The sequence below is a fragment of the Rhodopseudomonas pseudopalustris genome (assembly GCF_900110435.1).
Classification (GTDB): domain Bacteria; phylum Pseudomonadota; class Alphaproteobacteria; order Rhizobiales; family Xanthobacteraceae; genus Rhodopseudomonas; species Rhodopseudomonas pseudopalustris.
On record NZ_FODT01000003.1, the window covers coordinates 111,168 to 168,582 of the forward strand.

Annotated in this window: 51 protein-coding genes, 1 tRNA gene and 1 other RNA gene (1 of these 53 running past the window's edge); 23 read left to right on the top strand and 30 right to left on the bottom strand. The window is 64.4% G+C overall.

The window, feature by feature from the left end; translation table 11 throughout:
• The 7 genes from BMY71_RS06800 to BMY71_RS06830 all read left to right on the top strand — a co-directional run.
• A protein-coding gene (locus BMY71_RS06800) for an IlvD/Edd family dehydratase (protein WP_011503715.1) crosses the window boundary here: on the top strand, window positions 1-529 show its 3' portion. It extends 1,280 nt beyond the left edge of the window; only the last 529 of its 1,809 coding nucleotides appear in the window; its start codon lies off the left edge, out of view; its stop codon occupies window positions 527-529.
• Between the two features lie 232 nt (window positions 530-761).
• Window positions 762-1,496, top strand: coding sequence for an SDR family oxidoreductase (locus tag BMY71_RS06805; RefSeq protein ID WP_092682638.1), 735 nt, complete (start codon window positions 762-764; stop codon window positions 1,494-1,496).
• A gap of 13 nt (window positions 1,497-1,509) precedes the next feature.
• Entirely contained in the window at window positions 1,510-2,259 is a 750-nt protein-coding gene (locus BMY71_RS06810) for an SDR family NAD(P)-dependent oxidoreductase (RefSeq protein ID WP_092682640.1), read from the top strand.
• Window positions 2,260-2,376: 117 nt separating this feature from the next.
• A complete protein-coding gene (locus tag BMY71_RS06815) occupies window positions 2,377-2,664 on the top strand; it encodes a hypothetical protein (RefSeq protein ID WP_092682642.1) in 288 nt (95 codons plus the stop codon).
• Window positions 2,665-2,799: 135 nt separating this feature from the next.
• On the top strand, window positions 2,800-3,231 hold the full coding sequence (locus BMY71_RS06820; protein ID WP_244526001.1) for a TetR/AcrR family transcriptional regulator: 432 nt from the start codon (window positions 2,800-2,802) through the stop codon (window positions 3,229-3,231).
• 82 nt (window positions 3,232-3,313) lie between these two features.
• Entirely contained in the window at window positions 3,314-4,474 is a 1,161-nt protein-coding gene (locus tag BMY71_RS06825) for an efflux RND transporter periplasmic adaptor subunit (protein WP_092683125.1), read from the top strand.
• A 49-nt stretch (window positions 4,475-4,523) separates the two neighbouring features.
• The gene (locus BMY71_RS06830) at window positions 4,524-7,652 is read left to right on the top strand and encodes an efflux RND transporter permease subunit (protein WP_011503721.1); all 3,129 of its coding nucleotides are present in this window, start codon (window positions 4,524-4,526) and stop codon (window positions 7,650-7,652) included.
• A 158-nt stretch (window positions 7,653-7,810) separates the two neighbouring features.
• Here BMY71_RS06830 and BMY71_RS06835 read toward each other — a convergent pair whose 3' ends face one another.
• From BMY71_RS06835 to BMY71_RS06860, 6 genes are all read right to left on the bottom strand, one after another.
• Window positions 7,811-8,605, bottom strand: a complete 795-nt coding sequence (locus BMY71_RS06835) for a TonB family protein (RefSeq protein ID WP_011503722.1) — start codon at window positions 8,603-8,605, stop codon at window positions 7,811-7,813.
• Between the two features lie 96 nt (window positions 8,606-8,701).
• Window positions 8,702-9,154 carry a TonB system transport protein ExbD gene (exbD, locus tag BMY71_RS06840; RefSeq protein ID WP_011503723.1) on the bottom strand — a complete coding sequence of 151 codons (453 nt, stop codon included), beginning with the start codon at window positions 9,152-9,154 and terminating at the stop codon, window positions 8,702-8,704.
• 3 nt (window positions 9,155-9,157) lie between these two features.
• On the bottom strand, window positions 9,158-10,042 hold the full coding sequence (gene exbB / locus BMY71_RS06845) for a tonB-system energizer ExbB (protein WP_011503724.1): 885 nt from the start codon (window positions 10,040-10,042) through the stop codon (window positions 9,158-9,160).
• Complete coding sequence (locus tag BMY71_RS06850) at window positions 10,039-10,728, bottom strand: Fe2+-dependent dioxygenase (protein ID WP_011503725.1); 690 nt, start codon at window positions 10,726-10,728, stop codon at window positions 10,039-10,041. Before BMY71_RS06850 ends, exbB begins: the two co-directional genes overlap by 4 nt.
• Before the next feature lie 24 nt (window positions 10,729-10,752).
• Window positions 10,753-13,137, bottom strand: a complete 2,385-nt coding sequence (locus tag BMY71_RS06855) for a TonB-dependent receptor (protein ID WP_092682644.1) — start codon at window positions 13,135-13,137, stop codon at window positions 10,753-10,755.
• A gap of 236 nt (window positions 13,138-13,373) precedes the next feature.
• A complete protein-coding gene (locus BMY71_RS06860) occupies window positions 13,374-13,619 on the bottom strand; it encodes a hypothetical protein (protein WP_011503727.1) in 246 nt (81 codons plus the stop codon).
• Window positions 13,620-13,966: 347 nt separating this feature from the next.
• On the opposite strand from BMY71_RS06860, the gene BMY71_RS06865 reads away from it, so the two are divergent.
• On the top strand, window positions 13,967-15,997 hold the full coding sequence (locus tag BMY71_RS06865; protein ID WP_430715320.1) for an ATP-binding protein: 2,031 nt from the start codon (window positions 13,967-13,969) through the stop codon (window positions 15,995-15,997).
• Here the strand turns inward: BMY71_RS06865 and BMY71_RS24840 are convergent.
• Window positions 15,991-16,368 (bottom strand): hypothetical protein, encoded by a 378-nt coding sequence (locus tag BMY71_RS24840; protein WP_175557627.1) that lies wholly within the window; start codon window positions 16,366-16,368, stop codon window positions 15,991-15,993. The two genes, BMY71_RS06865 and BMY71_RS24840, sit on opposite strands and share 7 nt — an antisense overlap.
• A gap of 268 nt (window positions 16,369-16,636) precedes the next feature.
• Between BMY71_RS24840 and BMY71_RS06875 the strand changes: the two genes are divergently transcribed.
• Window positions 16,637-16,710 (top strand) — tRNA-Gln (locus BMY71_RS06875).
• A 564-nt stretch (window positions 16,711-17,274) separates the two neighbouring features.
• Here the strand turns inward: BMY71_RS06875 and BMY71_RS06880 are convergent.
• The 6 genes from BMY71_RS06880 to BMY71_RS06905 all read right to left on the bottom strand — a co-directional run bounded on the left by BMY71_RS06880 (window position 17,275) and on the right by BMY71_RS06905 (window position 24,807).
• The gene (locus tag BMY71_RS06880) at window positions 17,275-18,402 is read right to left on the bottom strand and encodes an OpgC family protein (protein ID WP_092682650.1); all 1,128 of its coding nucleotides are present in this window, start codon (window positions 18,400-18,402) and stop codon (window positions 17,275-17,277) included.
• A 51-nt stretch (window positions 18,403-18,453) separates the two neighbouring features.
• A complete protein-coding gene (locus BMY71_RS06885; RefSeq protein WP_092682652.1) occupies window positions 18,454-18,822 on the bottom strand; it encodes a hypothetical protein in 369 nt (122 codons plus the stop codon).
• Window positions 18,822-22,034: an efflux RND transporter permease subunit gene (locus BMY71_RS06890; protein ID WP_092682654.1), complete on the bottom strand. Its 3,213-nt coding sequence runs from the start codon at window positions 22,032-22,034 to the stop codon at window positions 18,822-18,824. Before BMY71_RS06890 ends, BMY71_RS06885 begins: the two co-directional genes overlap by 1 nt.
• A gap of 78 nt (window positions 22,035-22,112) precedes the next feature.
• Entirely contained in the window at window positions 22,113-23,108 is a 996-nt protein-coding gene (gene ihpB / locus BMY71_RS06895; RefSeq protein ID WP_092682656.1) for a divalent metal ion exporter adaptor subunit IhpB, read from the bottom strand.
• Window positions 23,105-24,376 carry a divalent metal ion exporter subunit IhpA gene (ihpA, locus tag BMY71_RS06900; protein ID WP_092682658.1) on the bottom strand — a complete coding sequence of 424 codons (1,272 nt, stop codon included), beginning with the start codon at window positions 24,374-24,376 and terminating at the stop codon, window positions 23,105-23,107. Before ihpA ends, ihpB begins: the two co-directional genes overlap by 4 nt.
• Window positions 24,377-24,429: 53 nt before the next feature.
• Complete coding sequence (locus BMY71_RS06905; protein ID WP_092682660.1) at window positions 24,430-24,807, bottom strand: hypothetical protein; 378 nt, start codon at window positions 24,805-24,807, stop codon at window positions 24,430-24,432.
• A gap of 80 nt (window positions 24,808-24,887) precedes the next feature.
• On the opposite strand from BMY71_RS06905, the gene BMY71_RS06910 reads away from it, so the two are divergent.
• Window positions 24,888-25,085: a hypothetical protein gene (locus tag BMY71_RS06910; RefSeq protein WP_092682662.1), complete on the top strand. Its 198-nt coding sequence runs from the start codon at window positions 24,888-24,890 to the stop codon at window positions 25,083-25,085.
• A gap of 89 nt (window positions 25,086-25,174) precedes the next feature.
• On the opposite strand, the gene BMY71_RS06915 is transcribed toward BMY71_RS06910, so the two are convergent.
• A complete protein-coding gene (locus BMY71_RS06915) occupies window positions 25,175-25,525 on the bottom strand; it encodes an S-adenosylmethionine decarboxylase family protein (RefSeq protein ID WP_092682664.1) in 351 nt (116 codons plus the stop codon).
• A gap of 104 nt (window positions 25,526-25,629) precedes the next feature.
• Between BMY71_RS06915 and BMY71_RS06920 the strand changes: the two genes are divergently transcribed.
• Together BMY71_RS06920 and BMY71_RS06925 are read left to right on the top strand one after the other, a co-directional pair.
• Entirely contained in the window at window positions 25,630-26,784 is a 1,155-nt protein-coding gene (locus tag BMY71_RS06920) for a bis-aminopropyl spermidine synthase family protein (protein WP_092683127.1), read from the top strand.
• 78 nt (window positions 26,785-26,862) lie between these two features.
• Complete coding sequence (locus BMY71_RS06925; protein ID WP_011503738.1) at window positions 26,863-27,330, top strand: GNAT family N-acetyltransferase; 468 nt, start codon at window positions 26,863-26,865, stop codon at window positions 27,328-27,330.
• Between the two features lie 38 nt (window positions 27,331-27,368).
• On the opposite strand, the gene BMY71_RS06930 is transcribed toward BMY71_RS06925, so the two are convergent.
• From BMY71_RS06930 to BMY71_RS06980, 11 genes are all read right to left on the bottom strand, one after another.
• Window positions 27,369-28,031, bottom strand: coding sequence for a class I SAM-dependent methyltransferase (locus BMY71_RS06930; protein ID WP_092682666.1), 663 nt, complete (start codon window positions 28,029-28,031; stop codon window positions 27,369-27,371).
• A gap of 3 nt (window positions 28,032-28,034) precedes the next feature.
• Window positions 28,035-29,534, bottom strand: coding sequence for a Do family serine endopeptidase (locus tag BMY71_RS06935; RefSeq protein ID WP_092682668.1), 1,500 nt, complete (start codon window positions 29,532-29,534; stop codon window positions 28,035-28,037).
• 197 nt (window positions 29,535-29,731) lie between these two features.
• Complete coding sequence (locus tag BMY71_RS06940) at window positions 29,732-29,932, bottom strand: DUF2065 domain-containing protein (protein WP_011503741.1); 201 nt, start codon at window positions 29,930-29,932, stop codon at window positions 29,732-29,734.
• A 157-nt stretch (window positions 29,933-30,089) separates the two neighbouring features.
• Complete coding sequence (gene hflC / locus BMY71_RS06945) at window positions 30,090-31,025, bottom strand: protease modulator HflC (protein ID WP_011503742.1); 936 nt, start codon at window positions 31,023-31,025, stop codon at window positions 30,090-30,092.
• Window positions 31,022-32,191, bottom strand: a complete 1,170-nt coding sequence (gene hflK / locus BMY71_RS06950; RefSeq protein WP_092682670.1) for an FtsH protease activity modulator HflK — start codon at window positions 32,189-32,191, stop codon at window positions 31,022-31,024. The genes hflC and hflK overlap by 4 nt, the downstream gene beginning before the upstream one ends.
• 153 nt (window positions 32,192-32,344) lie before the next feature.
• Entirely contained in the window at window positions 32,345-32,857 is a 513-nt protein-coding gene (locus BMY71_RS06955) for a dihydrofolate reductase (protein WP_041805392.1), read from the bottom strand.
• 23 nt (window positions 32,858-32,880) lie between these two features.
• Window positions 32,881-33,675 carry a thymidylate synthase gene (locus tag BMY71_RS06960; protein ID WP_011503745.1) on the bottom strand — a complete coding sequence of 265 codons (795 nt, stop codon included), beginning with the start codon at window positions 33,673-33,675 and terminating at the stop codon, window positions 32,881-32,883.
• A 156-nt stretch (window positions 33,676-33,831) separates the two neighbouring features.
• On the bottom strand, window positions 33,832-34,845 hold the full coding sequence (locus tag BMY71_RS06965) for a tripartite tricarboxylate transporter substrate-binding protein (RefSeq protein WP_011503746.1): 1,014 nt from the start codon (window positions 34,843-34,845) through the stop codon (window positions 33,832-33,834).
• Between the two features lie 369 nt (window positions 34,846-35,214).
• Window positions 35,215-36,201, bottom strand: a complete 987-nt coding sequence (locus BMY71_RS06970; protein WP_092682672.1) for a tripartite tricarboxylate transporter substrate-binding protein — start codon at window positions 36,199-36,201, stop codon at window positions 35,215-35,217.
• Window positions 36,202-36,303: 102 nt separating this feature from the next.
• Window positions 36,304-37,818, bottom strand: a complete 1,515-nt coding sequence (locus BMY71_RS06975) for a tripartite tricarboxylate transporter permease (protein ID WP_092682674.1) — start codon at window positions 37,816-37,818, stop codon at window positions 36,304-36,306.
• Window positions 37,819-37,827: 9 nt separating this feature from the next.
• The gene (locus tag BMY71_RS06980; RefSeq protein ID WP_092682676.1) at window positions 37,828-38,328 is read right to left on the bottom strand and encodes a tripartite tricarboxylate transporter TctB family protein; all 501 of its coding nucleotides are present in this window, start codon (window positions 38,326-38,328) and stop codon (window positions 37,828-37,830) included.
• 330 nt (window positions 38,329-38,658) lie between these two features.
• Here BMY71_RS06980 and ssrA point away from each other — a divergent pair.
• From ssrA to BMY71_RS07005, 5 genes are all read left to right on the top strand, one after another.
• Window positions 38,659-39,016, top strand: a transfer-messenger RNA (tmRNA) gene (gene ssrA, locus BMY71_RS06985).
• A 207-nt stretch (window positions 39,017-39,223) separates the two neighbouring features.
• Window positions 39,224-39,748, top strand: a complete 525-nt coding sequence (locus BMY71_RS06990; RefSeq protein WP_041805393.1) for an SspB family protein — start codon at window positions 39,224-39,226, stop codon at window positions 39,746-39,748.
• Between the two features lie 190 nt (window positions 39,749-39,938).
• Window positions 39,939-41,357, top strand: a complete 1,419-nt coding sequence (gene fumC, locus BMY71_RS06995) for a class II fumarate hydratase (protein WP_092682678.1) — start codon at window positions 39,939-39,941, stop codon at window positions 41,355-41,357.
• Window positions 41,358-41,620: 263 nt separating this feature from the next.
• Window positions 41,621-41,809, top strand: coding sequence for a DUF4169 family protein (locus tag BMY71_RS07000; RefSeq protein WP_011503752.1), 189 nt, complete (start codon window positions 41,621-41,623; stop codon window positions 41,807-41,809).
• The gene (locus BMY71_RS07005; RefSeq protein ID WP_011503753.1) at window positions 41,806-42,081 is read left to right on the top strand and encodes a ribbon-helix-helix domain-containing protein; all 276 of its coding nucleotides are present in this window, start codon (window positions 41,806-41,808) and stop codon (window positions 42,079-42,081) included. The genes BMY71_RS07000 and BMY71_RS07005 overlap by 4 nt, the downstream gene beginning before the upstream one ends.
• A gap of 26 nt (window positions 42,082-42,107) precedes the next feature.
• Here the strand turns inward: BMY71_RS07005 and BMY71_RS07010 are convergent, their stop codons facing one another.
• Together BMY71_RS07010 and BMY71_RS07015 are read right to left on the bottom strand one after the other, a co-directional pair.
• Window positions 42,108-46,034 (bottom strand): AsmA family protein, encoded by a 3,927-nt coding sequence (locus tag BMY71_RS07010; RefSeq protein ID WP_092682680.1) that lies wholly within the window; start codon window positions 46,032-46,034, stop codon window positions 42,108-42,110.
• A 135-nt stretch (window positions 46,035-46,169) separates the two neighbouring features.
• Window positions 46,170-47,597 carry an FAD-binding oxidoreductase gene (locus BMY71_RS07015; RefSeq protein WP_092682682.1) on the bottom strand — a complete coding sequence of 476 codons (1,428 nt, stop codon included), beginning with the start codon at window positions 47,595-47,597 and terminating at the stop codon, window positions 46,170-46,172.
• Between the two features lie 141 nt (window positions 47,598-47,738).
• Between BMY71_RS07015 and BMY71_RS07020 the strand changes: the two genes are divergently transcribed.
• Window positions 47,739-48,206, top strand: a complete 468-nt coding sequence (locus BMY71_RS07020) for a thioesterase family protein (protein ID WP_244526002.1) — start codon at window positions 47,739-47,741, stop codon at window positions 48,204-48,206.
• 9 nt (window positions 48,207-48,215) lie between these two features.
• Here BMY71_RS07020 and BMY71_RS07025 read toward each other — a convergent pair whose 3' ends face one another.
• Complete coding sequence (locus tag BMY71_RS07025; RefSeq protein ID WP_011503757.1) at window positions 48,216-48,389, bottom strand: DUF1328 domain-containing protein; 174 nt, start codon at window positions 48,387-48,389, stop codon at window positions 48,216-48,218.
• Window positions 48,390-48,707: 318 nt separating this feature from the next.
• On the opposite strand from BMY71_RS07025, the gene BMY71_RS07030 reads away from it, so the two are divergent.
• The 4 genes from BMY71_RS07030 (at window position 48,708) to BMY71_RS07045 (ending at window position 53,378) form a co-directional block, all read left to right on the top strand.
• On the top strand, window positions 48,708-51,254 hold the full coding sequence (locus BMY71_RS07030) for an ATP-dependent helicase (protein ID WP_092682686.1): 2,547 nt from the start codon (window positions 48,708-48,710) through the stop codon (window positions 51,252-51,254).
• A 3-nt stretch (window positions 51,255-51,257) separates the two neighbouring features.
• The gene (locus BMY71_RS07035; RefSeq protein ID WP_092682688.1) at window positions 51,258-51,551 is read left to right on the top strand and encodes a type II toxin-antitoxin system HicB family antitoxin; all 294 of its coding nucleotides are present in this window, start codon (window positions 51,258-51,260) and stop codon (window positions 51,549-51,551) included.
• A gap of 142 nt (window positions 51,552-51,693) precedes the next feature.
• A complete protein-coding gene (locus BMY71_RS07040; protein ID WP_011503761.1) occupies window positions 51,694-52,614 on the top strand; it encodes an ABC transporter ATP-binding protein in 921 nt (306 codons plus the stop codon).
• 2 nt (window positions 52,615-52,616) lie between these two features.
• The gene (locus tag BMY71_RS07045) at window positions 52,617-53,378 is read left to right on the top strand and encodes an ABC transporter permease (protein WP_092682690.1); all 762 of its coding nucleotides are present in this window, start codon (window positions 52,617-52,619) and stop codon (window positions 53,376-53,378) included.
• Window positions 53,379-53,466: 88 nt separating this feature from the next.
• Here the strand turns inward: BMY71_RS07045 and BMY71_RS07050 are convergent, their stop codons facing one another.
• Window positions 53,467-53,808 carry a hypothetical protein gene (locus BMY71_RS07050; RefSeq protein ID WP_011503763.1) on the bottom strand — a complete coding sequence of 114 codons (342 nt, stop codon included), beginning with the start codon at window positions 53,806-53,808 and terminating at the stop codon, window positions 53,467-53,469.
• Window positions 53,809-54,073: 265 nt separating this feature from the next.
• Here BMY71_RS07050 and BMY71_RS07055 point away from each other — a divergent pair, with 265 nt between their 5' ends.
• Window positions 54,074-54,850: a L,D-transpeptidase gene (locus BMY71_RS07055; protein WP_092682692.1), complete on the top strand. Its 777-nt coding sequence runs from the start codon at window positions 54,074-54,076 to the stop codon at window positions 54,848-54,850.
• 62 nt (window positions 54,851-54,912) lie between these two features.
• On the opposite strand, the gene BMY71_RS07060 is transcribed toward BMY71_RS07055, so the two are convergent.
• Window positions 54,913-57,192, bottom strand: coding sequence for a spermidine synthase (locus BMY71_RS07060; RefSeq protein WP_092682694.1), 2,280 nt, complete (start codon window positions 57,190-57,192; stop codon window positions 54,913-54,915).
• Window positions 57,193-57,415: the final 223 nt, after the last annotated feature.

Below are 57,415 nucleotides of genomic sequence, written 5' to 3' on the forward strand. Positions count from 1 at the left end.
CATCGTGTTCGAAGGGCCGGAAGACTATCACGACAGGATCGACGATCCGGCGCTCGACATCGATGAGCATTGCATCCTGTTCGTGCGCGGCACCGGGCCGATCGGCTATCCCGGCGGCGCCGAGGTGGTGAACATGCAGCCGCCGGCGGCGCTGATCAAACGCGGCATCCACTCGCTGCCCTGCATCGGCGACGGCCGCCAGTCCGGCACCTCGGGCTCGCCCTCGATCCTGAACGCGACACCGGAAGCCGCCGCCAATGGCGGGCTCGCGATCCTCAAGACCGGCGACCGCGTCCGCGTCGACCTGAACAAAGGGAGCGCCAACATTCTGATATCGGACGATGAGCTGCGGCAGCGCCGCGCCGACCTCGAGGCGCATGGCGGCTTCGCCTATCCGAAGCATCAGACGCCGTGGCAGGAATTGTATCGTGCGACCGTCGGCCAGCAGGCCACCGGCGCCTGCCTCGAACTCGCCACCCGCTATCGCGACATCGCCGGCACCGTCGGCGTCGCGCGGCATAATCATTGATGCGAGTGTCGGTGACGCAAGGCCTCTCCACGCGGCACGAACTCACCTCTCCCCGCGCGCGGGGAGAAAGATTTCTCACCACCACACCGTCATTCCGGGGCGCGCGCAAAGCGCGCGGATCCGGAATCCCGAGATGCCCTGAACCTCTGGATTCCGGGTCTGCGCCCTGCGGGCGCATCCCGGAATGACGCACCATGAATTTGCGCGAAGACGCAACTGAACGAGGAAACACATGTCCGAACGTCTGAAAGGCAAGCGCGCGTTCGTCACCGCCGCCGCTGCGGGGATCGGGCGCGCTTCGGCGATCGCGTTCGCACGCGAGGGCGCAGAAGTCTTCGCAACCGACATCGACGAAGCCGGGCTCGCCAGCCTCGCAAAGCAAGGCATCGGCGAAGCAGCAAGGCTCGACGTCCGCGACAGCGCCGCGGTCGAGGCCATCGCGAAACAGGCTGGCCGCGTCGACATCCTGCTCAATGCCGCCGGCTTCGTGCATCACGGCACCGTGCTCGACTGCTCCGACGCGGATTGGGAGTTCTCTTTCGATCTCAATGTGAAGTCGATGCACCGCACGATCCGCGCGTTCCTGCCGGGTATGCTGGCGGCCGGCCACGGCTCGATCGTCAACATCTCCTCGGCGGCCGGCGTCTACAAGGCGGCGCCGAACCGCTACGTCTACGGCGCGACCAAGGCCGCGGTCGCGGCGCTGACCCGCGCGGTCGCCGCCGACTTCATTACCAAGGGCATCCGTTGCAACGCGATCTGCCCGGGCACGATCGAGACGCCATCGATGCTCGGCCGCGCCGCCGCCGCCGGACCCCAGGGCCGCGAGATGTTCGTATCGCGCCAGCCGATGGGCCGACTCGGCACCGCGGAGGAAATCGCCGCGCTCGCGGTCTATCTCGCCAGCGACGAAAGCGCCTTCACCACCGGAGTCGCCCACATCATCGACGGCGGCTGGACGCTGTGAGCAGGAGCATCGCATGAACAGCATCGATCTCAATCGTCGCTGCGCCATCGTCACTGGCGGTGCGCAGGGGTTTGGCCGGGCGATCGCCGAGCGGTTCGCGGCGTCGGGTGCGCGGGTGGCGATCTGGGACCATGACATCGCGCTGGCCGAGACGACCGCCAAGGAAATCGGCGACGATGTCGTCAGTGCCTTTCAGGTCGACGTCACCGATCCCGCCGCGGTCGACGCCGCGCGCGACGCGACAATGGCCGCGTTCGGCAAGATCGACATTCTGGTCAACAATGCCGGCATCGCCGGGATCAACAAGACGGTGTGGGACACCGACTACGAGGAATGGCGCAAGGTGCTGCGCATCAATCTCGACGGTCCGTTCATCTGCTGCAAGTCGATCGTGCCGGCGATGATCGCCCACAAATACGGACGCATCGTCAATATCGCGTCGATCGCCGGCAAGGAGGGCAATCCCAACGCTGCGCACTATTCAGCCTCAAAGGCTGGACTGATCGCACTGACCAAGTCGCTCGGCAAGGAGTTGGCCGCCTACGACATCGCCGTCAATGCGGTGACGCCGGCGGCGGCCCGGACCGCAATCTTCGATCAGATGACGCAACAGCACATCGACTTCATGCTGTCGAAAATCCCGAAGGGTCGCTTCGTGCTGGTCGAGGAATTGGCGGCGATGGTGGCGTGGCTCGCATCGGAGGATTGCGCGTTCTCGACCGGCGCGGTGTTCGATATTTCGGGCGGCCGCGCGACCTATTGAATGATGATGTGTTCGTTTGATTTCATGATTGCGGGCGCGCTTTAAGCGCTGTCGCGCGGGTCTGCGACCTGCCGTCACACCAACCTGGAACGCGCACTGTCCATCCCGCCGGTTCCATTGGACCTGCTCGCATCCTTCGCTGACATTGCTGCAGCGGGCGCGAGTTTGCTCATCGCGCAAATTGCGTCCAGGCCCGCCTTGAAAACATACCAACCGGATGGTATCTTTTATTTCTCAATCGGAATTAACTTGAAATCGTTGAGCTTTTTCGACGCCGCGACGGAAAAGCCGCGCAAGTCATCGCGATCAACGGGTGGTGTTGTTTCGGCAAGCTCTCGATCCATGCCGCCGATCGTGGACGATGAGATCGGGCGCAACGCCTTCTCTCGGATGATGAAGCATTAGTGATGACGACCCCATACACGCGAAAGAAGCAGCCCGACCTGATCCGCCGCACCTTGCTCGAATGCGCAGCGAAGCTCGCCATCGAGCGCGGAGTGGCTGGGATCACGATCCAGGCCGTCGCCGACGCCGCCGGGGGTGACCAAAGGCGGGCTGTTCCACCATTTCCCGAACAAGCAGGCGCTCGTCGAGGGCGTCTTTGTCGACCTGCTGCATCAGTTGGATTCGGCGATCGATGCGCGTATGCAAGAAGACGAAGAGCCATATGGCAGCTTTACGCGCGCGTATGTCGAAGTCACGTTCGAGGAATTCGAGCTTGGAAAAACCGGGCCAGCAGCTGCGATCACACTGTCGATGCTGGCTGAGCCGACGCTGGCACGCCGTCTTGAAGACTGGCTTCAAGATCGCGCCCGGCGCCACAGCGAGACCGATCCTGGCCCCATCATGCCGATCATACGGTTCGCCGCGGATGGGATGTGGCTTCTTCACGCACTGCGAGCCACCGGCGCTCCATCGCCGATCCCGCTCAGCCTGCGCAACGAACTCGTCGCCATGACACGCCCGCGCTGACGCAACGACATCTTATTCGAACCGACGCAGCAGAATGCGGCTTCTGGCCAACCTGACTGCTCTTTTTTACCGATGGTGCAAGATGAACTCTCTCAATCGACGCTCATTCGTCGCGTTGCTGCTATTGGCTCAACTTCCACTGCTGAGCGCCTGCGGCCCTTCGTCGAGCGACAAGGCCGCCGCATCGGCGGAAGCGCCGCCCATCGTCTCCACCGTGAAGGTGGCCGCGACGTCCCTGCCCCGCATACAGGAATTCCCTGGGCGTCTGGCATCCACCCGCGTCTCGGAGGTTCGCGCGCAGGTTTCCGGAATCGTGCTCGAACGAGCGTTCGTCGAAGGCAGCGACGTCGCTCAAGGCGACACACTGTTTCGCATCAATGCAGCTGTCTATCAGGCCGAAGTGGAAAGTCGCGCCGCAGCTGTGGATCGCGCCGAAGCCACCCGCGTCCAGGCGGCGAGGCAATCCGAGCGCACCCAATTGTTGCTGGACAGGCAAGCAACCAGCACCGCGCAAAACGACGTCTCGGTGGCGGCGTTGAAGCAGGCCGAGGCGGACGTCGCCTCCGCCAAGGCGCAACTCGATCGCGCCCGGATCAACCTCGACTTCGCAACGGTGCGCGCGCCCATTGCCGGGAGGATCGGACGGGCCCTGGTCACTGAAGGCGCTTTGGTGGGGCAGAACGAACCGACACATCTCGCAACGATCCAGCAGATCGACCCCATCTACGTCGACTTCACTCAATCGGTGTCGGATCCGGGCTTTCTGCCCGGTCGCGCAAATAGCGTCTCGTCCGCGGAGGTCAGGTTGATCCGTGGCGACGGATCGATCGACGACAACGTCGGACAATTGCTGTTCTCCGACGTCAGTGTCGATCCGGGCACCGCCCAGGTCACCCTTCGCGCCAAATTCTCCAATCCAAAGGGCGCGTTGCTACCCGGCACCTATGTCCGCGTGCGTGTCGCCACCGGCAACTACGCGAACGCCGCCGTGATTCCGCCGCAGGCCATTCAAAGAAGCAGCGCCGGAGAGGCGCAAGCCTTTGTGGTGGATTCGGCCGGCAAAGTCGCCGTCAAGCCGCTGCGGACCGGCCCTTTGACCGCAGAGGGATGGGTCGTCCTCGAAGGGCTGTCGCCCGGAGAAACCGTCGTCGTCGAAGGCTTTCAAAAAATCCGTCCGGGCTCTGTGGTGAAGCCGCAGCCGTGGAAAGGCCCGAGTTCGGACAAGCAGGCGGAAGCCCGCTGAACAGCGCGCCTCGCGACCATCGACCGACGTTACTGCTCAGGGGTTCCTCGTGACTCGTTTCTTCATCGACCGCCCGATCTTCGCGTGGGCCATTTCGCTCTTCATCATGCTGGCCGGCGGCATCTCATTGGTGTCCCTCCCCATATCGCAATATCCAGACGTCGCCCCCGTGACGGTCTCGATCACGGCGAACTATCCCGGCGCGACACCTGAGCGGCTCTACGACGGCGTCACACGCATCATCGAGGAGGAGCTCAATGGCATCCCGGGGATGATGTATTTCGAGTCGACCAACGACGCCGGCGGCGCGGCCCAGATCACCGTGTCGTTCGGCCCCGGCTATGATCCGTCAAAAGCAACGATCGCGGTTCAGAATCGAATCAAGCGTATCGAGGCGCGCCTTCCACGCGCCGTTGTGCAGCAGGGCGTCCTTGTCGAGGAGGCGAGCACTGCGTTTCTGATGTTCGTCACACTCAGCGCGACCGGCGCCGGCACAACCGAGATCGAACTCGGCGACATCGCCGCCCGCCGCGTCACCGGAGAGCTGCGGCGCGTCCCCGGCGTCGGCCGCGCGACGCTCTATTCGAGCGAGAAAGCGATGCGCATCTGGATTGATCCCGACAAGCTCATCGGCCTCAATCTGACCGCGGGCGACGTGACCTCGGCGGTTGAAGGCCAGAACGCTCAGATTGCGTCCGGCATGATCGGGGCACAGCCTGCCAAAAAAGGGCAGCGCATTGCAGCGAACGTCCTGGTCAAGGGCCAACTCACTACGGTGAAGGAGTTCGAAGAAATCGTCCTGCGCGCCAACCCGGACGGATCTATCGTTCGTCTTCGCGACGTCGCCGAGGTCGAATTGGGAGGGCAGAGTTACCTGCAGCAGACCCGTCAGGATGGTAAACCCTCCGCCGGCATCGGCATCCAGCTTGCACCGGGCGCCAACGCTCTCGCGACCGCGACCGGCGTCCGCGCCAAAATCGCAGAGCTTCAAAAAACCCTGACCAACGTCAAGCTGCAGGTGCCCTACGACACCACTCCGTTCGTCCAGGTCTCGATCAAGCAGGTGTTGATGACCTTGCTCGAGGCGATGGTTCTGGTCTTCGCGGTGATGTTCCTGTTTCTCCAGAACATCCGGTACACGATCATTCCCACCATCGTCGTTCCGATCGCGTTGCTCGGCACCTGCGCGGTGATGTTGATGCTCGGATTCTCCATCAATGTTCTGACGATGTTCGGAATGGTCCTGGCGATCGGCATCCTCGTCGACGACGCCATCGTCGTCGTCGAGAACGTCGAACGCATCATGAAGGATGAAGGTCTTCCCCCCAGGGAGGCGACATTCAAAGCCATGAGCCAGATCTCCGGAGCAGTCGTCGGCATCACCGTTGTTCTGATTTCCGTTTTCGTGCCGCTCGCCTTCTTCCCAGGCTCGGTCGGCGTGATCTACCGACAATTCTCGGTAGCGATGGCGACCTCGATCGCTTTCTCGGCGTTTCTCGCTCTGTCGCTGACGCCTGCGCTTTGCGCGACGCTGCTGAAGCCGGTCGACAAGGCGCATGGCCACAGCCAGCGCGGATTCTTCGGGTTGTTCAACAGATTCTTCGATGCGACCAGCCGGCGTTACGTCGGAGGCGTCAGCAGCGTCGTGAGGCGGCCGGTTCGTTCGCTCCTCGTCTACAGCGTTCTCATCGCAGCGATGGTTTTTGGCTTCAACCGTCTGCCATCCGGATTCCTGCCGGGAGAAGACCAAGGCTACCTGATCGTCGATGTTCAAACACCGCCGGAATCTTCGACGGAACGAACTCTCGATATCATCAAGCAGATCGAGGCTCATTTTTCGTCCGAGCGCGCCGTAGACAGCTACACGACCGTCGGAGGTTACGGCTTTTCCGGCCAAGGACAGAACACGGCAATTGCCTTCATCAACTTGAAGGATTGGTCGGAGCGCGGGGCAAATGACAGCGCGCAGTCGATCGGCGATCGCGCGAATGCGTTTCTGAGCACACTCCCCGACGCTATCGCAATTTCGCTCGCGCCGCCGCCGATCGAGTCGCTCGGCAACTCGGCCGGCTTCACCTTCCGTCTCCAGGACAAGGAGCAGAAGGGTTATGCCGCTCTCGCTGCGGCACGAGATCAGCTCCTGAATGCGGCGACACAGAGCCCGGTCCTGCAAGGCGTCTATGTCGAGGGTTTGCCGACCGCGCCCCAGATCGAGATGCTGATCGACCGCGAGAAGGCCAATGCACTCGGCGTCACCTTCGCAGCGATCAACCAGGCGCTATCGACCAGCTTGGGATCGACCTACGTCAACGATTTCCCGAACAACGCACGCATGCAGCGCGTGATCGTGCAAGCCGATGCCAATCGGCGGATGACGGCCGAGGACATTTTGCAACTGTCGGTGAGGAACAGCAAGAATCAGATGGTTCCGCTGCAATCGGTGGCACAGGTGAAATGGTCGATGGGACCGTCACAAGTCGTCGGCTTCAACGGGTTTCCAAGTATCAAATTCAGCGGCAGCGCGGCGCCAGGATACGCGAGCGGCGACGCGATGGCCGAGATGGAGCGCCTTGCCGCGGAGCTTCCGAGCGGCTTCGACTACGCATGGTCGGGCCAATCATTGCAGGAAAAGCTGTCGGGCAGCCAAGCCATCTACCTGCTCGTGCTATCGCTGCTGTGCGTCTTCCTGTGCCTGGCGGCGCTTTACGAAAGCTGGTCGATTCCGTTCGCCGTGCTGCTCGTGGTGCCGACCGGCGTGATCGGATCGGTGTTCGCGATGCTGCTGCGCGATATGCCGAATGACATCTACTTCAAGGTCGGCCTGATTACCGTGATCGGGCTGTCGGCGAAGAACGCGATCCTGATTATTGAGATCGCAAAGGACCTCGTCGCCCAGGGCGTAGCCTTCGGCGAGGCGGCGATCGAAGCCTGCCGACGTCGCTTCCGTCCCATCTTGATGACATCGCTCGCATTCATTCTGGGTGTTTTGCCGCTCGCGATTGCAACGGGCGCAGGCTCCAATAGTCAGCGCGCGATCGGCACCGGCGTTTTCGGCGGCATGTTGACGGCGACGGCGCTCGCGATCTTCTTCACCCCTGTCTTGTACGTCCTGATCACCAGCACATTCGGGAAGCGCAAAGGCAAAAGCAGTGGTGGTGAGACGCCAGTTCCTGAGTAATCGCCAGGATCCCGGGCGATCGGTCGCACGACCACGACAGGCTCGGCTTAGATGCTTATATGCTCGAACCCGGCGCCATGCAGAGACGGCTTGAGATCGCTGCTCGAGCCGTCCAGGCGGGGAAATTGAGGCCACCGAGCGTACTTTGACCGCCTTGCTCAGCCCTTCCCCTTGGTCCGGAAAATCACCGGCAGGCTGAAGGTGAGGCCTTCGTCGGCGATCAGCGGCGGCGGTGCGGGGACCGGGTCGGAGCGCCTGACCATGTCGAGCGCGGCCTGATCGAAGGCGGCGTCGCCGGAGCCTTCGACGATCCTGGTCGAGAGCACGTGGCCGAGCCGGTCGAGTTCGAAGCTGACCACGATCTTGACGTTCTTCTGAGCCCCTTCCTTCGGGTAGCGCTTGTGCTTGTCGAGATAGGCGACGAGCTCCTTCTGCCAGGTGGCGCGAATGCGCTGCGCGGCCTGGCCTACGCCCTGGGCCGGCGCGACCGAGCGCGGGCCTTCCTTGGCGGTTTCGTTGCTCGGCATCGCGGTGGCTTCGGCCGCGACCGACTCGGTCGACGCCTGCTGTCGCACCACCGCCTTTTCCTTCTGCTCCTCGTCGGGCTTTTTCGGCTGCTCGGTCGTGACGATGCGGTCGGCCTCTTCGGTCTGCTGCGGAGTGTCCTTCGGCAGGTCGCTTTGCTTGACCTCGGCCTTCTGCTCGTTCAGCGCCGGCGACGCGGCAGAGGCGTCGGTCTCCGGACCCGGCGGCAGGTCGCTCGCCTCGTGCTTCGGGGACATCATCTCGAGGCCGACCTCGATCGCCTGCGCGCCGAGCGCGTCGTCGTCAACATCATCCACGCGATGCGACAGCGCCAAGGCGACGCCGCCGACATGCAGCGCGACGGCGGCGACGCCGGCGATCAGCCACAACGGGCGCGACGGCTTGCGGGAGAAATCGAACTCGGTCATGCGCACAACGATCGTTTCATCGCCCTTGTATCACGGCCTGCGCCGGCACGGTTGCCGGACCGCGGCAGCCCGCCGACCGCCCTCACGAACCACCCGTTACTGTGCGGCGCCCGGAGTCGCCCCGGGCACCCCTTCGAGCGCCACCAGCTTGATCTTGGCATAGCCGCCGGCGCGTAGCATCTCCAGGACGTCCATCAGCTCGCCATAGGGCACCGCGCGGTCGGCGCGCAGGAAGATGAAGCGATCCTTGGTCATGTCCGGCATCGACTCAAGAGTCTGCACCAGATCGACGCGCTTGACCTGGTTCTCGCCGATCGCCACCGCGAGGTCGGACTTGATGCTGACATAGGTCGGCTTGTCCGGCCGCTTCTGCGGCGTTGCCGTCGAGGTCGGCAGGCTCACCGGCAGATCAACGGTCGACAGCGGCGCGGCGACCATGAAGATGATCAGCAGCACCAGAATGACGTCGATGAACGGCGTCACATTGATCTCGTGGGTCTCTTCGAAATCGTCGTCGAGACCGTCGAAATCGCCGAGCGAGGCGCCCATCGCCTATTCCGCCGCGCGCGCGTGATGACCGCCACCATGGCCGCGGTCGAGGTCGCGCGAAAGCAACCGTCCGACCGCGCCGGACGCCCGCGACACCAGTTCGAGATACACCCGGGTCTCGCGGGTGAAGTGATTGTAGATCAGCACCGCCGGAATAGCCGCGACCAGGCCGATCGCGGTGGCGAGCAGCGCCTCCGCGATGCCGGGCGCAACCACCGCGAGGTTGGTGGTCTGCGACTTCGAGATGCCGATAAAGCTGTTCATGATGCCCCACACCGTGCCGAACAGGCCGATGAACGGCGCCGTCGCGCCGATCGAGGCGAGGAAGCCCATGCCGTGGCGCATGTGCCGCGCCTCGGCGCGCACGATCTCGCTGAAGCTCGAGGCGACGCGCTCCTTGATACCGGAATCGCTGGCGATGCCGGCCGACAGCCGCGCCTCGCGCACGGCCGCCGTCACCAGCGATGTCAGCAGATGATCGCTGTCGCCGAGCGCGAGCTGCGCTTCCGAGAGCGACCGCGATTCCGCGATCTGCTTCAGCGCGGACCGCAACCGCCAGCGGGCGCGACCGAGTTCGATCTTCTTGGCGATGAAGATGGTCCAGGTGATCACCGAAGCGAAGGCCAGCCCGACCATCACCGCCTTCACGACGATGTCGGCCTGAAGAAACATCGTCCATGGCGACAATTCGGCGAGGCCAGGCGCGACGCTTGCACCCGTCGAAGCGCCGGCCGAGGTCAGCGCCTGGGTCGCCCCCTTGGTCTCGGGCGCAGCGGCGGATTGCACCTGTTGCACCGGCGGCTGCTGCGCGGAAATCGGCGCGACCGGCGCCAGCAACGATAGCGCAACCAACGCAACGGCGATCAATCGGATTTTCGACAGGTTCATACGTCGGCCCAGTACCGGATGAGGTTGTGATAAATACCGGTCAATTTGACCGTTTCAGGGTCATCGCGTCCCAGCCGCTCGACCAGAGCCTGAATGGCGCCGTCGAGATCGTAGATCATGCTGCGCGCATGGGCATCACGTATCATGCTCTGCAACCAGAAAAAAGACGCGACCCGCGCTCCGCGGGTCACGGGCGTCACCATGTGCAGGCTGGACGACGGGTACAGAACGCAGTCCCCGGCCGGCAGCTTGACCTCGTGCGACCCGTAGGTGTCCTCGACCACCAGCTCGCCGCCGTCATATTCATCGGGCTCCGCGAGGAACAGCGTGACTGAAAGGTCGGTGCGAATACGCAGCCCGGTGAGCGGGTCGCCGCGCACCGCATTATCGACGTGAATACCGAAATGGTGATTGCCCGACGCGGCATAGCGGTTGAACAGCGGCGGGAAGATCTGCAACGGCACCGCCGCCGAGACGAATTTCGGATTGGCGGTCAGGGCCGACACGATGCGGCGGCCGAGCATGCGGGCGAGTTCGCTGTCCGGCGGCAGTTGCTCGTTGCGTTTGACCATCGCCGACTGCGCGCCGGCGGTGGAGCGGCCATCCTCCCAGTCCGCTTGGTCCATCAGGCGACGGAATTCCGTCACCTCATGTTTCGACAGAATCTCGGGAATACAAACCAGCATGACAGCTCCAGTTTCGGCCGCGTGTCAGAGCGCGCCGCGCAGGGTCAGCAGCACCGAACGACCCGGCGCGATGAACACGAACGGCGAGGCGCTGCGATAGAACGCGTCGTAATAAGTCGTGTTGAGGATGTTGTTGACCGACAGCTTGGCGGTCAGGTGCCTGTCGACCTTGAACTCGACGAAGCTATCGAACCGCCAATGTTCGGGCAGCACGTTGCCGTTGATGGCGCCGAAGGTGCCGCCGTAGATCTTCGAGGCGTAGGTCGCCTGCCCGCCGACTTCCCAATGGTCGTCGAACTTGTATTTGGTGAGCAGGTTGAATGACTGGTGCGCGATATTGGCGAGTTGAGCGCCGACCTGGGCCGCATCGATCGATTGCAGGACCTGGCTCTCCATCAGCACCAGGCCGCCGAACACGCTCCAGCGGTCGGTGATCTTGCCGGCCACCTCGAGGTCGATGCCACGGACGCGATAGGCCGCTCCGCCGATGATGGTGCTGCCGGACGTCTCCCGGGCGTTGGTCTTGTCGGTCTGGAACAGCGAGCCGGTCAGCAGCAGGTGCCGGTTGAACAGCTCCCATTTGGTGCCGACCTCGACCGCCTTGTTCTGCTCGGGCGTCAGCGCCTGGAACACGGCGTTGCTGACGACGAGGCCGCCATAGGCCGAACCCGAGGCATCGAGCCCGGCGCCGACCGGGTTCGACGAGGTCGCATAGGCCGAGTACAGGCTGGCATAGGGCAGCGGCTTCACCACCACGCCGGCATTGTAGTTGAACATTCCGGACTGCACCCCGCTCGACGCCGTCGAGCTGACGCCGCGGATGTCGTAATCGTCGTAGCGAATCCCGCCATTGACGATGATAAAATCGTTGTAGTTGGCGGTCTCGATCGCGTAGACCGATTTGGTGTCGACCGTGATATTGGTCGGGTTGCCGGCGCGCTGCGGCGCGCTGGAGAACTCGAACAGATTCGGCGGCGCCAGCAGCGGCACGGTGATCCGGCCGCCGGTCTGGAAGCCAGCCAGCTCCGAGGAGAGCCCGGCATAGTTGTCGCGCATCACCTTTTCCTGCGACACCTCGGCGCCGGTAATCAGCGCGTGCTTGATCGGGCCAGTGTCGAATTTGTAGGTCAGGTCGGTCTGGTTGGCGAGAACGTCGGTGACCTGATAGCGACTCTGCGACGCCAGCGACACCGTGGTGGCGGTCGGGTTGCTCGGCAACGTCCCGATGTAGTCGAGCACCGAGCGGGCGGCGCGGGTGCGATTGCTCAGCGTGATGTCGGGCGTGATGTTGAATTCGCCGGTCAGCGTGCCGAAATCCTGCTGCGCCTTCTGGAAGTCGCGATTGACGAAGCCGTAATAGGTGTTGCGCGGCACGTTCACGCTGGTCGAGGGCCGGCGCAGCGCGGTGTTGTAAGGCACGCCGAAATCCGGCAGGCCGTTGAGATCGGTGTGGACGTAGTTCGCGGTGATCTTGATGGCGTCGGTCGGCGTCCACTTGATCGCCCCGAGGGTTCCCCAGCGGTCATCGAAGACATAGTTGCGGCCGGCGACGTTGGCCTGCTGGTACAGGCCGTCGAACCGCACGGCCAGCGTCGGGCTGATCACCTGGTTGACGTCGACCGTGACGCGCCTGGTGGCGTCGGTGCCGAATGTGGTCTCGGCCTTGGTGAAATTGCCCTCCGTCGAGGCCTGCTTGGTGACGATGTTGATCGCGCCGCCAGCGGTGCCGCGTCCGGCAAGCGTCGAGGCAGGCCCACGCAGAATTTCGACCTGCTCGGTGAAGAAGTTCTCGCGGATCGAGACAGCCGGATCGCGGATGCCGTCGATAAAGACGTCGTTGCGGGCGTCGAAGCCGCGGATGAAGAAGCGATCGCCGAAGGCGTTGCCGCCCTCGCCGGTGCCGAGCGTCACGCCGGCGGTGGAGCGCGCCACGTCACGCAGCGAGGTCGCGTTCTTGTCCTGCAGAATCTCCTTGCTCAGCACCGTCACCGTCCGTGGGGTGTTCAACACCGGCTCGGTGAACTTCGAGCCGGACAGCCGGTCGACCTTGTAGGGCGCATCCGCATCCGCATAGGGGTTGCGATCCGCCGACAACACGCCGGCATTCGGAAACGGCACCGGCGCCACCTGAGCCGGCTGCGCGCGCCGCGCCGCCCGGCGCAACGCGGTGCGCGCACGGATTTGATCGGGCGTCGGCTGCGCCGCCACAGGGCGCGGCCGCGCCACCGGCGCATCGACCGTCACCGCGGGCAGGCTCGATTGCTGCGCCTCGGCGCCGCCGATCGACGCCACCGCGATCATCCCGGCGACCGCCGAAACCTTGCGGCCGTAGTAACTGTCGAGCTGATCATTGTACGTTCGGATCGACGCTTCTGCGCGCAGCGACCTCGGTGCCTTGGCTCCACTCATTTCGCCCACCACCCCAACTGCATTTGCTAATTATCTGCAGGTTGAACTGGTATCGGTCGCAAAATGGGGGGTCAACGCGCGAGAGGCGCTGTAGAATTGGAATCGCTCAAGATCAAAACCATTCTAAACAAGCACCTCCGGAGACATCCGGAGGCGATCACAGAAACCGTACGGGGATCATGCGAAAACGAACAACTACGTTGTGATTGCACGCCGCTGACATGGCGCGCAGCGGCCTATTCGACCGAGGGGCTCGGCGGCTTCATCAGCGAGAACAATTCGTCGACGGTTTGCTGCGCGATCACCCGCACACGGTCGTTATCGAGCGAACCATCAATTCTGATTCCACTCACCACCGCGCGAATCTCGTCGCGAAACTCGCTGAGAAAACGCAACGGATCCGCCTGATCATTGGCGACACGCGCGATCAGGCCGGTAATCAGGATCTGGCAGGCGATCATTCGCCCGTTGAGTTCTTCCATGGTCCAATTCCCGTCGGAACCGGCGGCGCGGCGCCGTCGACCGGCTCGACACAATCTGCCGTCAGATGCCACGGCTCTTCCGAAATACGAAATGGATCGTCTCTAAACTCCGCCCGAGTGATCGGCGAAGCGGTCGCTGGAACTTGCGGGCTGGACTGATAAAGCCCCCTCCGGGCTTGATGAAACGCAATGCGCTGGCTGCTCGATTGCGTAACGATCCCTCTAAAGAGCGTGGGAGGTAGTCCTTATTGTTCGATCCTGTTCGCGATGATGCTGTCCCGAGCCGCGCTCTGCGTCTTGCTGAGTTGCTTCCGCGTGCGATCGGCATCGACACCGACTGCATCGCCTTGCTCGATCCCGCAGGCTTCATCCTTGAGGTCAATCCGGCATGGTCGCTCTCCGGCGATGCTGGCGCCCCTGAGAGTGCCGTCGGCCGCAACTGGACCGAAATCTGGCTGGCCGGCGGACGCGACGCGGCGTTCGATGCGGTCCGGCGCGCTCGAACAGGCTTGTCGATCAGATTCACGGCGCAGGGGCCGAGCGCAAACGGCGAGCCCCGATGGTTCGATGTCATCGTCGATCCGATCTGCGACGCCGACGGCCGGTTCGCGCAGATTCTGACGCGGGCCCGCGACATCACGATCCACAAGAACCGCGAAGCCGAACTGCAACGCCACCTCGACGAAAAGACTGCGGCGCTGTCGGTTCTGGCCCGGCAGCTCGAAGCCGAATCCTCGGATCGATCGGCGGCGGCGGCGCGGGCCGCTCATACCGACCGGATCCGGTTGTTGGGCCAGTTCGTCATCGGCATCATCCACGACTTCAACAATGTCCTGACGGTGCTGAACGGCGCCTCGGCGATGCTGCTGCGGGGCGGCTTGACCCAACAGCAGGCGCGGATCCTGCGGGATATCAATCAAGCGATTTCCGGCGCCGCACAATTGTCGCGCCGGCTCCTCGAGTTCTCCCGGCTCGACGGCACCGAGCCGGAACAGATCGCGCTGCCCGACTTCTTGAAGACCACAGCCGCAATGCTGTCCCACCTGATGAAGGCCGACATCGATCTCGTGATCGACGTCGATGATGCCTGCTGGCCTGTCTTGGCTAGTCCCGGCGCGTTACGCTCGGTGGTCCTGAACCTGACCGCCAATGCCGGCGACGCCATGCCGAACGGCGGCAGCCTGACGATTACAGCCCGCAACTGTTACAGCACTGAGCGGCCGCCCGCGCTCGCTGTCGGCGACTATGTCCATCTGTCGTTCAGCGACACCGGTTGCGGCATGACCCAGGCCGCGCTGGCGCGTGCAGGCGAAGCCTTCTACACCACCAAGAGCCAAGGCCGAGGAACCGGGCTCGGCCTCGCCTCTGCGTTTGAACTGGCGGGGCAATGCGGCGGCCGGGTATTGATCTCCAGTGCACAGGGCGTCGGCACGACCATCAACATCTACCTGCCTCGCGCGGGACTTCACGGTACGACTGCCGCTCCATCCGAGCCGAAGATCGATCGGACACTGCACGGCAACGCCACGATTCTGGTGATCGCGCCTGACGAGACGATCCGCCGCCATTTGGCGACGATGCTGAGAAATCTCGACTACCGCGTGATCGTCGCCGAGCGTGACGACGTGGCGCTGGCGCTACTGGCCAGTGGTATGAAGCCGAATCTGGTCCTGTTCGACCTGCAACGCGATCAGCAGGCCGGCGCGCAACTGGCTGCGCAACTGCGCCAAACAGATTCGGCCCTGCCGATCGTCTTCCTCGCAGATTCCACATCGGCCCACCGGCTGCACGGCGAATTGATCTTCAGAAAGCCGGTCGTCGAAACTCAAATCGCCAGGGCAATCCTGGAGCTACTCGGGCGGTTGCCGGCTTCGATCGCGTCGGCGGACGCGTTGCGCGCATCCGACAGGCTGCGCGACCGGATCCGCAATCCGCGAATGCGCGCGGTCTACGATCAATGGCGCGATCTCGCCGCGAGCCTCGGCCGCTTGCCATCGCCGGCCGACGCCGAACCGCTGACGCACGATCTCAAGGACGACACCTGCCTACTGAAGATCGTGCACGGCCAGCCCTCCCCGGTGTTTCAGTTCGTCTTCGCGGGGGCGGCGCTGGTCGGACGATTGGGCCGCGAACTCGCGGGCGAGTTGGTCTCGGCGTCAGACCAGAACGTGATCGCCTCGCTCGCAGGTGCTTACCAGCGCGGCTTGAGCGGTCTGGCGCATTTCGACTACGCGCGCTTCCCCCTCGGGGACGACACCATGGTGCTGTTCGAACGGCTGGTGTTGCCGCTCTCGGACGACGGCGAACGAGTCAGTCATCTCGCAGGCGTGATCACTTTCGACGAAATCCACAACGACAGCGAGAGGAACGCTCAATGAATACGGTCGATTTTCACGATTCCGACCTCGCTCGGACCATCGAGCAACTCGCGCCCGAGCAGATCGACGCCTTGCCTTTCGGCGTGATCAAGCTCGATGGCAACGGCATCGTCACCGTGTTCAACCGAACCGAAGCCATCGAATCCGGCTACAAGTCGCGACCTGCGTTGGGGTTGGACTTCTTCCTTCAGGTCGCCCCCTGCATGGGGCAGCCCGAATTTCGGGGACGCATCGAGCAGGCGCGACAGCTCGGACGGGTCGATATCGAGCTTGGCTGGGTTGGTGACTTCAGCGACATCAACCGGTCGCTTCAAGTCCGCATCCAATCGGCGAGCGATGGCGGCCTGTGGATATTCAATCTTCGCGACCACGCATAGAGGTCCTCACCCTGACCTTCTGCGCTGAGCAATTCGTGCCGCCGCCGGCGGAGAAACGACAGCGCGGCGGCGGGTCAGTGTCAAACAGACGGCGAATGCGGCGCGGCGGCAAAGCACTCTCGACGCCGGTTTTCTTCGTCCGGAGCCCTTGCAGGGACGTGCCGAGCCCGTTAGAAGTCGCCCCACATTCGAGGCGCAGCGCAATTCGATTCAGATCGCGCCCGGCGCCAGTCTAAATGCCTGAACTCGTTCGGCATTTTGGTGGGGAATGGTGTAACGGTAGCACAACAGACTCTGACTCTGTTTGTCTAGGTTCGAATCCTAGTTCCCCAGCCAATTCGGCTATAAGATAATAAACACAATAATTTAGCTCTAGCGCAGCGACTTGGATCGTGCGCTGGCAACGGCTTGCCCCTGCCGTCGGGAGTTGCGGAAGAACGCGCGCGCACGGAATCAAGACTTCCAAACGGGCCGCGCGATTCCAAGGCGCACGGTCAGTAAGGCTTGTTCAGACCTTCGGACGCTGGGGCGGATATCTGTCGGGCCGCATCGTGTGACGTTTCATCATGATGTCGATCTGTGCGCCGCACCTCGGGCAGACCCATGCCAGATTCTCGTATCCGGGCAGCAAGGGACCTTGAAACAGCTGCTTCGCTGCTTGACACAAGTTGCAGCCTTCATCGGGCATCGGCGACCTCCCCAATCGTATCCGCTTAATGCAGTTTGGATGCCAGATCGATTGGGGTCTTTCCTGACGAAATCGCCCACGCCAGCATTTTCCGGGCAGGTCAGGCCCGTCGGTGAGTTCAACACTGAATTTTCCGGCCCTGCCGGCGCGGCGCCGATACGGCCTGCTTGAAGATCGAAGTATCCGTCATCGGCGCATCACGGTTCACCCAACTACACGGCGAGCGACCTGCTCTTCACCCAAGTCCGGAAATAGGCAACCGCGACCATCCCGGCAATGCCGACGACGCTCACGAAGATCTGAGCCGCGAAAGAGTCGTTGATCAGGTGGAGCGCGAAATAGGCGATGGCTGCCAAGAAGGTTCCCACGCAGAACACTTCCAGCGAGTGCTGGCCGCTGACGATCAACGGCCGCCACACCGGCCAGTTGAGCGATGGAGCATCCCTCGGAATAAGACGCGCCACGATGATCGCCAATGCCAGAAAGTGAACGATGCGATACGGCGCGAGGTTTGTCTTGTCGTTCAGGGAGAACGCAAGCCGAAACGTCTCGGGCAACAACCAGTCGTTCCCGGTGCGTAGTGCGACAGTCACGATCGCAGACACAGCCACGATCGCGACGGCCAGCGCCATGATGATCCTCGACCGCAAGATCTTCTGCAACGCGTCGCGATCGACGATCGCCGTCCACGCCCCGATCACGAACAGAAATTGCCAGGCGAACGGGTTGAAGTACCAGGAACCGGACGGATAGTCGGTGAGATTCCAGCCTAACCACCGCGCGACAATGTAGAGGATGAACGAACCGGCCAATGCGACGTTGGGCGACTTCGTGAGCAGCCAGAGCACCGGCGGAAACGGCGCCATCAGCGCGATGTAGAGCGGCAGAACATCCAGATTGAGCGGCCGATATTCGAGCAGAAGACCGTGCTTCAGAAATTCGACCGGATCGGCGATCAGCCTGCGGATGTTGTATTGGTCGAGAAGATGGGCATGCCCATCGACCTGCCCCACATAGCCGACGGCAACCACGTAGAAGACGAAAAGCAGCACATAGGCGACATAGATCTGCCAGACCCGGCCGAGAATTCCGATTGCCGCCGCGAGCAATCCTTTGGCGCGCATCATCCGCGCATACACGAATGCGACCGTGAATCCGGAGACGTAGACGAACAATTCAGCAGCGTCGCTGAATCCGTAGTTTCGCATCGTCAGCCATGCGACGGCGTTGTTGGGGATGTGATCCAGAAAGATCGCCCAGTTCGCCATGCCGCGGAAGAGATCGAGACGCAGATCGCGCTTGGTAGCGGTAGATTTCGTTGCTTCGCTCATGGTGTCCATTCGGGAGCGCCGCAGCTGCGGCGCTCCTCCGAGAGTACGTTCGTGTCAGGCTCAGTTCTTGAACTTGGCCTGGCCAGACTGTCCTGCAGCGCTCTTCAGCGTGACGCTGACGGCCGATCCGGGAGCAACGTCGGTCTTCGCATCGGCCTTGAGTGCGTTGCCCTCTGCGACGAGCGGCAGCGTCTCACGGTCGCTCCCCGAGATCAGCAGCGCCGATCCGGAGAACCCAGCCGCCGACACCGGCTTGTTGGCCTCATCGAAGACGTTGAAGGTGATCGTCTTACCCTTGGCGACCATCTCGAGGTGCACGCCGGCGACGTCCTCGAGCCGGCCGCCGTTCGGGCCCTTCTGGTGCACGTGCTGCGCGAGAGCCGGGCCAGCGAACAACAGAGCGGAGGCGACGAGCAGTATCTTCTTCATCAATGGTCTCCTTGGGTCTGGTTGGGCGTCGCCTCCACTGCGGCAGGCGAGGATTCCCGGCGAAACAGGACGTAGAGCGCCGGAAGAACGAGCAGAGTGAGGATCGTCGACGAGATGATCCCTCCGATGACGACGGTCGCCAGCGGTCGCTGAACCTCGGCGCCGGCGCCGGTGGCGATCGCCATCGGCACGAAGCCGAGCGACGCGACCATCGCTGTCATCAGAACCGGCCGCAGACGGGTCAGAGCCCCTTCCTTGACGGCTTCGATGATGGTCTTGCCGTCTGCGCGGAGCTTCTCGATGAATGAGACGATCACCAGGCCGTTCAGCACCGCGACGCCTGACAGCGCGATGAAGCCGATGCCTGCGCTGATCGAGAGCGGAATGTCGCGGAGTAGCAAAGCCGCAACGCCGCCCGTCAGCGCCAGCGGTACGCCGCTGAACACCAGCAACGCGTCTGCCGCTGATCCGAGACTGACGAACAGCAGCAGAAAGATCAGGAGAAGCGCGACTGGAACGACGATGGTCAGACGTTTCGTGGCCGAGACGAGTTGCTCGAATTGGCCGCCCCACCCGATCCAGTATCCCGCGGGAATCTTGACCTTCGTCGCGATCTGCGCCTGAGCGTCGGATACGAATGACCCGAGATCGCGCCCGCGGACATTCGCCGTCACCACGATGCGGCGCTTTCCGTTCTCGCGGCTGATCTGGTTCGGCCCGGGCGCGACTTCGATCTGCGCCACCGCCGACAACGGCGTGTAGCGCATCTGCGACAACGGCGAGTTTGTCCAGGACGCCTTGGTCGCAGTCGTCGGCGTTTCCGCCACGGCCGGCAGCGGGATCGGAAGATTGCGGATCGCCTCGACGTCGGACCGCAGCCGCTCGGGCAATCGAACGACCAAGTCGAAGCGGCGGTCGCCTTCGAAGACGAGACCGGCGCTTTTGCCGCCGACCGCCGTCTCCACGAGACCTTGAACGTCCGTCACGCTCAATCCCAATCGCGACAGCGCCGGTCGGTCGAGCTTCACAGTGAGCACCGGCAGGCCCGCGGTCTGCTCGGTCTTCACGTCGGCGGCGCCGGGCACGGCCTGCAACACCGTCTGAACCCGCCCCGCGACCTCGAGCAGCGTATCCAAATCGTCGCCGAAGATCTTGACGCCGACGTCGCTGCGGACGCCCGAGATCAGTTCGTTGAACCGCATCTGAATCGGCTGGGTCAGTTCGTAGACGTTGCCCGGCAGCGTCTCGGCCTGTTTCTCGACCGCCGCCACGAGATCCGCCTTGCTCCGCTTCGGATCGGGCCATTCCGCGCGCGGCTTCAGCATGATGATCGTATCGGCGACGTTCGGCGGCATCGGATCGGTGGCCACTTCAGACGTACCGAGCTTGGAGAACACCTCCTTCACCTCCGGCAATTGCAGAAGCGCCTTCTCCAGCTTCAACTGCATGTCGATGCCCTGCGTCAGGCTGGTTCCCGGAATCCGCATCGCGTGCATCGCGATGTCGCCTTCGTCGAGGCTCGGAATGAACTCACCGCCCATTCTGGAGGCGGCATATCCGCTGACCAGAAGCAGCACGACGGCGAGCGTCGCCACGATGCCGCGGTGACGGATGGCAAGGCCGAGCAGCGGCAGATAGATCCGCCGCGCGCCGCGCATGAAGAAGTTCTCCTTTTCGGTGACCTTTCCGGTTACCAGCAGCGCGACCGCTGCGGGTACGAAGGTCATCGACAGGATCGACGCGCCGGCGAGCGCCATCAGCACCGTCAACGCCATCGGGGTGAACATCTTGCCCTCGACGCCGGTGAGGGTCAGCACCGGCAGGTACACCACCGCGATGATCAGAGTGCCCAGCAAGCTCGGCTTGATGACCTCCCGGGAGCCCGCAAGAATGGTGGCGAACCGCTCGTCACGCGTGAGCAGCCGGCCTCGTCTGTGCTGCTCCACCGCCAGAAGGCGAAGGCAGTTCTCGACGATGATCACCGCGCCGTCGATGATGATGCCGAAATCGATAGCGCCGAGGCTCATGAGATTGGCGCTGACCTTGCTCTCGACCATGCCGGTGATGGTGATCAGCATCGACAGCGGGATCACCAGCGCAGTCGCGATGGCGGCTTTGAAATTGCCCAGGATCAGGAACAGGATCACGATGACGAGCAGCGCGCCTTCGACGAGGTTCTTCTCGACGGTGGCGATGGTCGCATCGACCAGCACCGTGCGGTCGTAGAGCACGCGCGCGAATATGCCTTCCGGAAGCGATTTGGCGATGTCGTCCAGCTTCGCCGACACGCGCTGCGAGACCGTTCGGCTGTTCTCCCCGATCAGAAGCATTGCGGTGCCGAGCACCGTTTCCTTGCCGTCGAGCGTCGCGGCGCCCGTTCGCAGATCCGTCCCGATCTGCACCTCGGCCACGTCGCTGATACGAACCGGCACGCCGCCGCGCGTTCCGACGACCACGCCGCGAATATCGTCGATATTCGTCACCTGGCCCGGCGTGCGAACGAGATATTGCTCGCCGTTCCTCTCGATGTAGCCCGCACCCACGTTGGCATTGTTCGCCGCCAGCGCCGTCATCACGTCGCGAAAGCCGAGACGGAACGCCATCAGCTTGCTGGGGTCGGGCAGGACGTGGAACTGCTTCTCATAACCGCCGATGGTGTTCACCTCGACGACGCCCGGCACGGTTCTGAGTTGGGGCTTGATGATCCAGTCCTGCACGGTGCGCAGATCGATCGACGTGACCGGCGAACCGTCGGCGTTCTTGGCGCCCGGCCTGGCGTCGAGCGCGAATGTGTAGATCTCGCCGAGGCCCGTGGAGATCGGACCCATCGCCATTTCGATGCCGCTCGGCAGCTGATCCTTGACCTGCTGGAGCCGCTCGCTGACCTGCTGGCGGGCGAAAAAGATGCTCGTCCCTTCGTTGAAGACGATCGTGACCTGGCTGAGGCCGTAGCGCGACAGCGAACGCGTATATTGCAGGTTCGGAATCCCGCCCATGCCGGTCTCGACCGGAAAGGTGATGCGCTGCTCCACCTCGAGCGGCGAATACCCCGGGGCTTCGACGTTGACCTGCACCTGCACGTTGGTGATGTCGGGCACCGCGTCGATCGGCAGCCGGGTGAAATTCCAGGCGCCGAACGCGGCGACGGCCAGCACGCCGATCATCACCAACCAGCGCTGGCGAATGGAGAACTCCAGAATGGCGTTGATCATCGCGGGGCACCGCTTCGAAGTTCAGAGAATTCCGCCGCCAAATATTGAGGCCGCTCGACGTCACGCATTGGACTGCGATCAGTGATCATGGGACGCCGCTCCCTTCGCCATCTCCGCCTTGACGACGAAGCTGTTGGTGGCGGCGTATTTGTCGCCGGTCATCAATCCGAACAGCACCTCCACGTTCTCCGAATCCCGCCCGCCGATTTCGATCTCCCGGGCCTCGAATTTCGCTCCGTTCCGAACGAAGACGACGTTGCGGTTCTCCAGCGACTGGATCGCCGAGGCCTTGACCGCGATCGGCACCTGCTTGGCGGACAAGATCAAACGTGCCGATACGAACAGGCCGGCGCGCAGCCGCCCGGCGTCGTTCGCGACCACCGCACGAACCAGCGCGCTCTGCGTGTCGCTGCTGCCGACCGGAGACATGTAGGAGAGTTGCGCTTCGATCGGCTTGCCGCCGTCACCAACGTCGATGATGACGGTGTCACCGAGACGCACGCGGGGCAGATCGCGCTTGTACACCGACAGATCCACCCAGACGGTCGAGATGTCGGCCACGATAAAGGCGGGCTTCTGCTCCGAGGCGTACTCGCCGAGCGAGATCTGGCGATCGATCACCGTGCCGGAGATCGGCGCGCGCATCTCATAGGTCGTGAGGCTCTGGTTGCTCTCGATCCTTGCGAGAAGCTCACCCTTCTCGACGGCGTCTCCGAGACGCTTCCTGATCTCCCGGACGACACCCGGAAATCTCGGAGTGACCTGGACCAGGGTTTCCTGATTGGGCGTCAGGATGCCGTTGAGCACGATCGTATCGTGCAGCGTCGCCCCGGCAGCGGTCAGGATCTCGATGCCCGCTGCGCCGACCTTGGCATCGGTCATCTCCACGACATCCTCTCCGGCGTGCCCTTCGTCCTCGTGTCCCTTCCCGCTATGCCCCTTCTCCGCATGGCCGGATTTTCCAGCCGTGTCGGCAACAGGCGCTGCAGATTTGTCGGGCGCATAGGCAAAGACACCGGCGCCGATCGCAAGGACGCCGAGCGCGGCCACGACCATTGTGATCGACTTGTTCATCGCGCGCTCCCCCGAGCCAATGCAAATGGGTTGCCGACCAGCCCCTCGATGGTGGCGACGGCGACATGGAAATTCTGCTGGGCTTCTTGTTCACGCAGGCGGGCCTGGGCGACGCTGGCCTGCGCGTCCAGAACCTCGAGAAGCGAATAGCGGCCCTGCCCGTACCCTTCGAAGATCGCGGCAGAAGCGTCCCGCGCTTTTGGAATGCCGGTCTCGCGCAGGATCGCAAGTTCGCGCAGCGACCCCTGCAGCGTGTCGTAAGCGCGTCCCGCCAAGACGATCAGGGTATTCCGGTTGGCCTTCCGCTCGGCCGCGGTTTTGGCAAGGCTCTCCTGCGCCGACAGGATGTTGCCCTGGTTCTGATCGAACAGCGGGATCGGCACCGAGACGGCGAGACGCACGGCATTGTCGCCGGTCTCGTTGTATCGGCGCCAGCCGACCGAGAGGTTCACGTCCGGATAGGGCTTCAGACGCGCGAGTATCAGCTGCGCGTTACGTTGCGCGTAGATCGCCTGCCATCGAACCAGTTGCGGATTCGCATCGATCGCCGTTACCACGGCCTGGAAAGACGGTGGGCGACCGATCGAGTCCAGCCGCCCGGACACCGCGCTGAACTTCGGAGCGGTGTCTCCGATCAGGATCGCGAGTTCGCGACGCGCCGTCGCAAGCGATGCTTTGGTACGCTCGCGATCGGCCTTGACCAGAGCCGAGGCCACTTCGGCCCGCCCGGTTTCCGCGATCGACGAGGCGCCTGCATCGACGCGCCGCTGCAGCAGCGGCGTCAGCTTGTCGATGGCGTCGACCTGTTCGTCGAGGATCTCGATCCTGCGCTGCAGTCCGAGCACGTTGAGGAACGCGATCGCCGCCTCGGACAGCACTTCGAGCCGCACCGCCTGGCGCTCGATCGCCGCCGTATCGAGACCGGCCTGCCCGGCCGCGATGCGTGCGTCTCGCTTGCCCCAGAGCTCGAACATCTGACTGATCTGCAGCGCCGACTCCGCCGATCGCGTTCCCCGGTAGGCTCCGGAGCCAAAGGAGTCATCCAGATCGTAGGATATCTCCGGGTTGATCAACGCTCCGGACTGGATGCGCTGCCCCCGCGCGATGCCGACGTCGCGCTCGGCAGCCGTCAGCCGTGGGCTTGTCGCGAGCGCGCGCTGAAGCGCTGCCCCCATGGTGAGGGTTTGCGAATGCGCGACACCTGTCAGCGAAGAGCCGACAAGCAACGCAGCCGCACACGCGAGGCGCGTGGCGTATCTGAACAACATGCTGAAACCTGACGAACGACGGACTCAGGGCGCGATGCGCCCGGCGATAACGTTCAGGTCAGGTTTTTGGGTGGTGGCGTGTCGAGCCAGGCATGATCGGCGGGCACCAGCGATGCCACCGACATGTCGCCGGCAGCAGGCACGCCGCAGGGGACGGCGGTGATCAAGGGCGCCGGCAGTACAGCCGGAACGCACGTCGGACAGTGATCGCAGAGGACGATGTCGGATTTCGTCCCGCTGTCATGTGACGGATCGAGCGACGGATCGGCAGCCGTTTCGAGGGCGACGCTGGAGGCGACGGCCTGATCGAAACAGCTGGCGTTGTGGGCGATCCCAACGAACAGATAAACGAACGCAAGGACCATCAACAGGCCGCGGCGAAAACTGCCCGCGCGCCTCGTCGATGAATCGATGCCGATCGTTTGTGCCATGCTGGGCGAATACCAAAACGCCGATGCGAACACTATCACAATCGACAACGCCCAAGGGATTTTGACACGCGCGGAACCGATTGGCCGCAGGCGTCATCACCCTCGTTTGCGAGTTCCGGACACAAATCGCGCCGATGTCAGTCGATCGTCAGCGTGGTCAAAACCACGACCTCACGGTTCCGGGCTGCCTCCGCAACGACGGTCTCAACGCCGCCGCCATTGAGCCGCAGGAGCGACGGCTCAATCCTGATCCGCACAACCTGAAGACGCGCGTTTGATCATGACGCGCCATGCGTGCATCTGCTATTCTTCTTCCCTCACGCCGGACGGAAGCCCACAGGTTGGAATTGGCGAGGTTGAGAGGCGTTCAGGGGCGCGCGGCGATTTTGCGCGGGACGTGATGCACGGTCATCTCGCCATCGGGGCAGACGCTGCGCTTCACCTCGGCGAGGACGCGGTTGAAATCCATCTCCGGATTGCACAACAGCACGTCGACCAGCAGCAGCCGATGTTCCGGCCAGGTCGTCAGCACGATGTGCGATTCGGCGAGGAACAGCGCGATGGTCAGCCCATGCGGGACGTAACGCACCTCGTAGGAGCCGATAATGGTGGCGCCGACGCTCTGGACCCCGGCGCGCGCCGCCGCTACCAAGGCGGCTTCATCCTCGATCAGCGGCAGGCAGTCATACATCTCTGCCAGCGCGTGGGTCATCAACATCGGCGATTGGTCCTCGATGGCGGTTCAGTTTCGGCGCCTGTTTGGCATGGATAGCGGCGTGGGCCAACCGCGGCGAAGCCCGTCCTTTTGCGGAGCGCGCCGCGATGGCTGATCCCACGATCCTTCGCACGATCGCCGAGGCGACGCGGCTGCGCGAGGGCCCGGCAGGCGTCGAGGCGATCCTGCGCGCGGTGTATCGCGCGGGCTCGCTGCGGCTGCAGGACGCCGCACGCGAGGCGCGACTGCCGATGCCGATCGCGACCGCGGTGCGCCGTGAGCTGGAAAAGGCCGGGCTGCTCGAGCGCAAGCAGGGTCTGGCGCTGAGCCCCGAGGGCCGCGATTTCGTCGAGCGCGAACTCGGGCTCGGCACCGCGATCGACGTCACCTGCCCGGCCTGCACCGGTCATGGCGTGGTGATTCCCGAGAATTTTCACGTCCAGGTGGTGCGACTGGCCGCGATCATCGCGCAGGCCCCATCGGTCGACGTCACGCTCGATCAGGCGCCGTGCACCCCTGAGACCTCGCTGTTGCGCGCGCTCTTGATGCTGCAGGCCGGCGCGCTGGAAGGCCGCCGGGTGCTGCTGCTCGGCGACGACGATTCAGTGTCGCTGTCGATCGGCCTCGTCAGTCAGGCGCTCGGCAAAGGCGATCTCACCCGCGGAGTCGTGGTGGTCGACGCCGACGAGCGACGGCTCGCATTCCTGCGCGACAGTGCCGCGCGCGAAGGCATCGCGCTGCGCACGGTGCATCACGATCTGCGCCAGCCGCCGCCCGCCGAGCTGCAGGGTGCGTTCGACACGATCGAGACCGACCCGCCCTACACGCTCGAAGGCGCGAAGCTGTTTCTCACCCGCGGCCGCGAGGCGCTGGCCGGCGACGGGCTGTGCTACTTCTCGTTCGCGCAATGGCCGCCGCGGCAGATGCTGGCGCTGCAGCGGGTTTTTCTCGACCTCGGCCTCGCGGTGCAGACGATCCGTCCCGGCTTCAACGCCTATGCGGGCGCCACTGTGCTCGGCAATGTCGGGCAACTGATCGAACTCGCCGCGGCGGGCCCCGCCGCGGCCGCGCTGCCGGCGTGGCAGGGGCCGCTGTACACTGCCGAGGTCAATCCGCGCATCCGTGCCTATCTCTGCACGCAGTGCGGCCGCGAGAGCGTGCTCGGGCGCGGCTCCACACCGGAGACCATTGAGGCACTCAAGGAACAGGGCTGCGCGAATTGCGGCGGGCACAGCTTCCGCCGCAAGACCGGCGGGACCTGACGACGAGCCATCGGAAAGACGGACTTGCCGGCCGTCGCAGTTCGTGCGAACGCGGCGGCAGAATTCTGGAGTTGAACGATGAACGACAAGCCCCTGCACACGCTGCGCCCGCTGGAGCGCGCGGACCTCGAGAAGATCGGCTGGATGGAAGCCGAGATCGCCAAGATCTCGTTTCCGGACGATCCGATCACCGACGTCGCCTTCTATGTGAAGAAGCTGGAGAAGCTGTTCGGCGACAAGGAAGCCGCCACCTTCGTCGCCGAGCGCGACGGCGAGATCGTCGGCTGGTCCTATGTCAGCATCCGCCGCAACTTCATCACCAAGCAGCCCTATGGCGATTATCACAGCATCTACATCGACCCGTCGCAGCGCGGCTCGGGGCTGTCGAACCTGCTGATGAACTCGGTGTTCGATTGGTGCAGGGCGCAGGATCTCGGCCACGTGGTGTTCCGCACCCGCGCCACCAACGAGCCGATGAAGGGCGTGCTGGCGCGCGTCGGTTTCGTGCCGACGCAGATCTATCTGGAAAAACCGCTCAAGGATTGAGCGCTATAGCGTTTTCGAGCGATCCGGTTCTGATTCTATCAGAACCGGAAAAACTCTAGATCGCCCGCGCGCAGCAAAGCCTCTTCAGCCGGAGCGCGCGGATTCACGAACACGTCGTAGCGCACCGTCTTGCCGGCGATCTGGTAGGACGGCTTGCGGATGCCTGCGAGCGGCTCGGCGCGCAGCGGCCATTTCAGCACGACGCGGCCGCAGCGCGCGACCAGCGCCGCCTGCATCAAGTCGGCGACGTCCGGATCGGCGCCGACCATCTCGCGCAGCAGACGCATCTCCTGCTTCACCAGCGCCGTCTTGGTCCGCGCCGGATGCATCGGATCGACCGTCACCACATCGGCCTGCAAGGTCGGCAGCAACGCACGCGCATCGCCGTGGATCAGCGTCATCCGCGCGACGATGGCGGCGATCTCGTCGCTCTCCGCCCGCGCGGCCTCGAGCCCTTGCGCGAGCAGCGCGTGGACCTGCGGCGAGCGCTCGATCAGCATCACCGTCGCGCCCATCGAGGCGAGCAGGAAGGAATCGCGACCGAGCCCCGCGGTGGCATCGATCACATGCAGCGGACGATTCGCGGAAACGCCGGTCGCCTTGAGGAGAGCGTGACTGCGGGCTGCGCCGGAGCGTAGCTTGTAGCCGACCGCGCCGCCGACGAAATCGACGGCGAGCGCGGAGCGGCTGATCCTGCCCATGGGCTATTGCAGGCTGAGCGCCACGAAGCGCAATTCGCCCTCGCCGTTGGCGACCAGCAGCAGGACCGACTTCTTGCCGTCCTTCTTGAGCTGGTCGACGCGCTTCTTGATGTCGGCGGCGCTGGTCACCGCTTCCTGCGCGACCTCGACGATCACGTCGCCGGCCGACAGCCGCTTCTCGGCGGCGTCGGAGCCGCTGTCGACGCCGACCACCACCACGCCCTTGACGGTTTCCTTGATCTTGTAGCGGCCGCGCAGATCCTTCGACAGCGCCGCGAGGTCGAGCCCGAGCGCCTTCTGCGTCACCGGCTTTTCCGGTTCAGGCTGTGACTTCGCCGAGGCAGGCTGCGGCTTGGCGCCGTCGTCGAGACGGCCGAGCGTGACCTGCTTGGTCTCTTCCTTGCCCTTGCGGATGATCACCACGTCGACGGTCTTGCCGACCGCTGTGTCGGCGACCACGCGCGACAGATCCTTCGGCTCCTTGACGTCCTTGCCGTCGAACTTGACGACCACGTCGCCGGGCTCGATGCCGGCGGGTTTCGCCGGCCCCTTGTCGTCGATGCCCGCGACCAACGCGCCGCGCGCCGGCTTGATATTCAGGCTCTCGGCGATTTCGTCGGTGACCTGCTGGATTCGAACGCCGAGCCAACCGCGGCGCAGCTCGCCGAACTGCCGAAGTTGATCGACCACGCCGACCACAGTCTTCGACGGCACCGCGAACCCGATGCCGATCGAGCCGCCGGACGGCGAGATGATCAGCGTGTTGACGCCGATGACTTCGCCGTTGAGGTTGAACAGCGGGCCTCCGGAATTGCCGCGATTGATCGCAGCATCGGTCTGGATGTAGCTGTCATAAGGCCCGGAATTGATGTCGCGGTTGCGCGCCGAGACGATGCCGGCAGTCACTGTGCCGCCGAGCGAGAACGGGTTGCCGATCGCCACCACCCACTCGCCGAGCCGCAGCTTGTCGGAGTCGCCGAACTTCACGGCGGTGAGCGGCTTGTTCGCCGGCGGCTTGAACTTCAGCACCGCGAGGTCGGTCTTCTTGTCGACGCCGACCAGTTCGGCTTTGATCTTGGTGCCGTCGTTCATGATGAGATTGATCTCATCGGCGTCGGCAATGACGTGATTGTTGGTCACGGCGACGCCTGCGGTGTCGACGATGAAGCCGGAGCCGAGTGAATTGGTCTTGCGCGGCCCGCCGCCCTTCTCGCCGCCACGGCGGTTCTTGAAGAAGTCGTCGAAGAACTCCTCGAACGGCGAACCCGGCGGCAGATTCGGCGTGGCGCCCTTCCCTTCGCCGGGTGAATTCTTGGCTTCAACGGTCTGGGTGGTCGAGATGTTGACCACGGCGTCAATCACCTTTTCGGCGACGTCCGCGATGCCCTCGGGACCGCGGGCGTGGGACGGCGCCGGCGCGCTCAAGGCAACGGCTGCCCCGAGGCAGATCGCCGTCAGCAGGGGCCTGTTCCGGAAGCTGAAGGCAGGGATCGCAGCGGGCATGATCGTGACGTCTCCTGAAACGAGCGAGGGCGCCGGCAGGCGCAGCCAGTCGAGAACACTGCGCCCGATCCGGGGACCTGCGCAAGCATCGGAATCGGTCGAAACTACTCCATCCGCAGCGCCGATTGCGGCGAAAACCGGACGTTTTGGCTCACGATACCGTTGAAAACAATTTGGCCCTGGCGCGGGCTGTCGACCTAGCGGCGCACGGCCCAGATCAGAATCAGGCCCAAAACGGCAGAGGCGATACCGACCACACGAAGCACATTATCAGGGGTCGCCATCGCGCTTTTCATCGCACGCCGCATCCAGCTCGGGCTCGCGGCGAAGATCAGGCCTTCCAGCACGAACAACACACCCACCCCGATCAGGAGGTCGGCGAACGCGAAAGACCTCATGCGACTCTATCCTCCCGGTCGAGGGTTTCCCCCGGCAGCGATTGTTGAAGAAGCGCGGACCTTGCGGCCCGCGCTTCTGATGTCGCGTCTGTTCTAGTCGAGCGAACCAGGGAACGCAAAATGCATTCCCGCCCGATATCCATTCGCAACGGCGCCGTTATCGCGGCGCAGCAGCCGGCTCGGGAGCCGCAGGCGCAGCCGTAGTCGTCGGCCGCGCTGCGGTCTTGCCGCTCGGATTGGCGAAGAAGCGGAAGAACTCGGAGTCCGGTCTCAGCAGGAAGCGGGTGTCGGAGGATTTCAACGCCTGGTCATAGGCCGTCATCGACCGGTAGAACGCGAAGAAGTCCGGATCCTTGCTGTAGGCCGTCGCGAACAGCCGGTTACGCTCGGCGTCACCGGAACCGCGGATTTCCTCGGCCTGCGAGTTCGCCTCGGCGATGATCACGGTCGCTTCTCGGTCCGCCTTCGAGCGAATCTCCTGCGCCTTCTGTCCGCCCTGCGCGCGGAACTCGGCGGCCTCACGCTGACGTTCGGTCTGCATCCGCTGATACACCGCCTGGCTGTTCTGCTCCGGCAGATCGGCGCGGCGGATACGGACGTCGACCACCGAAATGCCGTAGCCATCGGCCTCGCGGTCGAGCTGGGTGCGGATCCGCTGCATCAGCCCTTCGCGCTCGTCACGGACGACCTGGATGAACGTGACCTCGCCGAGCACACGACGCAGCGATGCGTTGAGCAACGTCGTGAGCTGGATGTTGGCGGCCGGGATCGATCCGATGCTCTGATAGAACCGGAGCGCGTTCTTGATCCGATAGCGCGCGAAAGCGTCGACCACGAGCCGCTTCTGGTCCGAGGCGATCACTTCCTGAGACGGATTTTCGAGGTCGAGAATCCGTTTGTCGATGCTGATCACGGTGTCGATGAACGGCGCCTTGAAGTTGAGGCCCGGTTCAGTGACCACGCGCACCGGCTCGCCGAGTCGAACGAGCAGCACCTGCTCGGTCTGGCTGACGGTGAAGATCGACGACCAGCCGACGATGACCGCGACCAGCAGCAAGATCAGCGCAACGATGCCTGCGATTCCCGCTTTCATCGCGTGCCTCCGCTCTGAGTCTGCTGGTTCTGCGGCTGCGTTTGGGCCGCCGGCGCTTGTTGTCGACGTGGGCTCAGTTCGCTCAGCGGCAGATAGGGAACGATTCCCTGGCCTGCGCCGGCTCCCGCGCCGGAATCGTAGACGAGCTTCTCGGCGGGGCCGAGCACACGCTCCATGGTTTCGAGATAGATCCGCTGACGCGTCACGTCGGGAGCCTTCCTGTATTCCTCATAAACGTCGAGGAAGCGCGCGCTCTGGCCCTTGGCCTCGGCGACCGCCTGCCCTTTGTAGCCTTCGGCGCTCTGGATGATCTGCGCGCCGCGGCCCTTGGCGTCGGGGATGACGCGGTTGGCGTAGGTCTGCGCTTCGTTCTGCAGCCGCTCGAGATCGGCGCGCGCGGCCTGGACGTCGCGGAACGCGTCGATGACCTGCTGCGGCGGATCGACCTTCTGCATCTGCACCTGCTGCACCAGAACGCCGGCGCCGTAACCGTCGAGCGTCTTCTGCATCAGTTCCTGCACCCCGTTTTCGATCAAGGTGCGGGCGCCGGTGAGGATCGGCTGGATGTTGGAGCGGCCGATCACTTCGCGCATCGCGCTCTCGGCCACCGCCTTCACGGTGCCCTCGGGGTTCTGAATATTGAACAGGAAGTTGCCGACGCCGTCGGGCTTGATCCGCCACAGCACGGTGAAATCGACATCGACGATGTTCTCGTCGCCAGTCAGCATCAGGCTTTCCTCGGGCACGTCGCGCATCGTGGTTCCGCGGCGGGCCGGATCGCTGATCAGCGTCATGCCGATGCTGATCGTCGACACACGCAGCGCCTTCGGCAGCAGCACGGTCTCGATCGGGTACGGCAGATGATAGTTCAAGCCGGGTTGCACGGTGCGGACGTGCTTGCCGAACCTCAGGACGACGCCGAGTTCTTCGGACTGCACCCGGAAGAAGCCCGACAGGCCCCAGATCGTCAGCGCGCCGAGCACCGCGATGGCGATACCCAGGCTGCTGAAATACCCGCCGGGAAGCAGTTGCTGCAGGCGGTCCTGGCCGCGACGAAGCAAATCCTCGATATCAGGCGGTCGCGGTCCTGTTGTTTGCGGCCCGGAGCCCCAGGGACCCTTCGGGCCAGAACCCCACGGTCCTCCGCCTTGATTCTTCCACGGCATCAATAGTCTCCTCAGCGGTCCGGCGAACGTGCGGACCACAATATGTGCACGGCTTTATAGGGGACGGACCGGGCAGGCACAACGCGCGTTGTCACCCGTCGCGAGCTATGTCTTGCCGCAGGTTTGTCAATGCGGGTCGCGGTGCGCGAAAGGTTAACGTGCAGTGCAGCGTCGATAGGTCACATAGGAAAACTCGACGCTGTCCTCGGGACCAGCGCCATGGCGCGTTCGCGCCACCTCCTCCCACTGGTCCGGGTCGATCGCCGGAAAAGTGGTATCGCCCTGAGGGCTCGCGTGCACCTCGGTCAATTCGATACAAGTCGCGCGCGGCAACCAGTGCGCATAGATTTCTGAGCCGCCGACCACAACGACTTCAGTGGCAGAACGCCGCATCGCATCCCCGGCCGCAACCCGTTCCGCGGCCTCGAACGACGGCGCAACCACCACGCCCGCTGCCTGAAAATGCGTATCGCGGGTCACCACGATGTTGGTGCGTCCCGGCAGTGGCCGGCCGATCGACTGATACGTCTTGCGGCCCATGATCACCGGCTTGTTCAACGTCAGTTGCTTGAAGCGCCGCTGGTCGGATTTCAACCGCCACGGAATGGCGTTGCCCTCCCCGATCACGCCATTCTCGGCGACCGCGACGATGATAACGATCGACACGCGCGCATCCGCTCCGGGGACAATCACACCGCGACCTCGGCCTTGATGTGCGGATGCGGATCGTAGCCCTGCAGGGTGAAGTCCTCGTAACGGAAGCCGAACACGTCCTTCACGGCGGGATCGATCACCATCTCCGGCAGCGCGCGTGGCGCGCGGGTCAGTTGCAGGCGAGCCTGCTCCAGATGATTGGAATACAGATGCGCGTCGCCGAGGGTGTGGATGAATTCGCCCGGCTTCAGACCGGTGACTTGCGCTATCATCATCGTCAGCAGCGCATAGGAGGCGATGTTGAACGGCACGCCGAGAAACACGTCGGCGGAACGTTGATACAACTGGCAAGACAGCTTGCCGCCAGCGACGTAAAACTGGAACAGGCAATGGCACGGCGGCAGCGCCATCCGATCGACATCGGCCGGATTCCACGCCGTCACAATCAGCCGCCGCGAGTCCGGGTTGCGCTTGATCATCTCGACGATATTGGCGATCTGGTCGATGCTGCGACCATCCGCGGCCGGCCAGGAGCGCCATTGCGCGCCATAGACCGGGCCGAGATCGCCATTGGCGTCGGCCCACTCGTCCCAGATCGTCACGCCGTTGTCGCGCAGATATTTGATGTTGGTGTCGCCCTGCAGAAACCACAGCAGTTCGTGGACGATCGCCTTGAGCGGCAACCGTTTGGTTGTCAGCATCGGGAATCCGGCGGCCAGATTGAACCGCATCTGATGGCCGAACACCGACAGCGTACCGGTCCCGGTGCGGTCGTGTTTTTCGGTGCCGTCGCTCAGGATTCGCTCAAGCAAGTCGTGGTACTGGATCATCGGTCGGCGTTGCTCGCGATGGGGTCGGCGGCGCAGCCGCCTCGGTGGTGGCCGCGGCAAAAGGCTGCGGATCGTCGGATTCGGTGCCGAAAATACCCCTGCCGGTCGAAACAACAAGGCTTGATCGCAGTCCCCCGGCCTCCGTCAACCGCTTTGTCAGGGCACCTGCCGCTTCAGCACCTCTCCCCATTTCTGCAAGTCGCTGCGCACGAGCGCCGCCAAAGCTTCCGGCGTGCGCTGACCCCGCGTCGGAACAATGCCGCCGAGGGCGGTCAGGGGGGCGCGGACCTCGGGTTGGTCCAGCGCCCGCACCACCGCTGCATTGAGATTGGCAACGATCTCCTGCGGTGTCCCCTTCGGCGCGAAGATCGCGTTCCAGGCCTCGACCTGAAAGCCTGGCAAGCCGGCTTCAGCGGAGGTCGGCACCGCGGGCACCACCGCGTCACGTTCTGGACTGGCGATCGCATAGGCCTTGATCACCTCGGTGCGCAGCGGCAGAACCGCATTGACGATCTGATCGCACATGAAATCGACCTGTCCGGCGACCAGCGCATCCATCGCCGGTCCCGTTCCGTTGAACGGAACGCCTGTGGGATTGATGCCGATCAGATAGTTGAGCAGCATGCACGATGCGTAGGACACCGAACCGACGCCGGCATGGGCCAAATTGACGTTATCAGGATGACGTCGCACATAGGCGACAAACTCACCGAAATTTGCCGCGGGAAACTCCCGCCGGGCCAGCAGCAATACCGGCATCCGTGTCACCAGCGCCACCGGCGCGAAATCTGTATCCGGGTGGTAGCCGAGTTTTGGATAGAGCGCGGCAGCCGCGGCATGGGTGCCCATGTGGCCGACGATCAGCGTATAGCCGTCGGGCGCCGCCTGGGCCACCCGCAGCGTGGCGGCGGTGCCCCCGGCGCCGACGATGTTATCGATTGAAATCGGCTGACCCAGTGTCTTCGCCATCTCGGCGGAGACGATCCGCGCCACCACGTCGGTCGGTCCGCCCTTGGCGAACGGCACGATCAGCTTGATCTGGCGCGACGGATAGCTGGCCTGCTCCTGACTAATTGCAGGTCCGAATAGGAGGGTCGCAGCAAGCGCGACAACAAGTCCGCCAATAGCGGCAACGCGCCTGAACGCGACCCCACGCGCAAACAAATGCATTTTGCGGCTCCCGCAGAATTCGACGGTGATACCGAACTCATCGGGCGCAAATCAACCCCGACAGACGATACCACAAAATTCGGAACGCCCGGTGCGTATGCGCCAAGCGTATATCTCAGCTCGCGCGCTCGATGAAGGCTTCGTCGCGCTTGCGCGCGAGCGACAACAGCGGCAAGCCCCGAAGCCCGCAACCGCAAAAGCCCGTCGACACCACAAGTCCATCAACACCAAGAGTCCTGCCGCTGCGAGGGGCATCGGTCCACAGCCGGCCGGGTTACCAATACCGTGGCGCCTCCGGACAAAACCGGCGCGCGGAAAATAACTCCGTTGCATCCTCAGCCTAGCACGAGGCCGGGCTTGCCAATCGGCTCAATTCGCGGCGGCATCCCGCAAAACCGGGGTCCATTTGGCTATTTCGGACTCCACCAGCTTTCCCAAGGCCTCCGGCGTCCGCTCTGCGGGTTCCGGGATCACGCTACCGAGATCGAGCAGCCGCTTGCGGACGCTCTCGTCGTCGAGCGCCTTCGTCACCGCAGCGTTGAGCGTCGCAACGATCGGCGCCGGCGTTCCCTTTGGCGCGAAAATAGCGTTCCAGGCCTGAGCTTTGAAAGCCGGGAGGCCGCCTTCGGTCGTTGTGAGAACCTCCGGAAGGGAAGGATTGCGCGCAGGCGTGGCGATCGCATACCCCTTGATCGTGCCGCCCTTGATCTGGGGCACAGCGTTGACGATCTGGTCGCACATGAAATCGACCTGCTTGCCGACCAGTGCGTTCATCGCCGGGCCGGTGCCGTTGAACGGCACCCCGGTCGGCTTGATGGCGAGCACGGAATTCAGCAACTGACAGGACACGTGAGATACCGACCCGACGCCCGCATGAGCCTGGTTCAGCTTTTCGCTGTTGGCCTTCACATAGCTGATGAACTCACTGAGGTCCTTCGGCGGGAAATCGCTCCGCGCCAGGATCAGGATCGGCGTTCCGGCGAGTAGCGATACCGGCTCAAAATCCTTCTCCGGATGATAGGCAAGCTTCGGATACAGCGGAACCGCGGCGGCGTGCGTGCCCATGTGCCCGGTGATAAGCGTGTAGCCGTCCGGGGTGGCGCGCGCCGCACGGGTCGTCGCGGTGGTGCCGCCGGCGCCGACAACGTTCTCGATCACGATCGCCTGGCCGAGCGTGGCCGACATGTGCTGGGTGACAATCCGCGCAATCACATCGGTCGGGCCGCCGGCCGCGAAAGGCACAATCATGGTGATCGTGCGTGTCGGATAGTCCGCTGCGAGCGCGGGCGTGGAGAGAAGGGCGCCGGCCGCACACGCGAAGCCGCCGAGCCTCAGCAATCGAGCAAACCATTTCATGTGAAGTCTCCTGGACTCTGCGAAACCTATCGAAACGCGGATACGGCTCAACAACTAACCGTCCCGTCAGAGCGGCGTATCGCCGCAGCCTTGCCAACCTCATCAATCGGATTCGACGAAAACCTCCTCGCGCTTTCGCCGAAGGGACGGAAGCACCGCGAGTATCAATAGCCCCGCCGCGATGGCGAGCAGCGTCGCCGACAGCGGCCGGGTAACAAACACCGAAGCGTCGCCGCGCGAAATCAGCAGTGCGCGGCGGAGATTCTCTTCCATCAACGGACCCAGCACCATGCCGAGCAGCAGCGGCGCCGGTTCGAAATCGTGTTTGACCAGCCAATAGCCGATCAACCCGAAGATGCCGGCGAGGACAACGTCGGTGGGGGCGTTGTTCACCGAGTAGATCCCGATCGCGCAAAACACCACAATTGCCGGAAACATCAGCCGATAAGGCACGCGCAACAACCGGACCCAGATCCCGACCATCGGTAGATTGATGATCAGCAGCATCAAATTTCCGATCCACATCGAGGCGATCATGCCCCACACGAGTTCGGGCTGTTTCTGCATCACCTGCGGGCCCGGGACGATGCCGTGGATGGTCATCGCGCCGACCATCAGCGCCATCACCGCATTCGGCGGAATGCCGAGCGTGAGCAACGGGATGAACGAGGTCTGCGCAGCAGCATTGTTGGCGCTTTCCGGCGCCGCGACGCCTTCGATCGCGCCGCGGCCGAAGCGTTCCGGCGTCCGCGAGATCTTCTTCTCCAGCGTATAGGCCGCGAACGAGGCGATCACCGCGCCACCGCCCGGCAGGATGCCGAGGATCGAGCCGAGCATCGTCCCGCGCGCGATGGCGGGCGCCGAGTCGACCAGATCCTTTTTGGTCGGCATCAGACCGGTGATCTTCTGCTGCACCAGTTGGCGGTCGGACTCCGAACCTGCATCGAGGTTGCGAATGATCTCGGCGAAGCCGAACACGCCCATCGCCACGGTCGCGAAGCCGAGCCCATCGGCGAGTTCGGGAATGCCGAAGGTCATCCGCGATGCGCCGGTTTCAAGGTCGGAACCGACCATCGACAGCAGCAAGCCGAACACGATCATGATGATCGCCTTCAGCACCGAGCCTTTCGCCAGCACGACCGCGAAGATCAGGCCGAGCACCATCAGCGAGAAATACTCGGCAGGACCGAACTCCAGCGCGACCTTGGTCAGCGGCGCGCCGAGGATCGCGATCAGCACGGTTGCGAAACAACCGGCTACAAACGAGCCGATCGCCGCGATCGCCAACGCCGGCCCCGCGCGTCCCTGCTTCGCCATCTGAAAACCGTCGAGCGTCGTCACCACCGACGTCGCCTCGCCCGGAATATTGACGAGGATGGAGGTCGTCGAGCCGCCATACTGCGCGCCGTAGTAGATACCAGCGAGCATGATCAGCGCGCCGATCGGCGGCAGACCGAAGGTGATCGGCAATAGCATCGCCACAGTGGCGATGGTGCCGATCCCCGGCAGCACCCCGACCAGCGTGCCGACCAGCGCGCCGACCAGGCACAGTCCCAGATTCATCGGCGAGGCGGCGACCTGGAAGCCGAGCGCGAGATTGGAGAACAGATCAAGCATTGCGCGCGCTCACCGGTTCAGAAACGACGGGTACAGCGGCATCGGCAGGCCCAATGCAAAGGGAAACAACACGCTGCAACCGATCGTCAGCGCGACGCCGACGATGATGGTCTCCTTCCAGCGCGTCTCGGGCGTGCCCAGCGCGGCAAGCATGAAGCTCGTGAAAGCGGAGATGATCAGCCCCAGCGGCCGGATCGAGACAGCGAACGACAGAATTGCGATGCCGACGAAAAACGGTCCGCGCCACTGAAACTTCGCCATCGGCTCGCCATCGACAAGCAGGGCGCTGACCGTCAGCACGACGCCGAGGACGAGCAGCAGCACGGCGAACATCCGCGGCGCGGTGCCGGCGCCGAACGAAAAGCCTTGCATGCCTTGAAGATCGCTCGCGGCCCACAGCGCGAACGCCGCCACCGCCACCAACGCGAGACCGCCGATGAAATCCTGCGGGCCGCGAATCCATTTCGGAAACACGGACTTCTCCGAGAAACGGCTCGGCGCGTCACTCATCGTTCCCTCCCCGTTTCCGGGCTTTGTCGCCCATTTGTTTGTCGGCGGCGTTACTTTCCTGAGTATCTATTTTCGTTTGATAACGCCAGCGAAACCCCGAACGCCGCCGGCCGGCAGTGACCATGACGAACTCATCCGGGTGACGCCGGTGGACCACCGCTACGATGCGGCGACAGGCGCCGCGCCCGGCGTGGCGACAGGCGCGCCACGCCATCGGAGGCTGTCGCCCGGATCAGGCCACTCAAACAGACCGATCCGATTGACAGTTTTCCACCGGCCGCCTCTCGCATTCGGCCTTGCTGTCGCATGGGCGACGTTTTGACGGGGAATGCCCTTTCGCCCCAAGCCATTGCCCCCTATATTGGAAGCGTCGGGGCAACCCGACTATGGAAATAAATGGCCGTCGTAATAAACCATTCGGACCCGGGGGCAGTACCCGGCGCCTCCACCAAAGCCCGTGATTCCGCGGGTTTCGGCGGGGGCGAAATAGGATCGACGAGGGCGTAAAGGGCTTGCTTTTTCTCGGTATTGTTCCGCCGTTATCGGGCTAATGCAATAGTTGCCAACGACAACTATGCTCCGGTTGCTCAGGCTGCGTAACGCAGTTTGAAAGACCAAGTCTAAAGTCCTAACGGGTTAAGCTCCGTTAGGCGGGGTTCGGAGGCACCTGGCAACAGAAGCCTCCACTTTATCTTGCATGAGCGTCCCTCGACGCCCCTTACACCGACGCAGGGCCGCACAATATTCAGCCGTGATGCCTGCTGACCCCGGCCCGCCGCCGGGTTACGATCCGCAGCCGGGACGCGAGTCGGCCTGACACCGGAGCCAATCAGCGTTGAAGCATCCGAGCGACCGGACAAGGCGGACACAGGACAAGGCGGACACAGGACAATTCATGGCCACCGATCACATCCGATACGACGTCCTCGCGCGGGAAGCATTGCGTGGCGTGCTGCGGCAAGTCCTGACCGACGTCGCTCAGCACGGTCTGCCGGGCGAGCATCACTTCTTCATCACCTTCCTGTCCAAGGCCGACGGCGTGAGGCTGTCGACGCGACTGCTCGCGCAGTACCCCGAGGAAATGACGGTGATCTTGCAGCACCAGTTCTGGGATCTGGTGGTGACCGAGGATCGCTTTGAGGTCGGACTATCGTTCGGCGGCATCCCGGAGCGGCTGGTGGTGCCGTTCTCGGCGATCAAGAGCTTCTTCGATCCGTCCGTGCAGTTCGGCCTGCAGTTCGAGACCAATGAAGGCGCTGCTGAAACCGCCGACGCCAGCGCTCCGGAGATCGCAGCGCCGGCGGCGACCCCTGCCATGCTGGCGGCGACCGAGTCTGCTCCGACCGACGCTGGCGACGAGGAGCCGGTGAAGTCCGAGGGCGCCGAGGTGGTGCGGCTCGACCGGTTCCGCAAGAAATAGAGCGTTTTCGAGCGAAGTGGAAACCGGTTCGCGTGAAGAAAACGCGTCAGAACAAAAAGCTAGAGCTCCGGTTCTGATTCTATCAGAACCGGAGCTCTAACCCCCGCGCGACCGGCGCGATGCTTCCGCGAGCGGCAGAGCTTGCGGGAGCTATCCGGATTCCCGACTGCTGACCGACAGGACGACCGCCATGGCCCGCAAACCCAGCGCTGCGAAGTCCGGCGCGACCCGCAGCGAGACCGATAGTTTCGGGCCGATCGAGGTCGCCACCGACCGCTATTGGGGCGCGCAGACCGAACGATCGCGACAGAACTTCCGGATCGGCGCGGAGCGGATGCCGATCGGCCTCGTGCACGCGCTCGGCATCGTCAAGCTGGCGGCTGCCGAGACCAATCGTGACCTCGGCCTGCTCGATCAGCGCCGCGCCAGCGCGATCGCCCGCGCCGCACGCGAAGTGATCGACGGCAGCCTCGACGATCACTTCCCGCTGGTGGTGTGGCAGACCGGCTCCGGCACCCAGACCAACATGAACCTCAACGAGGTGATCGCCAACCGCGCCAACGAGTTGCTCGGCGGCGAGCGCGGCGCCAAGAAGCCCGTGCATCCCAACGATCACGTCAACATGAGCCAGTCGTCGAACGACTCGTTCCCGACCGCGATGCATATCGCCGCCGCCCAGGCGATCACAGCCGATCTGATTCCCGGGCTGACGACGCTGCATGACGCATTGCGGAAGAAAGAGAAGGCATTCGCCAAGATCGTCAAGATCGGCCGCACCCACACCCAGGATGCGACGCCACTGACGCTCGGGCAGGAATTCTCCGGCTACGCCGCACAAGTGGCGAGCAGCCTGGCGCGGCTGAAGCTGGCGGTGAAGGAGCTATATCCGCTGGCACAGGGCGGCACCGCCGTTGGAACCGGCCTCAACACCCACCCTAAATTCGCCAAGGCATTCGCGAAGCGAGCGGCGGTGATCACCAAGCTGCCGTTCGTCACCGCGCCGAACAAGTTCGAGGCGCTGGCCAGCAACGACGCTTATGTTTCGGTCCACGGCGCGATCAATGCTGCGGCAGCCGCGCTGTTCAAGATCGCTAACGACATCCGGCTGCTCGGCTCCGGGCCACGCTCTGGCTTGGGCGAACTGATCCTGCCGGAGAACGAGCCGGGCTCGTCGATCATGCCCGGCAAGGTCAACCCGACGCAGTGCGAAGCGCTGACCATGGTGTGCTGCCAGGTGTTCGGCAATCAGACCACGGTCACCGTGGCGGGTAGCCAGGGCCATTTCGAGCTGAACGTGTACAAGCCGGTGATGGCCCACGCGATGCTGCAATCGATCGGCCTGCTCGCCGACGCCGCGCGATCCTTCACCACCCATTGCGTCGACGGCATCCGCGCAGACGAAGGGCGAATTGGTGAATTGATGCAGCGCTCGCTGATGCTGGTCACCGCGCTGGCGCCGAAGATCGGCTACGATAACGCCGCGAAGATCGCCAAATCAGCCCATCAGCGTGGAACGACCCTGAAAGAAGAAGCCTTGCGGCTCAAGCTGGTCACAGACGCCGAATTCGACCGGCTGGTGCGCCCGGACAATATGACGCATCCTGGCTGAACCAAGCAGCCGTGCGGACTGCACAAAAAATGGCCCGCGGGAAATTGATGTAAATCATATCCCTAGAGCTTCCTGATTGATCAACTCACTACGCAGTGTTGCGGCTCAGCAAATTTCTTCCGCCTCGGTGGGTAGATGTAGCCGCGACCTGCAGCGGCAAGGACTGTATTCTTGATGGTGATCGAGCCGCCTATGGCTTCGTGCATTCGTGCTCGGCCCCTAAGCGACGCCCGTTGCCGATTAGTCGATAATGGGTGCGCGTTATGGCGGATTTGGTCAATTTGAAGCGTTTCAAGAAACGGGCAGAGCGGGAAGCAGCCGCGAAGCACGCCGACGTCAATCGTGCGCGGTTTGGCAGAACCAAATCGCAGCGCGCAATCGACGATCATCGGGTCAGCCGCGCCAATGAACTGCTCGATCAACACATAATCGGTGGCGAGGACGCGTCATGAAATCGCCGGTCGTCAAACGGTCGATCGTGGTCGCGGGCCACAAGACCAGTGTCAGCCTCGAAGAGGCGTTTTGGAACGGCATGAAGGAAATCTCCGGCGTGCGGGACATGACTTTGTCCGAGCTCGTCGGTGAAATCGATGGCAATCGCCAACAGGGCAACCTGTCGTCGGCGATCCGCCTGTTCGTGCTGGATTACTTCCGCAGCCGCGCGTTGCAGCAGCAGCAGCCCGCGGTGGAAGCCAAAGTCGATAGCAGCCTGGTGGCGCACTGATCAGCTTGGTCTGATTGGTGCGCGCATTAGTCGGCCGCCCGCGAGTTGTTCGGGGGCGTTAGTACCAATGGCGGGCGCGGCCGGGACGGTCGCGCGTCGCCTGGTACAGGCTTGATTTCCACGGCGGGCGGCAGCGGCGAAAGCTTTTCGCGCGGACTGTTGATGCCCGTCATCGACGCTGAGGGTGGCGGCTGAGTCGGCGGCGGCTTGAGCGTCGTCGGGCGCGGCTGCGACGGCGTTGCGCGGCGCGGATCGGCGTCCGGCAGCGGCACCACAGCTGGCGCCACGACCTGCGGCGATCCGCCGGGCGGCGATCGGACCGGCGGTGTCACAGGCGCGGGCGCGGATAGCACGGGCGCAGAGCCCCCCGGCGCGGAGGTCACTGGCGCAGAGGTTCCCGGCGCATTTGGCGCGTCTCCGGTTTGCCCTGTCCCCGATCGCGTCGCTGTGGTTGCGGAATTCCCCTTCCCCGGACTTGCTGTCGCCGACGGCTGCGACACACCACCCGGCTTTGCCGTTGATAGTCCCGACTCACCTGCGCGCGTGCCCGGCGGGACCGCGCTGGTCGGCTTGTCGGAGGGCGGCGGACCGGGCGACGTGTCCACCGGACGCGAGGCGGGAATAACCGGCGGCTTCACCTCCTGCTCCAGACTTTGCAGCTTCTTGGTCTCGCGATCGATCCGTTGCACCGCAAGCCAGGACGACAGCGCCGACAGATCGACATTGCGCGTCAGCCGCTCCGGCGGCCCGGCCGCAAAGATCCGGATTTCGGGCGGCAGGCCGGGGCCAGCACCGGTCATCGCGAGCGTGGCGCGGAGATCGGCCTGACCGGCCGGAATGTCGTAGCCGCCGGAGATCACCGCGCGGGCTCCCTTAGCCGTCAGTGTCGTCGCCGCAACGCGCAGCCGCCCGTCGGCGAGACTGATCGGAAACTGGACGCTGTCCACCGCCAGCGTCCCGCCCGCCAGTACCGGCTCGATGATCTTCGCGAGGCTCGAATCGTCGATCGGCTTGGCCTGATCGCCGGCGCGCAACGCGACATCGAACGCCTTGGGGTCGAGTCCCGGAATCTGCGCCCGCTCCAGCGTCAGCGTCCCGCCGCCGGCCAGCGCCCCGCTCAACGCCGACGCGCTGCGCCCCGTGCTGTCGAGCGTCATCTGCAGCGACGCCTTCGCCGCCGGCATCATTTGGTCGCCGTAGCGCAGCGCTGTGGCATCGGCGCCGGACACCGCGACATTGGCATCGAGCGCGACGCCGGCATCGCCGGGCTTCGCATGGATCACCAGTTTGGTGTCGCCGCCGCCGAGCTTGCCCTTGGCGTCGAGCGTCAGCGTCCGGCCATCGTGGCGCAGCACGCCGCCGAACGGCTGCAATTCGGCGCCGCCCGGCAGCAACGCGCGCAGCGCCTGAAAACTGAGTTTGCCGCGCCAGCCTCGCAGCAGACCGCGGCCGAGCGGCTCCGCCGGATCGTGGCCGGTGACGCCGAGCGCCAATTGCAGCGCCGGCCCCAGCGCGAGCATGTCGAGCCCCGCCTCGCCATCGACCGCGATCTCGTCGCCGAGCGTCAGCGCCAGCCGCCCGCGCAGCCGCGAGCCACCAAGGCCGGCGTCGACATCGTTGAGGCTCCATTGCCGGCCGGCCACCGTGAGGCGCGAGGTCGCGCTGATCCTCGCCGCATCCGCGCCAGAGCCGGCGAGGTCGAGCAACGGCGCCAGATCGAGCCGACGCGCATTCAGCGACAGCTCGGCCTTGTGCTCGGCTGCCCACGGATCGACCCGGCCATCGGCCTCGAGGTCGAACGCCGCTCCGGTGAGACGCCCCTTCAGCTTCAGCGGCGCCCCCCATGCGCCGGTCGCCGAGGCGTCGAGCGCGCCGCCGCCGTCGCCGGCTGCGAGCGCCCGATCGAGCCCCAGCAATGTCAGCAACGACGCGCCGCGCTCAGCCGACAATCTGCCGTCGAAGCTGATGTCGCTGCGACTGAGCGCATCGGTCTTGAGATCGCCGATGTCGGCGCTGCTCGGCATCGCCTTCAGGGTGACGCTGCCTTTGAGCGGCCGGCTATCGATCTGCACCACCGCTTCGGCTTTGACCTGTCCGGCATTGGTCTTGTCGGCAGCGAGCGTCAGAGCGAGCGACACTTGCGCCGCGCCGGGTGCATCGCCGATCGTCTTCAGCGGCGCGGCGATCCTCGGTGCAATGGGATCGAGCGCGTCGGCAATCGGCCGCAGCGACGGCGCGAGCGCCGCCAGATTGAGCCGGCCGACGCCGTTGCCGCGATCGAGCGCACCGTCGCCCCGCAGCGTGACGCCGCTCGCGCTTCTGGCCTCGAGCTGCTCGAGCGACACGGTGCCAAGTCCGTAGCCGAACCGCGCCCGCAGCGGCCGCCAGGTCTGGCCGTTGGATTTGGCCTCGCCGAAATCAAGCGAGACGCTGGCCTGCTCCGGCCAGTTGTCGCGTGGCCCGGCCAGCGAGCGCGTCAGCTCCGTCGCGGTGTCGAGATCGACGCGGTCGCCTTTCAGCACGGCTTCGACCCGCCCGCCATGGTCGGCGGTGCGGTTGCGATAGGCGACGCGGCCTTGCAGCGTGCCGCCATCGGCCTCGATCTTCAGCGGATCGATCGCAATGCTCTCAGTCGAAGCCGTGACGCTGCCCTGCACCCGCAGCGGCTTCGGCGTGCTGCCGGCGGCCGGTGACCGGCCCTGCAGCCAGGCGGTGAGCAGATCGGGATCGGCGGACTCGATCGTCAGCGCGCCTTTGAACTGATCGGCCGTGCCGGCCGGCCCTGCCCCGCCGCTCAGCGCCAGCCGCGAACCGCCCGGCGCCCGCAGCCCGAGCCGGTCGAGCCGCCACGCTTCTCCGTCCGCGCGCAGCTCCACGGCGATATCGGTCAGCGGCCGGCCGCCGAGCATGATCTGCTCGGCATCGAGCACGATCCGTACCGGCAGCGGCGGCTGCGGCAGCGCGCCGATTCGTTCGCGGAGCTGCGGCAGCCAAATTGCCGAGCCATCGCCGTCCTTGGCCAGCAGCCTGTCGCCGTCGAGCTGGCGAGCCGACAGTTTAGCCGTGAGCAGCGGTGAGGCGCCGAAGCGAAGATCGCCGGAGCCGGCGAGTCTCAGCGCGCGATCCTCCGCGCCCCACGACGCCTCGAGCTGATCGAGCGCCGCCAGCGCAGGACCCGCCTTGACCTTCGCCGAGATCCGCCACGGCGTTCGCGCCGGGTTGGTCGCAACCGCCGAAGCCGACAGCACCGCCGTGCCGTCGAACCGTGGTGACCGATCGTCGAAGGCAAGCAGCCCGTCGAGATCGGCGGACATGCCACGGCCGGCCTGATCGATGGTGATGTGCAGCCGCGTGCCGTCGCCATCGGTTGCGCGGCCGACCGACAGACGGAACGGGTAGCGCGTGCTGTCCAACAGGAAATTGCCGTCGCCCCGCAGCGAACTCCCCTGCGCGCGCAGGTCGCCGGCGAAGGCGATGTCGCCGAGCTCGATCGTGGAGCGGCTGGCAGCATCGTGCAGCGCGATCCGTCCGGTCAGATTGAGCCGGTCGATCGACAGCGCCGCAAGATTGGAGAGGCCGGAGGCCGGCCAGTCGAGCCGCCCCCTGGAATCGAGCCCGAGGTCGAGCGCGAAGCCGTTAACTGTGAGGACGTCGGCACGCCACTCGCCGCGCATCAGCGCGCCGAGGCTGAACTCGACGTCGAGCTTGGCGGCGCGGATCCGGCCGGGATCGTTGGCGCCGCCGATCGTGACATCGCGCAGCCGCAGTGTCGGCGTCGGCAGCAGCCGCGCATCCAATTCGCCGGCCACCCGGACGGGAGCGCCAGCGCGCCGCGTGGCTTCAGCCTCGAACTGATCGCGGAACTGGTTCCAGTCGATGACATACGGCCCCACCAGGGCGGCGAGCAGCGCGAGAATCAGCGCAATGGCCAGACCGAGCAACGTCGTCTGCAACGCGATTTCCCCTCGGGCGATCAGCCGCCCAGGCCGAGCATCAATAACTCCGTATTTTCAACGCATAACAACGAATGATGGCGAACTCACAGCAATCTCCGCCTGAAGCGGAGTGATCGCGGAAAGACCCGCTCCTCAAAGAGCTTGCGGCAGGATCTTGCCGGGATTGAAGATGTTCTGCGGGTCAAGCGCCTGTTTGATCGCACGCATCGCCTGCAAGGCCTCGATGCCGAGCTCAGCCTTGAGATATTTCTGCTTGCCTTGGCCGATGCCGTGCTCGCCGGTGCAGGTGCCGTCCATCGCCTGCGCCCGCTCGACCAGCCGGTGCATGAACTCGTCGCCGCGCGCCATCTCGTCGGCATCGTTGACGTCGCACAGCAGCGAGCAGTGGAAGTTGCCGTCGCCGACATGGCCGACGATCGGCGCCAGAAGGTTCAGCCGCGCCAGATCCGCCTCGGTCTCGGCGACGCAATCGGCGAGTCGCGAGATCGGCACGCAGACGTCGGTGGCGACCACGCCGACGCCGTCGCCGGAGCGCAGCGCCCGCACCGACCAATAGGCGTCGTGCCGGGCCTGCCAGAGCTTGTTGCGGTCTTCGGGCCTTGTGGTCCAGGTGAACTCGCCGCCGCCGCAGTCCTTGGCGATCTCGCCGAAATTCCTCGACTGTTCGCCGACCTCGACCTCGCTGCCATGGAACTCCAGCAGCAGCAGCGGCGCCTCCGGTAGCGTCAGCTTGGAATAGGCGTTGCAGGCGCGGACCTGCGCCTCGCTCAACAGCTCGATCCGCGCCACCGGAATCCCGGTCTGGATCGCGAGGATCACCGCCTGGCAGGCATCCTTCACCGACGGGAACGAGCACGACGCCGCCGCGATCACCTCGGGGATGCCGCGCAGCTTGATGGTCAATTCCGAGATGATGCCGAGGGTGCCTTCGCTGCCGACGAACAGATGCGTGAGGTCGTAACCGGCCGCCGACTTCTTGGCCCGGGTGCCGGTGGTGATGATCTCGCCGTCGCCGCGCACCACTTTCAGCGCCAGAATGTTGTCGCGCATGGTGCCGTAACGGACGGCGTTGGTGCCGGAGGCGCGGGTCGCCGCCATGCCGCCGATCGAGGCGTCGGCGCCGGGATCGATCGGGAAGAACAGCCCCTGGTCGCGCAGATTTTCGTTCAGCGCCTTCCGGGTGACGCCCGGCTGGATGACGCAATCGAGGTCCTCGGCGTGCACCGCGAGGATCTTGTTCATGTCGCGCAGATCGATGCAGATGCCGCCGGCCGGAGCGTTGACGTGGCCCTCGAGCGAGGTGCCGGTGCCGAACGCGATCACCGGCACGCTATGCCGGGCGCAAATCCGCACCACGTCCTGAATGTCGGCAGTTTCCTGCGCCATCACCACCGCGTCCGGCGGCTGGTTCGGCAGCCAGGTCGTGGTGTGGCCATGCTGCTCGCGCACCGCGAGCGAAGTGACGAGGCGGTTGCCGAAACGCGCCGCGAGCGCTTCAATGGCGCTCGCCACCGATTGCGGCTCTGCACGCTTCGGAATGTTGGTGATGGTCAGGCCCACAATAAATCCTCCGGCTCTGATCGACCGTGGCAAAGGACGCCGGAGGGGTCAAGGGAGGACAAATTGACTTTGGATCGAGACCTTAACGCAGCTTCAGACACAACGATTGTTGCGGCGCCCGCGCCGTTTGTTTCATCGGTGATGCAGATCGAACCGGGATGGATCGACTATAACGGCCATCTCAACATGGCCTATTACAACGTGCTGTTCGACCGTGCGGTCGATCAGCTGTGGCTCGAACTAGGCATCGGTGCGGACTATCTGAGCGAGCGCGGCGGCTCGACCTTCACCGCGGAATGCCACGTCCGTTATCTGCGGGAAATCCACCTCGGCGACCCGGTCAAGATCGCGGTGTACATCGTCGCCGCCGACGACAAGCGAATCCACACCTTCGAGGAGCTGCGCCACGCCGAGGACGGCTGGCTGTCCGCGACCTCGGAAAACATGTCGATGCATGTCGACATGGGATCGCGGAAGGTCGCGCCATTTCCGCCTGACATCCGCGCCCGCATCGAGCGAGTCGCCGAAGCGCATCGCGCGTCGCCGCGACCCGAGGGCATCGGACGTCACATCGCGATGCCCTCGAAGCGTGCGGCCACGGCGCGTTAGAATGACGCGCTAGACTCGCGTGCGTCCGCGCGCGAGGCCGACGACGGCCGAGATCAGGAACAGCACGACCGCGATGAAAAAGATCACCTTGGCGATTTCGATGGAGGCGCCGGCGATGCCGCCGAAGCCGAGAATGCCCGCGATCAGTGCGACGACCAGAAAAGTAACAACCCAACTCAGCATGGGACGCTCTCCGTTTCGCTTGGGGCGCAAGTCCGTTCGCGCGGGCCTGGCCTTTTGAATTTGCGCGGCTGCCACAGCCGCGCCGTCTGGCGAAACAATCCGTCGCTGAAACGAAGGTTCCAGCGCGTTCCGGCGCGTGCGAGGGCATAATTTGCGGCGTCTTCGCGGAACGAAATCGCGAGTGGCAGGAATTGCACAACCGCCCTGCGCGGAAAACCTGTCGGTTCGCGCCCGCAGACCCTATATCGCCTGATAATCCTGCTATGAAGGCTCCCCATCGCAAACCCGCGGTGCCATCGTGGGTCAAAGACGATTCGCATGACTGAACCGAACAAGCGCGCCAATCTCGACCTTTCCGGCTATCAGCCCGCTGCCGGCGGCATCGCCGCGCGGGCGCGCGCGTCCGCGGCGCCGGCCTATTTGTCCGGGCTCAATCCGGAGCAGCGCGAGGCGGTCGAGTCGCTCGACGGCCCGGTGCTGGTGCTCGCCGGCGCCGGCACCGGCAAGACGCGCGTGTTGACCACGCGGATCGCGCACATCCTCTCCACCGGCCGGGCGCGCCCCGCCGAGATCCTGTCCGTGACCTTCACCAACAAGGCCGCGCGCGAGATGAAGCTGCGGCTCGGCCAGATGCTCGGCCAGGCGGTCGAGGGCATGCCGTGGCTCGGCACCTTCCATTCGATCGGCGGGCGAATCCTGCGCTATCACGCCGAACTGGTGCAGCTCACCTCGAACTTCACCGTGCTGGACACCGACGACCAGATCCGGCTGCTGAAGCAATTGCTCGCCGCCGACAATATCGACGACAAGCGCTGGCCGGCGCGGATGCTGGCCGGCCTGATCGACGGCTGGAAGAACCGCGGGCTGACGCCGTCGCAGGTGCCGGCCGGCGAAGCCGCGAGCTTCGGCAACGGCCGCGGCGGCAAGCTCTACGCCGCCTATCAGGAGCGGCTGAAAGTTCTCAACGCTGCGGATTTCGGCGATCTGCTGCTGGAGAACATCCGGCTGTTCCGCGAGCACCCCGACGTGCTGCGGCAGTATCAGGGCCGCTTCAAGTTCATTCTGGTCGACGAGTATCAGGACACGAACGTCGCGCAGTATCTCTGGCTGCGGCTGCTGTCGCAGGCGCCATCACAATCGTCATTGCCGGGCTCGACCCGGCAATCCATCACATCTCGAGAAGATGGATCACCGGGTCTCGACGCTTCGCGTCGGCCCGGTGATGACGATAAAGCAAGCGGCGGCGTCCAAACCACAGCCCCCAAGAACATCTGCTGCGTCGGCGACGATGATCAGTCGATCTATGGCTGGCGCGGCGCCGAGGTCGACAACATCCTGCGCTTCGACCACGACTTCCCCGGCGCCAAGGTGATCCGGCTCGAACGCAACTATCGCTCGACCGGCCACATCCTAGCCGCCGCCTCGCATCTGATCGCGCACAACGAGGGGCGGCTCGGCAAGACGCTGCGCACCGAGGACGTCGACGGCGAGATGGTGACCGTCACCGGCGCATGGGATTCCGAGGAGGAAGCCCGCGGCATCGGCGAGGAGATCGAGCAGCTGCAGCGCCAGGGCCACAAGCTCAACGAAATCGCGATCCTGGTGCGCGCCTCGTTTCAGATGCGCGAATTCGAAGACCGCTTCGTGACGCTCGGCCTGCCCTACCGCGTGATCGGCGGACCACGGTTCTACGAGCGCGCCGAAATCCGCGATGCGCTGGCTTATCTGCGGGTGATCAATTCGCCCGCCGACGACCTCGCCTTCGAGCGCATCGTTAATGTGCCGAAGCGCGGCCTCGGCGACGCCACCGTGCAGATGCTGCACGACCACGCCCGCAAGCGGAAGATCCCGCTGTTCGAGGCGGCGCGGCTGGTGATCGACACCGACGAGATGAAGCCCAAAGCGCGGAGTTCGCTGCGCGGCCTGATCGAGAATTTCGAGCGCTGGCAGGTGCAGCGCAATGCGCTGTCGCATACCGAACTCGCCGAGATCGTGCTCGACGAGAGCGGCTACACCGAGATGTGGCAGAAGGACCGCTCCGCCGACGCCGCCGGCCGGCTGGAAAACCTCAAAGAACTCGTTCGCTCGATGGAAGAGTTCGAGAACCTGCAAGGTTTCCTCGAACACATCTCGCTGGTGATGGACCGCGACGGCGCCGCCGACGAGGACGCCGTCAGCGTGATGACGCTGCACTCCGCCAAGGGGCTGGAGTTCGAGACCGTGTTCCTGCCCGGCTGGGAGGAAGGCCTGTTTCCGCATCAGCGCGCGCTCGACGATCAGGGCCGCGCCGGGCTGGAAGAGGAACGCCGTCTCGCCCATGTCGGCATTACGCGCGCGAGACGCCGCGCGAAATTGTACTTCGCCACCAACCGCCGGATTCACGGCACCTGGAACACCACGATCCCGTCGCGCTTCCTCGACGAACTGCCGCAGGCCAATGTCGAGATCACCGAGTCGAAAGGCGGCTCCGGCTGGGGCGGCATGAGCGGCTACGGCCCGTCGCGCTTCGACAATGTCGAGTCGTTCGGCTCGAGCTATTCCACCCCGGGCTGGCAGCGCGCGCAGGCCCAGCGCGGGAAAAACGGCGGCGGCGGCCGCAGCGGCGGTGGCGGCTTCAGCGAGAGTAGCTCGCCGTTCTCAGACCGCGGCGCATCCCCGGGCGCCCGCCGGGCCCCGTTCACGATCGAGGGCGAGCTGGTGGCGAAATCCACCGGCGCCGAATCCGACTTCACGCTGAGCGATCGCGTCTTCCATCAGAAATTCGGCTACGGCCAGGTGACGAAAATCGACGGCAACAAACTCACCATCGCCTTCGACAAGGCCGGCGAGAAGAAGGTGGTCGATAGTTTCGTGCAGCGGGTGTAGGCGATGACGCACTACATCGCCTTGATCCACAAGGACCGCGACGGCAGCTACGGCGTGTCGTTCCCGGATATTCCCGGCGTCGTGACTGCTGGTGATTCGATCGAGGAAGCGATGCAGGAGGCCGCGGAGGTCCTGATCTTCGCGGCGGAGGATTGGACCAACCCGGATGGCTCGACCGTTTTCAATCCGCCACGCACGATCGACGAGCTCGGGAAAGACCCGGCGTTCGTCGAGAGCAGCAAGGACGCCATCGTCGCCCTGATTGAATATCCCGCCCGCGCCCACGCGGTTGAATAGGTACGTTGAACCCGCGAGGGTTCCTCACGCAATCGCCGGGGCCGCTGTCGGTTGCGCGGGCTCCTGACCGTCATTATGTAAGCCGCCCGCACGACCGCTGCGTTCCGCCGCCCCTCCCCAGCGCACACGCCAACGAGCCCGCATGGCCCCGATCATTTCCGTTTCCAATCTCAGCAAGACCTACGGCACCGGCCGCAAGGCGCTGAACGACGTCAATCTCGACATCATGGCCGGCGAAATCTTCGCGCTGCTGGGTCCGAACGGCGCCGGCAAGACCACGCTGATCGGGACGATCTGCGGCCTCGTCAACGCGACCGAGGGCAAGGTCACCGTCGACGGCCATGACATCGTCGACGACTATCGCGCGGCGCGCGAGATGATCGGGCTGGTGCCGCAGGAACTGCACACCGACGCGTTCGAATCGGTGTGGGACACGGTGAGCTTCAGCCGCGGCCTGTTCGGCAAGCCGAAGAATCCGGCGCATATCGAAAAGGTGCTGCGCGACCTGTCGCTGTGGGATCGCAAGGACAGCCGGATCATCACGCTGTCCGGCGGCATGAAGCGCCGGGTGATGATCGCCAAGGCACTCAGCCACGAGCCGCAGATCCTGTTCCTCGACGAGCCGACCGCCGGCGTCGATGTCGAGCTGCGCAAGGGGATGTGGGAGGTGGTGCGGGCGCTGCAGGCGACCGGCGTCACCATCATCCTGACCACGCATTACATCGAGGAAGCCGAGGAGATGGCCGACCGAGTCGGCGTCATCAACAATGGCGAACTGATCCTGGTCGAAGAGAAGACCGCTCTGATGCAGAAGCTCGGCAAGAAGCAGCTCGAGCTCTATCTCGACGAACCGCTCGGCGCGATCCCGCCGCAGCTTTCGGCCTACGAGCTGGCACTCGCCGACGACGGCCGCAAGCTGGTCTACACCTACGACACCCGCGCCGGACACACCGGCATCACCGCGCTGCTCGGCGACATCCGCGCCGCCGGCATCCACTTCAGCGATCTCGACACCAGCCAGTCGTCGCTGGAAGAAATCTTCGTCAGCCTGGTGAGGGCGTGAGCATGAACCATCGGGCTGTCAAGGCGATCTATCTGTTCGAGATGGCGCGGGCCTGGCGCACGCTGATGCAGAGCATCGTGTCGCCGGTGCTGTCGACCTCGCTGTATTTCATCGTGTTCGGCGCGGCGATCGGATCGCGCATCGATCAGGTCGAGGGCGTCAGCTACGGCAGCTTCATCGTGCCCGGCCTGATCATGCTCTCGGTGCTGACGCAGAGCGTGTCGAACGCCTCGTTCGGCATCTACTTCCCGAAATTCACCGGCACGATCTACGAAATCCTCTCGGCGCCGGTGTCGTTCCTGGAAGTCGCGCTCGGCTATGTCGGCGCCGCGGCGACCAAGTCGATCATTCTCGGCCTCATCATCCTCGCCACCGCGGGGCTGTTCGTGCCGCTGAAGATCGCGCATCCGTTGTGGATGCTCGGCTTCCTGGTGCTGACCTCGGTGGCGTTCAGCCTGCTCGGCTTCATCATCGGCATCTGGGCCGACGGATTCGAGAAGCTGCAGGTGGTGCCGCTGTTGATCATCACGCCGCTGACGTTCCTCGGCGGCAGCTTCTATTCGATCTCGATGCTGCCGCCGGTCTGGCAGACGGTGGCGATGTTCAATCCGGTGGTTTATCTCGTGTCCGGCTTCCGCTGGAGCTTCTACGAAATCGCCGACGTCGATATCGGAATCAGCGTCGCCGCGACCTGCGGCTTCCTGTTGCTCTGCATGGCCGTGGTCTGGTGGATTTTCCGGACCGGCTACCGGCTGAAGGCCTGACGCCGCTGCCGCCGGCGCGGCATTTGATCGGGCAGCAAAAAAGGCGCGGCCATTGCGGCCGCGCCTCGTTCACCATCAGGATTGTGTGTCAGCGCCGATAGCACCGGAAATTGCCGCTGCGGGTGTAGTAACCGCGGCAGCGATGAGCGCGATGGTAGCGCGGCCCGTGGTTCGGCAGCCCGAGCACGCCGTTGACCGCGCCCACCGCGCCGCCGACACCGGCGCCGATCGCTCCGCCGACAACGCCACCCACCGGACCCGCCGCGCGATTGCCGTGATACGAGCCGTCCTGCGCGCCGCGAACGATCCCCTGAGAGTGACCCGCGGTCGGGATCGCGAGCAGCGCCAAGGCCAGCGCGGCCGCGGCCAGCATCGCCTTCAGCGGCGTGTGGTCGGCGCGAATGGCGAGCGTCTTCGTTTTCGTCTTCATCGATGTCCATCCTTCGGGATTTGTCCCCCGATCGATCGTCGGAGCAGACTTGCGACAGGTTAACCCCCGGCCGACGCTTCGGTTCCATTCACCTTGATTTCGCCGCAGCTCGGTCTTGGCCTCGCCCGAGCGAGCGGCGAGTTAACGATGCCCGGGGTTTTTCTGTTGCGACGCGGAGGCTACTGGAAACTGCGATGGCCGCTGTGCATATTACCTGCGGGGACGGGCATTCAAGTCGAAGGATCGGGCCGAGGAGGCCGGCATCATGCGTTCGTATCTCGTTTCCCTCACCGGTCTGATCCTGCTGGCGGCGTCCACTGCTCAGGCAAAAGTCGCGATCACCGTCGACAAGGACAATCAGGAAATGACCGTCGCGGTCGATGGCGTCGAACGCTATCGCTGGCCGGTCTCGACCGGCAATCCGTCGCACGAGACGCCGAACGGATCGTTCCGCACCTTCCGGATGGAAGCCGATCACTACTCGAAGGAGTTCGACGATGCGCCGATGCCGCACGCGATCTTCTTCACCCGTCAGGGCCACGCGATCCACGGCACCGACGCCGCAGGGAAGCTCGGCGTGCCGGTGTCGCATGGATGCATCAGGCTCTCGCGCGACAACGCCTCCACGCTCTATGCGCTGGTCGAGAAAGACGGCGTCCTCAATACAACCGTGAACCTGACCGGATCGTCGCGGGTGGCTCTGGCGAAGCAACCCGGCAACAAGGCGAACACCGCGGTGGCGCGCCGTGCTCCGGCGCCGAGCTATGACGGCGCCGGCGAACCCGTCGAACTGGCGCCCCGCGCGCAGCCGCGGGTGGCCAGACCGCAAGTCGCCGACGACGGCTTCATCTATCCGGCCGACGGCAATGACGGCCGCCGATATCCGGCGCCTCCCGGCTATCGCCGCGGCTACGCCCAACAGCAATATCAGCCGCAATATCAGTATCAATATTCCGAAGATGACAGCTACGCGGCGCAGGTCTACGCCCCTCGTCGCAGCTATCAACCGCGCGGCTATTACGGCGGCTACTCGGACGACTGAGACCCGAGCTTCACGCCTTCCGAACGCGCGGCCGCCCGGACGGTCGCGCGTTTTTCTTTGCGCTATTCGTCGCCCTCGCGCAGCCGGCGCCACACCGCGCCGAGCACGTTGGAATAGTCGTCCGTCCAGACCCGTTGATGAGGGCGCGGCTCGGTCAGGGTCCAGTCCTGCGACGAGGCGATCGAACCGACATCATCGGGCTGCCGCGCCGAGATCACCACGGACGTCGCGAAAATATAGTCGGCGTCGCGCTCCGGGTCGTCGGAATAGGTCCAGCTCTTCATGCCGTTGGTGCCGGCGATGCCGACCACCACGCTTGCCAGTTCGAGATGCCGGTTGGAGACGTGCATCAGCACCGCGCCCTGCGGCGCCAGCTTCGACTTGTAGATCGCCATCGCCTCCCGGGTCGCGAGATGGATCGGGATCGCGTCCGACGAATAGGCGTCGACCACGATCAGATCGTAGGCGCCGTCCGGCTCGTTGGCGAAGGTCAGCCGCGCGTCGCCCATCACCGGCTGCAGGTCGGGCGCGCATTTGCTCACATAGGTGAAGTATTTCGGATCGCGCGCGGTATCGACCATCGATTGGTCGATCTCGAAAAACCGCCAAGTCTCGCCCGGCTGCGCGGCGCAGGTCAGCGATCCCGAGCCGAGTCCGATCACCGCGACACGCAGCGGCTCACCCTTGCGTGCGCGGATCGCCGCGATCCCCTGCCCGATGCCGCCATCCTTGTAGTAATAGGTGATCGGCTCCGGCCGGCCGCTGATGGGCGTGCCGTCATCATTCAGCATTTTCTCGGCGCCGTGGATCGTCGTGCCGTGCAGCAGCACGTGATACTGCCCGTTCGACGTCACCTGAATCTTGTGAACGCCGAAGAAGCTGCGCACCGTCTCGACCTTTCCGTCGTCGGAGGGGTAGAGCCGGATCAGCGTCAGCGCCAACACGACGGTGGCGAACACTTTCCAGCGGCTGGCGCGCAGCGCCAGCGCCGCGAAGGCCGCCACTGCGGCGACGTCGCCGACGATCAGCATGCGATTGATGCTGATCCACTCGAACACATTGTTGGCGCTGAACGATGGCGCGATCAGCGCCACCGCAAGGGCGGCAAGGAACGCCCAGTACCAGCGCGTCCAGGCCGGAACCCGCTCGATCATGTTCGGCCGGCACAGCACCGCCAGCGCCAGCAGAATCGGATATTCGGCAATCCAGGAGAAGCTGTAAGGCGCGACCAGGCCGGCAAACAGCCCGCCGACCATGCCGCCGAACGACAGCGCGACGTAGAAGCCGGTGAGATGGCGTGCGTCCGGACGTGTCCGCGCCAGTTCGCCATGGCAGGCCATCGCGATCACGAAGAACGACACCAAATGGCCGCAGAGCATCAGCAGCAGATTGGCGGTGCCAGCATAGGCGAGCAGCACGGCGATCACCCCGATCGCGACCGGCTGCGCGGCCAGCATCCATTTGTGCGGCAGCAGCGGCCGCGACTGGAACACCAGCACCCACGTCAGCAGATACAGCGACAGCGGCAGGACCCACAGCAGCGGCGCGGCCGCGACGTCGGTCGAGACATGCGCGGTGACCGCGATCAGCAGACCCGACGGCACCGCGGCGAGAAACACCCAGCGCGCACGCAACGTCCAGGACGGCGCGACCGCGGCGGCGCTTTGGTCGCTGCTCGCGCTGATATCCATTTTCGGCGAGCGCAGCAGCAGGTAGCCGCAGCCGGCGATCAGCAGGATCAACAGGCCGTAGCCGCCGGTCCACACGATATTCTGCGAGCGCAGCGTCAGCGTCGGCTCCAGCAGCACCGGATAGGACAACAGCGCCAGGAAGCTGCCGATATTGGACGACGCGTAGAGGAAATACGGATCGGGTCCGTTGGGGTGGCCGGTGCGTACGAACCACGCCTGCAGCAGCGGATTGTTGGCGGCAAGCGCAAAGAACGGCAGGCCGATCGACACCGCGAACAGGCCGAGCAACCAGAACGCGTAGCCGCTCGAGGGCGGCGTGCCCCAACCACCGGCGATCGACAGCGGCAGCGTCAGCATCGCGGCGATCAGCAGCGCGAGATGAATCGCGACGGGAACGATGCGGTTGCGGAACTGGCTGATGTAATGCGCATAGGCGTAGCCGCCGAGCAGCAGCGACTGGAAGAACACCATCGCCACCGACCACACCGCCGGCGAGCCGCCCAGCCGGGGCAGCACCATTTTGGTGAACAATGGCTGGACCGAAAACAGCAGCAGCGCGCTGGTGAAGATCGCCCCGGTGTAGACGATCAGGATCACCCGGTTGCGCGCTTCGGAATTATGAGCGGCAGCGGGCGGCATCGGATCGGTCATGCAGTCTCCAAAGCGGATCTCCGGCGGCGGCCGGTGCGGCAAAGTGGCAGGTATTCGTCACGGCGGCGGCAGGGCCGCCACGGCCGAGGGTCTGTATCCTGAGGCGTCCGGATTTTACAATCGCAGAACCGAAGGCCGCTATCCACTCGGATCAGACCGGCGCGACGTTGTGCCTAGTCGGGTACGACCTCTTGTGCGGGGTCTGCAAGTCTTTGATAACCCA

What these genes read in the sequence shown, in the direction of transcription:
- BMY71_RS06805 (WP_092682638.1), top strand. Translation starts at nt 762, where the DNA reads ATGTCCGAACGTCTGAAAGGCAAGCGCGCGTTCGTCACCGCCGCCGCT.
- BMY71_RS06810 (WP_092682640.1), top strand. Translation starts at nt 1,510, where the DNA reads ATGAACAGCATCGATCTCAATCGTCGCTGCGCCATCGTCACTGGCGGT.
- BMY71_RS06825 (WP_092683125.1), top strand. Translation starts at nt 3,314, where the DNA reads ATGAACTCTCTCAATCGACGCTCATTCGTCGCGTTGCTGCTATTGGCT.
- BMY71_RS06835 (WP_011503722.1), bottom strand. Translation starts at nt 8,605, where the DNA reads ATGACCGAGTTCGATTTCTCCCGCAAGCCGTCGCGCCCGTTGTGGCTG.
- exbD (WP_011503723.1), bottom strand. Translation starts at nt 9,154, where the DNA reads ATGGGCGCCTCGCTCGGCGATTTCGACGGTCTCGACGACGATTTCGAA.
- exbB (WP_011503724.1), bottom strand. Translation starts at nt 10,042, where the DNA reads ATGAACCTGTCGAAAATCCGATTGATCGCCGTTGCGTTGGTTGCGCTA.
- BMY71_RS06850 (WP_011503725.1), bottom strand. Translation starts at nt 10,728, where the DNA reads ATGCTGGTTTGTATTCCCGAGATTCTGTCGAAACATGAGGTGACGGAA.
- BMY71_RS06855 (WP_092682644.1), bottom strand. Translation starts at nt 13,137, where the DNA reads ATGAGTGGAGCCAAGGCACCGAGGTCGCTGCGCGCAGAAGCGTCGATC.
- BMY71_RS06860 (WP_011503727.1), bottom strand. Translation starts at nt 13,619, where the DNA reads ATGGAAGAACTCAACGGGCGAATGATCGCCTGCCAGATCCTGATTACC.
- BMY71_RS06880 (WP_092682650.1), bottom strand. Translation starts at nt 18,402, where the DNA reads ATGGACACCATGAGCGAAGCAACGAAATCTACCGCTACCAAGCGCGAT.
- BMY71_RS06885 (WP_092682652.1), bottom strand. Translation starts at nt 18,822, where the DNA reads ATGAAGAAGATACTGCTCGTCGCCTCCGCTCTGTTGTTCGCTGGCCCG.
- BMY71_RS06890 (WP_092682654.1), bottom strand. Translation starts at nt 22,034, where the DNA reads ATGATCAACGCCATTCTGGAGTTCTCCATTCGCCAGCGCTGGTTGGTG.
- ihpB (WP_092682656.1), bottom strand. Translation starts at nt 23,108, where the DNA reads ATGAACAAGTCGATCACAATGGTCGTGGCCGCGCTCGGCGTCCTTGCG.
- ihpA (WP_092682658.1), bottom strand. Translation starts at nt 24,376, where the DNA reads ATGTTGTTCAGATACGCCACGCGCCTCGCGTGTGCGGCTGCGTTGCTT.
- BMY71_RS06905 (WP_092682660.1), bottom strand. Translation starts at nt 24,807, where the DNA reads ATGGCACAAACGATCGGCATCGATTCATCGACGAGGCGCGCGGGCAGT.
- BMY71_RS06915 (WP_092682664.1), bottom strand. Translation starts at nt 25,525, where the DNA reads ATGTTGATGACCCACGCGCTGGCAGAGATGTATGACTGCCTGCCGCTG.
- BMY71_RS06920 (WP_092683127.1), top strand. Translation starts at nt 25,630, where the DNA reads ATGGCTGATCCCACGATCCTTCGCACGATCGCCGAGGCGACGCGGCTG.
- BMY71_RS06925 (WP_011503738.1), top strand. Translation starts at nt 26,863, where the DNA reads ATGAACGACAAGCCCCTGCACACGCTGCGCCCGCTGGAGCGCGCGGAC.
- BMY71_RS06930 (WP_092682666.1), bottom strand. Translation starts at nt 28,031, where the DNA reads ATGGGCAGGATCAGCCGCTCCGCGCTCGCCGTCGATTTCGTCGGCGGC.
- BMY71_RS06935 (WP_092682668.1), bottom strand. Translation starts at nt 29,534, where the DNA reads ATGCCCGCTGCGATCCCTGCCTTCAGCTTCCGGAACAGGCCCCTGCTG.
- BMY71_RS06940 (WP_011503741.1), bottom strand. Translation starts at nt 29,932, where the DNA reads ATGAGGTCTTTCGCGTTCGCCGACCTCCTGATCGGGGTGGGTGTGTTG.
- hflC (WP_011503742.1), bottom strand. Translation starts at nt 31,025, where the DNA reads ATGAAAGCGGGAATCGCAGGCATCGTTGCGCTGATCTTGCTGCTGGTC.
- hflK (WP_092682670.1), bottom strand. Translation starts at nt 32,191, where the DNA reads ATGCCGTGGAAGAATCAAGGCGGAGGACCGTGGGGTTCTGGCCCGAAG.
- BMY71_RS06960 (WP_011503745.1), bottom strand. Translation starts at nt 33,675, where the DNA reads ATGATCCAGTACCACGACTTGCTTGAGCGAATCCTGAGCGACGGCACC.
- BMY71_RS06965 (WP_011503746.1), bottom strand. Translation starts at nt 34,845, where the DNA reads ATGCATTTGTTTGCGCGTGGGGTCGCGTTCAGGCGCGTTGCCGCTATT.
- BMY71_RS06970 (WP_092682672.1), bottom strand. Translation starts at nt 36,201, where the DNA reads ATGAAATGGTTTGCTCGATTGCTGAGGCTCGGCGGCTTCGCGTGTGCG.
- BMY71_RS06975 (WP_092682674.1), bottom strand. Translation starts at nt 37,818, where the DNA reads ATGCTTGATCTGTTCTCCAATCTCGCGCTCGGCTTCCAGGTCGCCGCC.
- BMY71_RS06980 (WP_092682676.1), bottom strand. Translation starts at nt 38,328, where the DNA reads ATGAGTGACGCGCCGAGCCGTTTCTCGGAGAAGTCCGTGTTTCCGAAA.
- BMY71_RS06990 (WP_041805393.1), top strand. Translation starts at nt 39,224, where the DNA reads ATGGCCACCGATCACATCCGATACGACGTCCTCGCGCGGGAAGCATTG.
- fumC (WP_092682678.1), top strand. Translation starts at nt 39,939, where the DNA reads ATGGCCCGCAAACCCAGCGCTGCGAAGTCCGGCGCGACCCGCAGCGAG.
- BMY71_RS07000 (WP_011503752.1), top strand. Translation starts at nt 41,621, where the DNA reads ATGGCGGATTTGGTCAATTTGAAGCGTTTCAAGAAACGGGCAGAGCGG.
- BMY71_RS07005 (WP_011503753.1), top strand. Translation starts at nt 41,806, where the DNA reads ATGAAATCGCCGGTCGTCAAACGGTCGATCGTGGTCGCGGGCCACAAG.
- BMY71_RS07020 (WP_244526002.1), top strand. Translation starts at nt 47,739, where the DNA reads ATGCAGATCGAACCGGGATGGATCGACTATAACGGCCATCTCAACATG.
- BMY71_RS07025 (WP_011503757.1), bottom strand. Translation starts at nt 48,389, where the DNA reads ATGCTGAGTTGGGTTGTTACTTTTCTGGTCGTCGCACTGATCGCGGGC.
- BMY71_RS07030 (WP_092682686.1), top strand. Translation starts at nt 48,708, where the DNA reads ATGACTGAACCGAACAAGCGCGCCAATCTCGACCTTTCCGGCTATCAG.
- BMY71_RS07035 (WP_092682688.1), top strand. Translation starts at nt 51,258, where the DNA reads ATGACGCACTACATCGCCTTGATCCACAAGGACCGCGACGGCAGCTAC.
- BMY71_RS07040 (WP_011503761.1), top strand. Translation starts at nt 51,694, where the DNA reads ATGGCCCCGATCATTTCCGTTTCCAATCTCAGCAAGACCTACGGCACC.
- BMY71_RS07045 (WP_092682690.1), top strand. Translation starts at nt 52,617, where the DNA reads ATGAACCATCGGGCTGTCAAGGCGATCTATCTGTTCGAGATGGCGCGG.
- BMY71_RS07050 (WP_011503763.1), bottom strand. Translation starts at nt 53,808, where the DNA reads ATGAAGACGAAAACGAAGACGCTCGCCATTCGCGCCGACCACACGCCG.
- BMY71_RS07055 (WP_092682692.1), top strand. Translation starts at nt 54,074, where the DNA reads ATGCGTTCGTATCTCGTTTCCCTCACCGGTCTGATCCTGCTGGCGGCG.
- BMY71_RS07060 (WP_092682694.1), bottom strand. Translation starts at nt 57,192, where the DNA reads ATGACCGATCCGATGCCGCCCGCTGCCGCTCATAATTCCGAAGCGCGC.